The sequence below is a fragment of the Enterobacter cloacae complex sp. HYC080_NIDB genome, from assembly GCF_056673325.1.
This window is the reverse complement of sequence record NZ_CP114212.1, coordinates 3,960,692-4,018,362: the sequence shown is the minus strand read 5'-3', so window position 1 is coordinate 4,018,362 and position 57,671 is coordinate 3,960,692. Positions and strand designations below refer to the sequence as shown.

The following is a 57,671-nucleotide window of genomic DNA, read 5'->3' as shown; positions in this document are numbered from 1 at the left end:
GGTGTCGGTAAATCTTCTGAAAGCCTGGCGCGATAAGGATGTGGCGAAAGCGGCTGAGTATCATCAGACCTTGCTGCAAATCCCGCAGCTGTATCAGCTGGATACGCCGTTCGTGAACGTCATTAAAGAGGCGATTGTACTTTGCGGTCGCCCGATCTCCACGCACGTGCTGCCGCCCGCTTCACCGCTGGACGAGCCGCGCAAGGCGCAGCTGAAATCCCTGCTGCAACAGCTCAAGCTCTGCTGAGCCGGAAGATAACCATGACCATCGAGAAAATTTTCACCCCACAGGACGATGCGTTTTACGCGGTGATCACCCACGCGGCGGGGCCGCAGGGCGCGCTGCCGCTGACCCCGCAGATGCTGATGGAATCCCCCAGCGGCAACCTGTTCGGCATGACGCAAAACGCCGGGATGGGCTGGGACGCCAACAGGCTGACCGGCAAAGAGGTGCTGATCATCGGTACCCAGGGCGGCATCCGCGCCGGGGACGGACGCCCGGTTGCGCTGGGCTACCACACCGGGCACTGGGAAATTGGCATGCAGATGCAGGCGGCAGCGAAGGAGATCACCCGCAACGGTGGGATCCCGTTCGCGGCCTTCGTCAGCGACCCGTGCGACGGGCGCTCTCAGGGCACGCACGGGATGTTCGACTCCCTGCCGTACCGCAACGACGCGGCGATCGTGTTTCGTCGTCTGATCCGCTCCCTGCCGACGCGCCGGGCGGTGATCGGCGTGGCAACCTGCGATAAAGGGCTGCCTGCGACCATGATCGCGCTGGCCGCCATGCACGATCTGCCGACCATTCTGGTGCCGGGCGGCGCGACGCTGCCGCCGACCGTGGGTGAAGATGCGGGCAAGGTGCAGACCATTGGCGCGCGCTTTGCCAACCACGAGCTGTCGTTGCAGGAGGCCGCCGAGCTGGGCTGTCGCGCCTGCGCGTCGCCGGGCGGCGGGTGTCAGTTTCTCGGCACGGCGGGCACCTCTCAGGTGGTTGCGGAAGCGCTGGGTCTGGCACTGCCGCACTCCGCGCTGGCACCGTCCGGGCAGGCGGTGTGGCTGGAGATCGCTCGCCAGTCGGCGCGGGCGGTGAGCGAGCTGGATAACCGCGGCATCACCACGCGCGATATCCTCACCGATAAGGCCATCGAAAACGCCATGGTGCTCCACGCGGCGTTCGGCGGTTCCACCAATTTACTGCTGCACATACCGGCCATCGCCCACGCGGCGGGCTGCACCCTTCCTGACGTCGCGCACTGGACGCGCATCAACCGTAAAGTTCCGCGCCTGGTGAGCGTCCTGCCCAACGGTCCGGACTATCATCCGACCGTGCGCGCGTTCCTGGCAGGCGGCGTGCCGGAGGTGATGCTCCACCTGCGCGATCTCGGCCTGCTGCATCTGGATGCCATGACCGTGACCGGCCAGACGGTGGGAGAGAACCTCGACTGGTGGCAGGCTTCGGAACGTCGGGCGCGCTTCCGTCAGTGCCTGCGCGAGCAGGACGGCGTCGATCCGGATGACGTGATCCTGCCGCCCGAGAAGGCCAAAGCGAAAGGGCTGACCTCAACGGTCTGCTTCCCGACGGGCAACATCGCGCCGGAAGGATCGGTGATCAAGGCCACGGCGATCGACCCGTCGGTGGTCGGTGACGATGGCGTTTACCGCCACACCGGTCGGGCGCGGGTGTTTGTCTCAGAAGCGCAGGCGATTAAGGCCATCAAGCGGGAAGAGATTCAGCAGGGCGATATCATGGTGGTGATCGGCGGCGGACCGTCCGGCACCGGTATGGAAGAGACCTACCAGCTCACCTCCGCGCTGAAGCATATCTCGTGGGGCAAAACGGTGTCGCTGATTACCGATGCGCGCTTCTCGGGCGTGTCGACGGGCGCCTGCTTCGGGCACGTGTCGCCGGAGGCGCTGGCGGGCGGGCCGATTGGTAAATTGCGGGATAACGACATCATTGAGATTGCCGTGGATCGTATGACCCTGACGGGCAGCGTGAACTTTATCGGCACGGCGGACACCCCGCTGACGCCGGAAGAGGGCGCGCGCGAGCTGGCACGGCGGCAGACGCATCCGGACCTGCACGCCCACGACTTTTTGCCGGACGATACGCGGCTATGGGCAGCATTGCAGTCGGTGAGCGGCGGCACCTGGAAAGGCTGTATTTATGACACCGATAAAATTATTGAGGTAATTAACGCCGGTAAAAAAGCGCTCGGCATTTAATTATTTTTAGATAAAAAACGTCTGCGGGAAATATTCCGCGGACGGCTTTCGTGTTTTTATAATTTATTAATTTAAACAATCAGTTGCGATATATCGCTGGCGTCACAAAAGCAAAATAACATAATTCAGAAATAAGATATGACCATTGCTGGTTAATTGAGCAGCTCATTACACTCCATTAACACGATGTTGTTATTCAGCACACGACATAAGGGTGTAATTCTGATGACGCAATTAACCATGAAAGACAAAATTGGCTACGGGCTGGGTGACACCGCCTGCGGCTTCGTCTGGCAGGCCACGATGTTTCTGCTGGCCTATTTCTATACCGACGTCTTCGGCCTGTCAGCGGGCATTATGGGCACGCTGTTTTTGGTCTCCCGCGTGCTCGACGCCGTCACCGACCCGCTGATGGGGCTGCTGGTTGACCGCACCCGCACGCGGCACGGCCAGTTCCGCCCGTTCCTGCTGTGGGGCGCGATTCCGTTCGGCATCGTCTGCGTACTGACCTTCTACACGCCGGACTTCTCGGCGCAGGGCAAAATCATCTACGCCTGCGTGACCTACATTCTCCTGACCCTGGTCTACACCTTCGTTAACGTGCCGTACTGCGCCATGCCGGGCGTCATCACCGCTGACCCGAAAGAGCGTCACGCCCTGCAATCCTGGCGTTTCTTCCTGGCGGCGGCGGGGTCGCTCGCCATCAGCGGCATTGCCCTGCCGCTGGTGAGCATCATCGGCAAAGGGGACGAGCAGGTGGGCTATTTCGGCGCCATGTGCGTGCTGGGGCTGAGCGGCGTGGTGCTGCTCTACGTCTGCTTCTTTACCACCAAAGAGCGTTACACCTTTGAGGTGCAGCCGGGCTCGTCGGTGGCAAAAGATCTCAGGCTGCTGTTCGGCAACGGCCAGTGGCGCATTATGTGTGCCTTTAAGATGATGGCGACCTGTTCCAACGTGGTGCGCGGCGGGGCGACCCTCTACTTCGTCAAATACGTGATGGATCACCCGGAGCTGGCGACCCAGTTTTTACTCTATGGCAGCCTCGCCACCATGTTCGGCTCGCTCTGCTCCTCCCGCCTGCTGGGCCGCTTTGACCGCGTCACCGCCTTCAAGTGGATCATCGTCGCCTACTCGCTGATCAGCCTGCTGATTTTCGTCACTCCGGCGGAGCATATCGCCCTGATTTTCGCCCTCAACATTCTGTTCCTGTTCGTCTTTAACACCACCACGCCGCTCCAGTGGCTCATGGCCTCTGACGTGGTGGATTACGAGGAGAGCCGCAGCGGGCGCCGCCTCGACGGGCTGGTGTTCTCCACCTACCTGTTCAGCCTGAAGATTGGCCTGGCGATTGGCGGGGCGGTAGTGGGCTGGATCCTCGCGTACGTGAACTACTCCGCCAGCAGCAGCGTGCAGCCGGTTGAGGTGCTGACCACCATCAAAATTCTGTTCTGCGTGGTGCCGGTAGTGCTCTACGCGGGCATGTTCATCATGCTGTCGTTCTATAAGCTCACCGACGCCCGCGTGGAGGCCATCAGCCAGCAGCTGATCAAGCACCGCGCGGCCCAGGGGGAAGCCGTTCCCGACGCCGCGACAGCCGCATCCCATTAACCGGAGGCACTATGGAAATCACTAACCCGATACTCACCGGCTTCAACCCGGACCCGTCCCTCTGCCGCCAGGGCGAGGACTACTACATCGCCACCTCGACCTTCGAGTGGTTCCCGGGCGTGCGCATCTACCACTCCCGCGACCTGAAAAACTGGTCGCTGGTCAGCACCCCGCTGGACCGCGTGTCGATGCTGGACATGAAGGGCAACCCGGACTCCGGCGGCATCTGGGCGCCGTGCCTGAGCTATGCCGACGGTAAATTCTGGCTGCTCTATACCGACGTGAAAATTGTCGACTCGCCGTGGAAAAACGGCCGCAACTACCTCGTCACCGCGCCGTCCATTGAGGGGCCGTGGAGCGAGCCGATCCCGATGGGCAACGGCGGGTTCGACCCGTCCCTGTTCCACGACGATGATGGCCGCAAATATTACCTTTACCGCCCGTGGGGGCCGCGCCACCACAGCAACCCGCACAACACCATCGTGATGCAGGAGTTCGATCCCCAGACCGGCACCCTCTCGCCGGAGCGTAAGACCCTGTTTACCGGCACGCCGCTCTGCTACACCGAAGGCGCGCACCTGTATCGCCACGCAGGATGGTACTACCTGATGGTTGCCGAAGGCGGCACCAGCTACGAACACGCCGTCGTGGTGCTGCGTTCAAAAACGATCGACGGGCCTTACGAGCTGCACCCGGACGTGACGATGATGACCAGCTGGCACCTGCCGGAGAACCCGCTGCAGAAGAGCGGCCACGGTTCGCTGCTGCAGACCCACACGGGGGAATGGTATATGGCGTACCTCACCAGCCGCCCGCTGCGCCTGCCCGGCGTGCCGCTGCTGGCCTCCGGCGGGCGCGGCTACTGCCCGCTGGGGCGCGAGACCGGCATCGCCCGCATCGAATGGCGCGACGGCTGGCCGTATGTCGAAGGCGGCAAGCACGCGCAGCTGACCGTGAAAGGCCCGCAGATTGCCGAGCAGCCCGCTGCCGTTCAGCACAGCTGGCGGGACGATTTCGACGCCAGTTCGCTTGACCCGGAGCTGCAGACCCTGCGCATTCCGTTCGACGACACCCTCGGCTCGCTCACCGCGCGCCCCGGCTATTTACGGCTCTACGGCAACGACTCGCTTAACTCGACCTTCACCCAGTCGACCGTGGCGCGCCGCTGGCAGCACTTCACCTTCCGGGCGGAGACGCGGATGCAGTTCTCGCCGGTCCACTTCCAGCAGAGCGCCGGGCTGACCTGCTACTACAACAGTAAAAACTGGAGCTACTGCTTTGTGGACTACGAGGAGGGGCAGAGGAGAACCATAAAGGTGATCCAGCTCGACCACAACGTGCCGTCATGGCCGCTGCACGAGCAGCCGATTCCGGTACCGGAGAGTGCGCAGAGCGTCTGGCTGCGCGTCGATGTGGATACGCTGGTCTATCGCTACAGCTACTCGTTCGACGGCGAGACGTGGCACACCGTGCCGGTAACCTATGAGGCGTGGAAGCTATCGGACGACTACATCGGCGGGCGCGGCTTCTTCACCGGCGCATTTGTGGGGCTGCACTGCGAGGACATCAGCGGTGACGGCTGCCACGCGGACTTCGACTACTTCACCTACGAGCCGCTGTAGCGGCTCAGGCTGGGTAGCCCAGCGCGCGTGAGAGCTGGAGCCCGGCCTGCTGAAGCTGCTCGCGGAAATTAGCCAGCTCGGCGTCGTCCACGCGCGAGGTCAGCGTCGACAGGCTCAGGGCGGCAATCACGCGTGACTCGTGGTTCCACACCGGCACCGCCACGCAGCGCACGCCCTGCTCGTTCTCTTCGCTGTCCAGGGCGTAGCCTTGTTCGCGGGTTTTTTTCAGCGCATCCACCAACGCTTCGCGGGTGGCAAGAGTGGAAGGGGTAAAGGTAGTGTACTGATAGCCCTCCAGCAGGGCATTCAGTTCGGCCTCGCCCAGCCAGGCAATCAACACCTTGCCGATGGCGGTGGCATGAACCGGCAGGCGACGGCCAATGCGCGAATAGGCGATGGCGGCCAGCTTGCCTTCAATCTTCTCGATATAGACCCCTTCACGCCCGTCCAGGATCCCCAGATGGGTGGTCTGCCCGGTCCGCCGGGAAAGATCCGTCAGCCAGCCTTTTGCCTTCTGACGAATATCCATTGAGCCCACGACGAAATGGCCGCGCTCGACCAGCTTCATGCCGAGGCGATATTTACCGTTCTCCGGGTTCTGATCGATATAGCCGTGAAGCTGCAGGGTTTTCAGCAGCGAATGGAGGGTACTTTTGCTCAGCCCCATCAGTTTGCTGATGTCGGTGATCTTAAGCTCGGTGGCCTGCTCGTTGAACAGGTCGAGGATCTGCAACGCACGTTCAACAGACTGAATAATCGGCATAATGCTGGCATGTCCACGCTGGAATTAAGGCGAAAACGTACCTTTTTTGGGGTGAAAAATCAATTGAGCAGGCCTGATTTGCCCGGCGGCGCTTCGCTTGCACGGGCCTACGGGTTTTGTAGGCCGGGTAAGCGCAGCGTCACCCGGCAAGAAGAGCGCACCGAATAAAAATGTGGGAGAGAGGATCACTCCCCAAGCGTCGCCACCATCACCGCCTTAATCGTATGCATCCGGTTTTCCGCCTGGTCGAACACGATGCTCGCCGCCGACTCAAACACCTCGTCCGTCACCTCCATCCCGCCGTGCAGATCGAACTCCTTCGCCATCTGCTTGCCGAGCGTGGTCTGGTCGTCATGGAACGCCGGCAGACAGTGCAGGAACTTGACGTTCGGGTTGCCGGTCAGCGCCATCATCTGCGCGTTCACCTGATACCCGCGCAGCAGCGCAATCCGCTCCGCCCACTTCTCTTTGGCTTCGCCCATCGACACCCACACGTCGGTATAAATAAAGTCCGCGCCCTTCACGCCGGCCGCCACGTCTTCCGTCAGGGTGATTTTGCCGCCGTGCTTCTCCGCCAGCGCGCTGCACTCCGCTACCAGGCTCTCTTCCGGCCAGCAGGCTTTCGGGGCCACCAGACGCAGATCCAGCCCGGTCAGCGCCGCCGCTTCCAGCATCGAGTTGCCCATGTTGTTGCGCGCGTCGCCCGCGTAGACCAGCGTCATCTCGTTAAACGCTTTGCCCGGAAGGTGCTCCTGCATGGTCAGCAGGTCCGCCAGCAACTGCGTCGGGTGGAACTCGTTGGTCAGGCCGTTCCACACCGGCACGCCCGCATATTGTGCCAGCGTTTCGACCACGTCCTGGCCGTGGCCGCGATACTGAATGCCATCGTACATCCGCCCGAGCACCCGTGCGGTGTCCTTAATTGACTCTTTATGCCCAATCTGGCTGCCGCTCGGCCCTAAATAAGTGACGCGTGCGCCCTGGTCAAATGCGGCAACTTCGAAAGAGCATCGTGTACGGGTCGAGTCTTTTTCGAAGATGAGCGCGATGTTTTTACCGGTAAGCTTTTGTACTTCCTTGCCCTTTTTTTTATCGGCTTTGAGCTGTGCGGCAAGAGTCATCAGAGAAGTGAACTGTGCAGGGGTAAAGTCGAGCAATTTCAGAAAGTGTTTCTTGTACAAATCGGACATTTTATCCTCGCCTGGCGAACGCCACTTATTGAATTAAAATTCACTTTATATGTGTAATTATTCATTTGCAACCCCGTTTCACAATTCTTTCTTACAAAGGTGGAGGCAAACCCGTCCGTGTGTGAAAATAGAAGTATCTGCCGCACTTTAAAGAGGATTGAGCCATGGCAAACCCGGAACACCTGGAAGAGCAACGCGAAGAGACGCGTCTGATTATTGAAGAGCTGCTGGAAGACGGTAGCGATCCGGACGCGCTGTACACCATCGAGCACCATTTCTCTGCGGATGATTTCGACGCGCTGGAAAAAATGGCGGTGGAAGCCTTCAAGCTGGGTTACGAAGTGACCGAGCCGGAAGAGCTGGAAGTGGAAGAGGGCGACACCGTCATCTGCTGCGACATCCTGAGCGAAGGCGCGCTGAAGGCGGAGCTTATCGACGCGCAGGTAGAACAGCTGATGAACCTGGCCGAGAAGTTTGAGGTGGAGTACGACGGCTGGGGAACCTACTTCGAAGATCCGAACGGTGAAGACGGCGAAGAAGGCGACGACGAAGATTACGTCGACGAAGACGACGACGGCGTGCGTCACTAAGCGTTTCAGGCGGTGGCGCACGCCACCGCTTTTTCAAGGCAGAACCATGGATTACCCGCAGATACTCGCCCCCGTACTCAACTTCCTTCAGTGCCCGACCCCGCAAGCATGGATTGATAAAGCCCGCGACCCGGCAAACCTGCCGCTGCTGCTCACCGACCATATGGTGTGCGAGCTCAAGGCCGCCCAGACCGCGCTATTACTCGTGCGTAAATACGTCGCCGACGAAAGCGGTGCCGACGCGCTGCTCGACTGGCTCAAACCCTACGAACAGTTCACCTTCCGCGACGGCCCGGAGCCGGACTTCATCGCCCTGCACAAGCAGATTGGCAAAAGCGTGATGCCCAAAACCGACGACCCGTGGGGACAGGCGCTCATCGACAGCATGGTGCTGCTGATTAAAGAGGAGCTGCACCACTTCTGGCAGGTGCGCGAGGCGATGCTGGCCCGCAACATTCCGTACGTCAAAATCACCGCCAGCCGCTACGCCAAAGGGATGCTTAAAGAAGTGCGCACCCACGAACCTCTGACGCTGATCGACAAACTCATCTGCGGCGCTTACATCGAAGCCCGCTCCTGCGAACGCTTCGCCGCGCTGGCCCCGTTCCTCGAGGACGAGCTGCAGAAGTTTTATCTCTCGCTGCTGCGCTCGGAAGCGCGCCACTATCAGGACTACCTGACGCTGGCCCAGCAGGTGAGCGACGACGATATCTCACCGCGCATACAGCATTTTGGCGAAATTGAAGCCACACTTATCTCGACACCGGACAACGAGTTTCGCTTCCACAGCGGCGTGCCGGTGTAAACCGGCATAACGCAAGGATAAGGATGCGAGATGAATAAAACGTGGACCCGTATTGTGATTGTCCTCGTCGCGGCCGCCGCCGTGGCGTTCTGGGTGTTCTTCGACAGGCAGCGCGCTCCGGAAGCGCAAATTGATACAGCCCTCAACGCGATGCCCGCCTGGCAGGTGATCAAGGAGCAGGAGCCTGTGCTGCATCAGCGCATCCTCGACCAGATGGCCGCCCTGCAAAAAGCGGGCGAGCCGGAGCAGCAGATTATCGACACCATCCAGCCGCAGATCCTGCATCTGCAGATGTCGCGCCTGCAAAACGCCCCGGACGCCAACGTGGTGAACTACATGACCATCAACATGGAGCAGACCGCCGCCATCCAGAAGGTGAGCGACGACGCCTGCTTCCGCTTCCTCTACCCGGCGGTGAAGGGCGGCGTGAACCCGATGCGCATGCTGGATAAAGACCTGATGGCGCGGCGCATGCAGGCCGACGCCGACATGATGCGCGCGGCCTACGGCAAAAACCGCCACACCGTGACCCCGGCCGAACGCGAGGCGGCTGTCGAGGATGTGCGGCCGATTATGAAGGCGCTTGCCGATAAGTACGGCGAGGACATCCAGCTGCTGCAGATGCCGGAGAAGGCGGCGGGCAAAGAGAAGCTCTCCTGCGATATGGTGCAGGAGATGTGGGCGAAGGTGCTGGCGCTGCCGGAGCAGAAGGCAGCAGGGGTGATTCGGCTGGCGGTGTCTGAGCTGGAGTGACGAAGGGCGCTGGTTTTTTGGGCACTTAGCGCGGGTTTCGCGCGTCGTCGCTTGCATGGCGGCGCGCGACAGGTATAATCCACAACGTTTCCGCATCCCCTTCAGTGCCGAAGTGGCGAAATCGGTAGACGCAGTTGATTCAAAATCAACCGTAGAAATACGTGCCGGTTCGAGTCCGGCCTTCGGCACCATTAGTACTTCCAAGAACATCCGACAAAGTCCAATTATCCCTTAAAAATCAGTGCTTGCAGCGATTTTACGTCCTGAGTTGTACGAGGTTGTCCGTTGAAATCCGGATGTCATTGGGGGCATAATTGGGGGCATCTTAACTTCGATTAGAAATGTGCCCCCAAATGAAGCTCAACGCCAGACAGGTCGAGACCGCAAAGCCAAAAGACAAAACCTACAAAATGGCCGATGGCGGCGGTTTGTATCTCGAGGTTTCGGCCAAGGGCTCTAAATATTGGCGCATGAAATACCGACGCCCCTCTGACAAAAAAGAGGATCGCCTCGCTTTTGGTGTTTGGCCTACGGTAACGCTTGCTCAGGCACGAGCAAAGCGTGATGAAGCTAAAAAAATGCTAGTGCAGGGCATTGACCCTAAAGCTGAACAGAAAGAAGCTCAGGCAGAGAATTCGGGGGCATATACTTTCGAAATCATTGCCCGCGAATGGCATGAAAGTAACAAGCGCTGGAGTGAAGACCATCGATCGCGCGTTCTTCGCTATCTTGAGCTTTATATCTTCCCTCATATCGGTTCGTCCGACATTCGCCAGCTCAAAACCAGTCACCTGTTAGCCCCGATTAAAAAAGTTGATGCCAGTGGTAAGCATGACGTAGCTCAGCGCTTGCAACAGCGCGTCACGGCTATTATGCGTTATGCAGTACAGAACGATTACATCGACTCTAATCCAGCCAGTGACATGGCCGGGGCGTTATCGACAACTAAGGCGCGACATTATCCCGCTTTACCCTCCAGCCGGTTCCCTGAGTTTCTTGCTCGTCTTGCTGCATATCGTGGCCGTGTAATGACACGGATCGCAGTCGAGCTTTCCTTACTAACTTTCGTGCGCTCCAGTGAGTTACGCTTCGCGCGTTGGAATGAGTTCGACTTTGATAAATCTCTCTGGCGCGTACCAGCAAAACGAGAAGAAATTAAAGGCGTGCGTTACTCGTACCGTGGCATGAAGATGAAAGAGGAGCATATTGTTCCGCTTAGTCGGCAGGCGGTGATTTTGTTGGATCAGTTAAAGCAGATTAGTGGTGATAAAGAGCTGCTTTTTCCGGGTGATCATGACGCAACTAAAGTTATGAGCGAAAACACAGTAAACAGCGCATTACGTGCGATGGGATACGACACGAAAACCGAGGTCTGCGGGCATGGATTCAGGACGATGGCGCGTGGTGCGCTAGGTGAATCAGGATTATGGAGTGAGGATGCAATAGAGCGACAATTAAGTCATTCGGAACGTAATAACGTGCGTGCTGCATATATTCATACTTCCGAGCATTTAGACGAGCGTCGCCTGATGGTACAATGGTGGGCGGACTATCTGGAAGAGAATACACATAACTATATAACACCTTATGATTTCGCTAAAAATTAATTATTTTCTCAGTGCATGCGAAGGAGAGTAGATGAGCATTAAATCAATCAGGATTGAAAATTTATTATCTTATGATACGTTAATAATAAATAATATTAAAGATTTAAATTGTGTAATTGGGAAAAATAATGTAGGTAAAAGCAATTTATTAAAACTATTGTCCTTTTTTTACAAAAAAATCGATAATATTAAATGCATACCTCCTGAGTTACACTCAAATTATAGTAGTCATGGAAGTATTTCAATACAGTATGATTTAACAAGAATTAAAAATATAGTAACTTCAAAAAGAAAAGGAAAAACAGATTTTTTTAAACATATATACAACACCTTTTTTAAAGGTTCACCAATGGGGGTTGAGAAAGATTTTTTCACTAACAGAATCAATGACACAACTTTTACGCTTAAATTGACAATCCATAGTAATAATGCATTTTCTTGGTCAACCAAAAATAATTCTGAAATAGATTTGATTGGCTATTTATTTCCATTTTTTGAAATAGAAACTAGGCATATAAATTTGTATGATTGGGATAAGTTATGGGATCTAATTAGCAGATTGAAGTCGTTCAAAGTAGATGGGGTTAAAAAAGAAGAAATTATTGATTTCTTGAATGAAAAAATCTCTCCTAATAGTAATGCATATAAGGATTTCACCTCTAAAATTCAGGATATAACAAAGGTATCATCCTATAGTTATAGAGAGAGGGTATTAAACTATGTAAAAATTGGGTTAAATGGTCAAACGTTTAATGTTGGCGGTAAAGACCTTACTACTCAATCGGATGGAACAAATTCTTTAGAATATTTATCACTTTTCTTAAAGCTTTTAGTTTCTTTAACTCGGAGAGAATACATTTCACCAATAGTTTATATTGATGAGCCTGAAATTGGGCTTCATCCTAAGGCGAATGAAAAACTAATCTATGAGCTTTATCAATCTTATGAATCTTTCAAAAAAACAAAAGAATCCTTTGAAAAGGGTAAATATGCAACTCCGTTGCCAAAAATTTTTATCGCAACCCATTCAGCAAATATAGCCAAGCATATTATCAAATATTTTAAAGATAATCATCAGATACTTCATTTTAGGATTGAAGAAAATCATACTCGCGTTGGTGTAATGAAGTCTACATATGAAGATAGGCGTTTTTTAAATATCTTTAATGATAATGAAGCAAGATTATTTTTTAGTGATATTATCTTATTTGTTGAAGGCGATACTGAACTGGAAGCGTTCTCAAACTTTTCACTTTCTAAAAAATATCCTCACATGAATAATGTGGAACTTTATCAGGCAGGATCAAATGTATATCTTGAAAATTTAAATCCGAACAGATCAAAATTATCAATTCCGTATTTTTACCTATTTGATAGAGACAAAACGTTACAATACGAGGTTACTAAGCGGCAGTGTAAAGTAATGCTTCAGGGAAATGGGGGGTTATTCAGTTTAAAACCTGAGAAATTAGACTCTGAAATAGAATACTATATGAAGGGATATAGTTCTGAATACAGGGTTCAAGTTTCAATCTTGAATGATATTAAATCTTCAGAAGGAAAGGTTCTATCTTTTAATAATAAAACGTTAGACTTTGATAATATCAGTAAAGCATATGTGAATAAACTTGTTGATAATATAGATAGTTATTTATCAAATAAGAATATTATAGTGTTAAGTAGCACTTTTGAAGAGTGCTTAATAAATGAGAATTCGCTTCCATTGTTTTTACTTTGGCTTCATCATTCCAATGGTATAGATGTCGATAACATACTTAAAAACTTAGAGGGGCTAACATATTTCAATTACAGAACTCTTGCTACTTATTTACGGTTGATTTTTAATGGAAAGGCAACAACTGGTTTAGTCTATAAACATCTAAAAAACAAAGACTTTAAACTTGGGCGGCGTTTATTAAATATTGTCGAAAGAGAAATTCAGAAGAAGTGTTTTTATACGGGGAAAACTGGTGGATGGGTCACTTCATTTCTTGATTTCGCTATAGCCCATCTTGAATTGGAAGCAGCAAAAACATCTACATCGTTTGATAGTAAATTTTCTTTAATTTTCCCAGAGTTTTATAGTATGATAGATAAGCTTCGTCTCGATAGAGGGTAAGGGGCCATGAAAATGGTTCAAGATCTGATTCGTCAGACTTGACTAGCCCTAATAAAGACCAGTTCCTCCTACGATGTTATGATTATCTTGGATGAGCTTTTAGTTTCACTGCCCGTGAAAAGTTGTTCTTGGTATCGGGACGAAGCACATTTTATACATTATTAGGTTGCTACTATAATGCATATTATCGATAAAAATTTGTTCAAAACTCAAATTGCACCAAAGGATCTTTTGGAGGATGATGTCATTCCATCGATTCCATATTCTAGCGTGCTCGAAAAAAAGATAAAAAAAAGATACATATATGCTTTAAAAAATAAATCCCCTGCATTGCTTGCTCAGCGAAATTTAATTGAAGTGTTGTTACGAAGAATTGATTTAAATGATAGTGCAGTAGGTTTTAGGAAGGGCGCCTGCTATTTGAATTTTCTTGAGCCTCACTCGAATAACTATCACTTCCTTCGTTTTGATATAAAAAACTTCTTCCATTCAATTGACGAAAAGTTGTTGAGGGATTGCTTTTCATCATATTTTAAAGACGAGTGTATTGACCCCAAAAATAAGCAAAAATTAATTTCATCATTCCTCAATTTGATATTGTTTCATGTCGGCAGTTCCTTTGGGAATGATGATGATAAAGGAAAAAGAATTTTACCTGTTGGCTTTCCTGCGTCTCCGTTCGTATCAAATATTTTTCTTCGTAAAATTGACATAATTATCCAAAGAACATGTGCGCTGTATAATATAACATATACTAGATATGCCGATGATATGCTATTTTCATCCTCTCGCGCTGACAAGTACATTCATTCGGATTCTTTTGAGCATGAAATTAAAGTGATTCTTTCATCACATAAATTAAAGGTAAATGAGAAAAAAATTGTTAAGGCGAAGCATAGGATATCTCTAAATGGATATGTTATCCAATCCTCTTCATTGACAAATAGGAAGAATGTTAACGATATAAGTGGTGTTTTTATTTCAAACAAGAAGATAATAAAGTTAAAAAAAATCATCCATGAATTTAATAAAAAGCCAGTAGATTACACTAAAATCATGGAGGGGATTTTTAGGGAGAAAATAAAGCCTGATAATTTTGCTTTCCCGATAACTAGAGCGTTTAAACAAAAATTTTATAAAACCCAGGTTCGTAATAAGCTTTGCGGCTATCGTGCTTATTTAATATCGTTCATAAAGTTTAACCTCAGATATGATTGCATTCCTGATGAGAAAATAGAGTCATATTCAAAAATGATTGATGAAATTGACGCTATTATTAAGTGATAGTTGGTTGAGGGATATTTTTGCACTGTAAGATGACTTTATCAATATAGTTTTGCGCAATACTTACGCCAGCACGCCAGCACGCCAGCACGCCAGCACGCCAGCACGCCAGCACGCCAGCACGCCAGCACGCCAGCACGCCAGCACGCCAGCACGCCAGCACGCCAGCACGCCAGCACGCCAGCACGCCAGCACGCAGGGGGCACTTTTAATACAGGTGTAATGGTGTTCTCAGGCTGCCCCAAGACTGGCGCTGTAGTGCAGGGACGGGAAAACGCATGTAAAACCATGCCCCCTTTGGATGCATGGCTTAATTGAGGGAAATAACTGGATTTATATAGGTTGTTTGACGGGCTGCTGCACGGTCAGCGTGGCGACGGAGATAAATCCCGCTCTGTTTAGTGGTGATTTTGTCACCATTATTAACTCACTAAGCAGCAACAGGCCTGAAATGCTTTCTGCCGCGTAATTCTGCTCTGGCCAGCTGCTCTTCACCCTAGTAACTTGCGTTTCGACAGCGCCCCAAAGCGGTGAGATTTACCCCTATCTTGACCCTGTCGGCTCCTCGGGATTTGAATGATCAACACCATTTAATCCCACAGCGCGCACTCGTAGCCCCGCCACGCCTGCCCGCTTTATGGAGTGGTTTTCATGCAGTTGCATGATAGGCTCTTAACCGCGCCTTATCTGGCCTGAGAAGTAAAAATGCAAGTGCATATAGTCATGCGATTTCATGCAGTATAGGCATGCACTCAAGCTACAGACATCAAAAAACCCGGCACTGGCCGGGCTTAAGTGAGCTTTTCTGTTCAGGTCAGAACAGCTTTCTTTTTTTTCTGTCGTCATGTGATCCTGATACCGGTGCTGAACCGATCAGACTCATCACGTCGTCCCGGAATCTCAACGGCAATATTTCATTCGTCCACTTCAGCATTAGATTCAGGATAAATTCACGATACAACGTATCTGCATCATTTGTCCCTTCAATAATGCCCGGTATATGCGCTGAGCTATTCCGCTCAAACTGTCTGTACTTCATCCTGAGCAGGCTGCTCAATTCGGCACCGTGGAAAATAAAAAAATCTCGTAAAAGCTCATCGATACGCTCCTCAGTGATGCCATGATGGCAGTTTATATAGACGTTTGCCTTACGCGCGGTCGCTGCAGCCAGTACCGGCAGCTGCTCTTCTTTTTCAGTAATCAGCCCGGCCAGTTCTGTGGCTGTTTCCTGTTGTTCCAGATACTCAGCCCGGAGAGCTTTCATCTCCGGCGTTACGATGCCGCCGCTCTGGTTAAGCAATTCCCTGAACTGCGCCCGATTGTCTTTGCTGACCTGCTCAGTTTCGGTCTGATGCTGGCGCAGAGCCCGAAGGTTCTCAATGGCTGCTTCTTCGGCCTGTCTGGCCTCCACCCAGGTCTGCATTTTTTTGTAAAGGTCGATAATTCGGGACTGCCATTCCGAGGAAAGGCTTTTTGTCAGTTTTTCCGTCTCGCGGGCTATTTCATTTGCAGGCAATCTCATGAGCCAATCCGCATCCTGAAGCGGTTTTTTTGCCCTCGCGAGAAGTGTTACTACATGTCCGGTTGCGGCCTGAATCTGGTTTTCCGTCAATTGTTGTTCTGTCATATCGTTGTTCCTCCTCATTTTATTGTGCATGACGGTCTTTAAGGGTACAGGCTGAACCGTAGCGGCCCAGTGTATGCGGCTGACGTACAAGAGAATCGCTCTGTGATTCAGGCTCAGGCGCCGCTGGTTTATGGGGCTTCATAATTATCGTGTCCACACTTTCCAGGGCAGTAAATGTGCAGGAGCATTCAAGATTCTGGCACTGATACCACGAGCGTTTAACCGATGGAGCTTCATAGGCGCTGGTTCTGGCGTGTGCGACCGTGCCACATTCAGGACACTTCAGGGCCATATCAATACCCTCCTTTTTCATTAAGCCTGTTGAGGCGGGCCAGGAAAACTTTATGTTTTGCCGGAGTGAAAGTGGCTGAAGCATCAGCTCGCATTGATGCATCCACCGTTAATCCGGTTTCGTCGATAACGCTCTTATATGCTGCTGAAATTACAGGAGTACGGATTTCGGTTTGTCGGACTACAGCGGTGCGTAATATTTTCATTGCCGCCTCAAGCCCGTATGGTGCGCAAAGAAAAGGAGCCAGAGCGTCAGTGAGTGCATCACCATGCTCGCTCATGAAGTTTTCAGTTGCGCTTGTAACACAGCTTTCCAGCACAATCTGGTGAGCATAAAGACCATCCCGGGCGGCACAGTTAATTTGCCATTCGAGGAGTGCAAGGCGCTCACGAAGATTTTCAAGCTGGCTGGCATATGCTGCCGGTTTTTCTTCAGTATCCAGAAGAGCCGCCAAACGAAGCTGGCTGGTACTTTGCACATTACGTAGTGTCAGCCAGCTTTTTATCGCCGCGCGGTAATCGTTAAGAGCTTCCTGATTAATGGTTCCGGTAGTCATGTCAGCACCTGGTGGTTTGTCGTGTTGTCAATTGTGCTGTCATGCATACAAAGCTGCCATTGAACGCCATTGTGCGAGCGACTAGACAAAGACTTCTTTTTGGCTAGCCAAGAAAGGTCTCGCTTAGCTGAGTTTGTTTCAGACTTACTTTAACTATTCACTACTATTCACTTAGATAAAATAATAGATAATACAGTAAGTTAAAAAGTGAAGGGGTGGCAAAGCAGTATTCATCGACTGTTCATAACTGTTCACATGGAATAAAATTATTTATATTATTTTTTCATAATGGATGGCTGTTTTATTCCTCATGGGTATTCATTTTTTGCTCCCCACCACTATTCACCCTTATTCAGTAGTATTCAACAGGCACATAAACAGACTGCATCTTTTGGCTGGAAAATAACATTTTTGCCTCTTGCCATGGTGTTGCATTTCATACTGATTTTTATAAAACTAGAGCTGTCCGGTTCTGTATGGATTCATTTTTGATATATTTTAAGATTTAAGGTGGAGTTATTTAACATCAAGTTTTTTATGCAGGCCAAAATTTTATACATTGGATGCGTTTCGTGAATATGTCCGTATGTAGGGACCTGCAATGCAAGGCCCCGTATAGTATTTATGCAGCATTGCTGTATGAACTCCGGAGGCAGCAGCATTACGTGCAATGACTCATGGGGTTAGTAAACCATTAGATGAATGGTAGTTCCTATTAATGCTCCTGTATTTATAGCCCGCAGGCATAGTGTTTATTATGTCATTTTATAAGGTTTGATCGGATTTTAAGTTCCATAAAATCAATACGTGACGCTAAATAAATAATGCGTGCGCAAGCAAGCTATATACACATAATAAGGAACTACCTGAATCCGTATGAATTTATCCGGACTTTTGTTGAAATTAAGAGGGTAGACAAATGTATAATATTTCTGTTTCTGCGCCAGCTCCGGCTGCGCCATTATTTCCTATTCCGAACCAGCATGAGCGTTTTTTACGCCTGCCTGAGGTGATGCACTTATGCGGGTTGTCTCGCTCGACCATTTACGATCTGATCAGCCGCGATGCGTTTCCGAAGCAGATCCCGCTTGGCGGAAAAAATGTCGCCTGGGCACAGTCTGAGGTCAGCGCATGGATGGCGGACCGTATCAGCGCCCGTGGGCGGGGATGTGATGCATGATGATACCTGAACACATTAAATACCTTTTCTCAGGCTTGCTTACTGTCGCCATTTCTATGTATAGTCTTTCCGCTGTCGCAAAATCGGCAGCCGGAATTGGCGTTCCGCGAAACTCAATGGCGACACCAGACGCGCCAGGCGTCTTTTTTTTCGTCGTAGCTCAGGCACACCCATTTTCCGGGCTGTGGTGTTTATGTGTACACCGTGGTTCTATCGTGATAATGGCAGTCCGGGCGGGGCAGCCTTCGGGCTGGCCGGTATCCATTGAGGCCGGTTACGCCAACCCCGTTCGGGCTGCCACCAGTGAAATTGGCGTTTCCGGTGGTAGCAATAACCGCCACTCAATGGAGGCTGCCATCATGGCTACAATCCTCACCTCGTCACACCCGAAATATGTCTTTGTGTTTGCCGCAATCCGCCGTGCAGACACTCAACCTCGCATTTGTATGCTCCGCACTGTGGCCTGCGATGAGCGTTCCGCACGCCTTTCGTTGGTTCGTGATTATGTGCTCTCCCTTTCTGCACGCCTGCCTGCCAAAGAGGTGACACTATGAACCAGTTTGAGATCTCCTACGACGATATTGTAAGGCTGAAACATTTACGCAATGTGGGTGAATATGTCACTGGCATGGCAGCCCTGCAGGACTGTTATGAACAGCCAGCGGGGGCCCAATGTGAACAACTGGTTTCCCTCATCTATCTGATGACAGAGCAGTTGGATGGTGTGGTGCAGCGCTGCCATGACGACCTGATGAATGCGGAGGTGGCCTGATGCAATCCTGTGAATCTCATCTGGCACTTCGCGCCGCTCTGTATCGACGTGCCGTAGCTTGTGCCTGGCTGACTCTCAGCAGTCAGCGGGAACGTTATTCCGGCCTGACACTCGCTGAACTTGAAGATGCCATCGCCCGCGAGCTGGAAGGGTTCTATCTGCGCCAGCATGGGCAGCAAAGGGGACTGGAAATTGCCTGCGCGTTGCTTTCGGATCTAATGGAGTCGGGGCCGCTTAAGGCCTGTCCGGTTCTCTCACTGCTCGGAGTGACGGTAATGGATGAACTTTGCTCCCGTCACCTCAATAAACCAGCGCTGCATTAAGGAGGGCCGCACAATGTCAGGAATGAAAGTTAGCCAGGCTGAGAAAGCAGCTCGAGGTCACTGGTCAAGTATCTTACCCGCACTGGGCGTAAACGTATTGAAAAATCGTCATCAGCCTTGTCCGGTATGCGCCGGGAAAGACCGCTTTCGATTTGATGACCAGGAAGGACGGGGAACGTGGTTCTGTAACAAGTGCGGGGCAGGTGATGGTTTGGCGCTTGTGAGTAAAGTACTGGATGTAGGCGTTAGTGAAGCGGCAGACAGAATAAACGGCATTACCGGAAATCTGCCACCCGTATCTCAGGAAAGGCTTGAATCCGGTTCTCTTGATAATAAGACCGGGAAACAAACTGCAGCAGCGCTGGCTGCCCGTTTGTTTGAGAAATCTCGTCAGACCACTGGCAATGCCTATCTGACGGGCAAAGGGTTTTCTGCACTGCCTTGCCGGGAATTAACCGCCGTGCATAAAGTCGGTGGTGTGACATTCCGTATGGGAGATCTTATCGTTCCACTGTATGCAGATGGGGATCTGGTAAATTTGCAGTTAATCAAGGCTGATGGCGGCAAATGCTTCCTTAAAGGCGGTCAGGTTAAGAATGCCTTTTACCTTGTTGAAGGTACTGCCAAATCAGCTAAACGGCTCTGGATAGCGGAAGGATATGCCACTGCACTTACTCTCAACCATCTGACTGGCGATGCTGTCATGGTGGCCTTTTCATCCGTCAATTTCCTTTCCCTGGCGAGCGTTGCCTGCAGTCAGTACCCAACGCACCAGATAATTATTGCTGCTGACCGCGATCTCAACGGTGCGGGGCAAACAAGGGGCGTAGCTGCTGCCAAGGCCTGCAATTGCACAATGGCGCTCCCACCTGTGTTTGGTGACTGGAATGATGCATTCACGCAGAATGGCGAAGAAGCCACCCGGCAGGCAATTTATGAGGCCATAAAACCAGCCGTTGCCAGCCCGTTCGACACAATGAGCGAAGCTGAATTTAGCGCGCTGAGCGTCAGTGAAAAAGCGCAGAGGGTAGTGGATCACTATAAAAATGCACTGGCAGTAGACCCGAATGGGCAGCTCCTTTCACGCTATGAGGCGGGGGCCTGGAAAGTTATCTCTTACGCCGATTTTGCCCGTGATGTGGCTGCGCTGTTTCAGCGCCTTGGCGCACCTTTTTCATCCGGGAAAATTGCCTCTATCGTGGAAACCCTCAAACTGATTGTTCCGCAACAGCAGAATCCAGCGCGGCAGCTGATCGGGTTTCGCAACGGTGTGCTCGATACCCGGACAGGATTGTTCAGCCTGCACGATAAGAAGCACTGGTTACGTACGCTGTGCGAGGTGGATTACACGCAGCCTGTAGACGGCGAGGCACTGGAAACTCATGCCCCGGCATTCTGGCGCTGGCTGGATCGCGCCGCAGGTTTCAAACCAGAAAAGCGGGACATTATCCTGGCGGCACTGTTTATGGTGCTGGCTAACCGTTATGACTGGCAGCTGTTTCTGGAGGTCACTGGCCCTGGCGGAAGCGGAAAGAGTATTCTGGCTGAAATAGCAACAATGCTGGCAGGTGAGGATAATGCTACCTCTGCAACCATTGAAATGCTTGAGTCACCACGAGAACGAGCCGCATTAATTGGTTTTTCACTGATTCGACTTCCCGACCAGGAAAAGTGGAGCGGTGACGGGGCCGGCCTAAAAGCCATCACTGGCGGCGATGCGGTATCCGTTGATCCCAAATACCAGAACGCCTATTCAACCCACATTCCTGCAGTTATTCTGGCTGTGAACAATAACCCGATGCGTTTCACTGATCGTAGTGGTGGAGTTTCACGCCGAAGGGTGATCCTGCATTTCCCCGACCAGATAGCCCCGGAGGAACGCGATACCCAGCTCAAAGAGAAAATTGCCAGCGAGCTGGCGGTGATTGTTCGCCAGCTTATGCAACGTTTCAGCGACCCAATGAGTGCCAGGACATTACTTCAGTCGCAGCAGAACTCCGATGAAGCGCTCACCATCAAGCGTGATGCTGATTCAGCGTTTGATTTTTGCGGATACCTTGAAGTCTTACCTGACACCACGGGAATGTTTATGGGGAACGCTAACATTGTCCCACGTCAGCCTCGTACATACCTTTACCATGCCTATCTGGTCTACATGGAAGCCAACGGCTATAAAAATACGCTCAGTCTGACCATGTTTGGCAAGGGGCTGCCGTTAATGCTGAAAGAGTATGGGCTGCAGTACGAGAAGCGGCGGACCAATCAGGGAATGCAGACCAATCTGGCACTCAGAGAGGAAAGCAATGCTGACTGGCTACCTAAGTGCGATGGCCCAGCAACCAATTAACGTATAACTGACCCGGCATACGCCGGGTTTTTTCTTTTCAATGAATGTAGAGTTTACTGTTCACTCTACACCATATTGTTAACTTCTATTTTATTGATATTAAAGTTAATTATGTCGCAGTGAACAGTGTGCACGCTTTTCTAAAGAAAAAGTAATTTTGGGTGTTGAGGACTTTTGGTTTGGATCCGTTGCACGGAACCTAACCGGGGATATTAAAATTGTGCTTTGATTACAAATGGCTAAAAACTCGTCTTTTTTACCGATGGTAAGAAAAAAAGTGGGGGCACAAATGGGGGCATAAATCTGTTTTTATATTGAAAAATATTTATTTAACAATGACTTATGTCTATATTTGAGTCCGGCCTTCGCACCATAAGTATGTAAATGGACCTCAACTGAGGTCTTTTTTTATGCCTAAAATCCAGTATTTATCTACCATTCCCGCTATATTAACTCTCTCAAGGTCAACCGACATCAACGTACATCTACCAACAGATGTTGGTACAGATGATGGTATTTCCGGTTCGATAATGCTTGTACCAACAGGGAGGGGATAAAGCATGGCTCTAACAGATATCAAAGTCAGAACAGCCAAGCCAACGGATAAGCAATACAAGCTGACTGATGGCAGTGGTATGCATCTTCTCGTCCACCCTAATGGTTCTAAGTACTGGCGTTTGCAGTACCGTTTTGACGGCAAGCAAAAGATGCTGGCACTTGGGGTTTACCCTGAAATCACACTGGCGGATGCCAGAGCACGTCGTGACGAAGCGCGTAAGCTGCTAGCGAATGGCGTCGATCCGGGAGACAAAAAGAAAAATGATAAGGTTGAGCAGAGTAAAGCTCGAACCTTCAAAGAGGTAGCGATCGAGTGGCATGGCACCAATAAAAAGTGGTCTGAAGATCATGCCCATCGTGTGCTAAAAAGTCTGGAAGATAATCTCTTCGCAGCGCTTGGTGAGCGTAACATCGCTGAGTTAAAAACTCGCGATTTATTAGCACCCATTAAAGCCGTAGAGATGTCTGGACGTCTTGAGGTTGCTGCCCGTCTTCAACAGCGCACTACGGCCATCATGCGTTATGCAGTGCAAAGTGGGTTAATTGATTATAACCCGGCACAAGAGATGGCTGGGGCGGTTGCTTCCGGTAATCGACAACATCGTCCGGCGCTGGAATTAAAGCGCATTCCTGAGTTACTACAGAAAATAGACAGCTACACCGGCAGGCCGCTAACCCGCTGGGCAACAGAACTCACCCTGCTTATCTTTATTCGATCCAGTGAGCTGCGTTTTGCTCGCTGGTCAGAAATCGATTTTGAAACGTCAACGTGGACCATCCCGCCTGAGCGAGAGCCTATTCCTGATGTAAAACATTCTCAGCGAGGCTCAAAGATGCGTACACCGCATCTGGTGCCGCTTTCAAAGCAGGCGCTGGCGATCCTAAAGCAGATAAAACAGTTCTGTGGCGAACATGAGCTGATTTTTATTGGCGATCATGATCCGCGTAAGCCAATGAGTGAAAATACCGTAAACAGTGCCCTACGCGTGATGGGTTATGACACTAAAGTTGAGGTTTGCGGGCACGGCTTCCGCACAATGGCCTGTAGTTCGTTAATTGAGTCAGGGCTATGGTCGAAGGATGCGGTGGAAAGGCAGATGAGCCATATGGAACGCAATTCGGTGAGGGCGGCGTATATCCATAAAGCGGAACATCTGGATGAGCGCAAGCTGATGTTGCAGTGGTGGGCGGATTTCCTGGATGCGAACCGGGAGAAGGGAATAACGCCGTTTGACTATGCGAAGATCAATCGAGGCAATGTTGAGTGAGGGGCTTGTCATCTCTGTTTAATTAAAGAAAATCGACCAGACTTGCTAAGGAAGTTTGACCTGCCCCCAGAGTTAGATACAACCTTCAGTTAGTAATGTCGGTTGGTTTTTCTTCATATTTCCCGTTTCGCCAGCCCGCTGCAAATTCAGCCGGCGTCAGGTAATTCAGTGATGAATGTGGTCGACACTCGTTATAATCCAGTCGCCAGTCATTAATGATCTTCCTGGCGTGAACAATATCGCTGAACCAGTGCTCATTCAGGCATTCATCACGAAAGCGTCCGTTAAAACTCTCAATAAATCCGTTCTGCGTTGGCTTGCCGGGCTGGATAAGTCGCAGCTCCACACCATGCTCAAAAGCCCACTGATCGAGTGCGCGGCAGGTAAACTCCGGGCCCTGATCGGTTCTTATCGTAGCCGGATAGCCGCGAAACAGCGCAATGCTGTCCAGAATACGCGTGACCTGCACGCCTGAAATCCCGAAGGCAACAGTGACCGTCAGGCATTCCTTTGTGAAATCATCCACGCAGGTCAGGCACTTGATCCTGCGACCTGTGGCCAGTGCGTCCATGACGAAATCCATTGACCAGGTCAGATTGGGCGCCATCGGGCGGAGCAGCGGCAGACGTTCTGTTGCCAGCCCTTTACGACGTCGTCTGCGTTTTACACTCAGGCCATTAAGTTGATAGATGCGGTAAACCCGCTTGTGGTTAACGCAAAGACCTTCACGTCGCAGAAGCTGCCAGATACGCCGGTAACCAAAACGGCGGCGTTCAAGTGCCAGCTCTGTGATGCGTAGAGACAGCTGCGCGTCAGCAGCCGGACGCTGAGCCGAATATCGGCAGGTTGACAGGGACAGACCTGCCAGCCCGCAGGCACGACGTTGCGACAGACCCTTAGCCTCGCACATGACTTCCACGGCTTCCCGCTTCTGGTCTGTCGTCAGTACTTTCGCCCAAGAGCCACCTGAAGCGCCTCCTTATCCAGCATGGCTTCAGCAAGCAGCTTCTTGAGTCTGGCGTTCTCTTCCTCAAGCGACTTCAGGCGCTTAACCTCAGGCACCTCCATACCGCCATACTTCTTACGCCATGTGTAAAAGGTGGCGTCGGAAATGGCGTGCTTACGGCAGAGCTCACGGGCAGAAACGCCGGCTTCGGCCTCGCGGAGAATACATATGATCTGTTCGTCGGAAAAACGCTTCTTCATGGGGATGTCCTCATGTGGCTTATGAAGACATTACTAACATCACGGTGTATTAATCAACGGGGAGCAGGTCAAGTTGGTTGTTGATCTTTAATGAAAATACTGCTTTGAGACACGAACAATGATTGGCCTTCATCAGTAAGAACTTGCCGCGTGAACCACGGACGTGAACTGACAATGACTGCAGTGAACATTCCGTGTTGCTCGATATGGGACTAAGATACTGGCGTTGTATAGATGACATGTCTTTTGATTTTCCAGGACGAATACCGAATCAGGTTGAGTGCTTGGCAATATGTCGGGTATTCATTATCGCCTCAGATAATGAATTGAAGTGTTATATCATCGCTGGCTAAACGGAGACCCCCACCGACTCAGTGTGGGGAGTTGACCCATCTCACTTTTTAATAATTTTTGTTTGGAAATCATGCGTAATTTATGCGTATTACCTTCCATTTTGTCACTTTTCTGAGGGCCTTCATGATATCTTTAAGGCCCTCTTTTTTATCGCAGTGTGCAGCGACATATCGCTCGGGATAGTGTTATCACCACTGCCTCATACAGACAGAAAAACCGATGAATAAGCAAAATTATGCACCTGGAATGCGGGTGGTTATTCGTGATGCAGAGTGGCGCATTCGCCGAGCAGATGACAGTGGAGATGGTGGCAATCTGCTGACCTGTGATGGCATTTCGGAGCTGGTACGCGGTAAAGAAGGGCTGTTTCTGACAAAGCTGGAGCAAAAAGTCGAGATTCTCGATCCAGCAAAAACAAATCTGGTGGAAGATGAGTCAGCCAATTACCAGGCGGCTCAGTTGTACATAGAGAGCCAGCTACGTCAACGCGTACCGACTGACAGCAAAGTCCATTTTGGACATCAGGCGGCAATGGACTCTATGCCCTTTCAGCTCGATCCCACTCGCATGGCGCTGGCGCAGCCGCGTCAGCGGATATTAATTGCTGATGCGGTAGGGCTGGGTAAAACGCTGGAAGCCGGTATCCTGGTTTCAGAGCTGATTCGCCGTGGACGTGGCAAACGCATTCTGGTGCTGGCGGTTAAATCCATGCTTACGCAATTCCAGAAAGAATTCTGGAGCCGTTTTGCTATTCCGTTGACGCGGCTTGACTCCGCTGGTCTACAAAAGGTGCGTAACCGCATCCCAACCAACCACAATCCGTTCCATTATTTCGATAAGACCATTATCTCCATCGATACCCTGAAACAGGACATCGAGTATCGCCATCACCTGGAAAACGCCTGGTGGGATATTATTGTTATCGATGAAGCGCATAATGTCGCTGAACGTGGGACCAGCTCTTTGCGCAGCAAACTGGCAAAATTGCTCGCCGGGCGCAGCGATACGTTGATTATGCTTTCAGCTACGCCGCATGACGGTAAGGCTGAAAGTTTTGCCAGCCTGATGAATATGCTCGACCCGACGGCCATTGCCAATCCGAAAGAGTATGAATACGCCGATTTTGCCGATAAAAATCTGGTTGTGCGTCGCTTCAAAAAAGACGTAAAAGATCAGATGGCTGGTGAGTTTCCGGAACGTAATATCGTCAAATTGATGCGCCCGGCAACCGGAGCTGAAGAGGAAGCCTACCGCCGATTGGTTGAGAGTCAGTTCCGTGACGATGATGATGAAGACTCGCGGTCAAATAAAGGCCGCCTGTTCAAAATTACGCTCGAAAAAGCGTTGTTCTCCAGTCCAATGGCATGTGTCAGCGTGGTGGCTAACCGCCTGAAGCGGCTTGAGAACCGCAAAGAAATAAACAGTCAGAGCCAGATTAACGAATTAGAGTCACTGCTGCTGGCGCTCAATAATATTGATGCCAGCCAGTTCAGCAAGTATCAGTTGTTGCTGGAGACCATCCGTAACGATCTCCGCTGGAAAGCGAATAACACGGAAGATCGTCTGGTGATCTTTACCGAGAGTATCAAAACGCTCGAGTTCCTTGAGCAGCAACTGCGCTCCGATCTCAAGCTGAAAGACGATCAAATTGCCACGTTGCGAGGCGATCAGGGCGATACAGTTCTGATGGAAACCGTCGAAGCGTTTGGCAAAACCCAGTCTCCGCTACGCCTGCTCATCTGCTCGGATGTCGCGTCTGAAGGTATTAACCTGCACCACCTCAGCCATAAAATGATTCACTTCGATATTCCGTGGTCGCTGATGGTATTCCAGCAGCGTAACGGACGTATTGACCGCTACGGGCAAAAACACCAGCCACAGATCCGTTACTTGCTGACTGAAGCCAGTGAACCGCAGATCAACGGTGATATGCGTGTGCTGGAAGTGCTGATCAATAAAGACGAACAGGCGCAGAAGAATATCGGCGACAGTTCCGAATTTACCGGCAAATTTACCCAGGAAGAGGAAGAAGAGCAGGTTGCTGAATTCATGATGCAGGACGATGGCGCCAGCCTGTTCGACGACCTGTTGAATAGCAATGTCACTGAAAATTCTGAACACGACCTGTTTGGCGAAATCTGCAGCGCAGTGTCCAGCGATGCTTCGATCGTGACCGAAAGCGACATTAGTCTGTTTGATAATGAGCAGGCATACTGCGAAAAAGCGCTAGGCTATCTGAAGGCCTGCGGCCAGACCGTGCAATACGATACCTTGCCTGATAACACCTTATCGCTGGTCGCACCGGAGGAGTTACGCCGTCGCTTTAACCAGTTACCGCCGGAAATTGCGCCGGAAAACTGGCAGCTTTATCTAAGCCAGGACAAAACTGTTATTACGGAAGCCATTTCGCGTGCGCGCGGTGAGCAACATGCCTGGCCCGATGTGCAGTATCTCTGGCAAATTAACCCGGTCGTGCAGTGGTTAGACGACAAAATTCAGTCTGCCTTTGGTCGCCACCAGGCTCCGGTGATGCGCCTGCCGCACCTGTTTGAACCTGATGAGGATCATTTCATCCTTTCCGGGTTGTTCCCGAACCGTAAGTCGCACCCGATGGTGAACCCGTGGCTGGTGGTGAGCTTTAACCGCGAAACGTTAAGCGGTAGCCTGCCTTTTGCTGAGTTCCTGAAACGACATCCGCAACTGAGTAGCAAGCTGACTAACAGTGGCGGCAAAGATCGTAACCATCAACGCCAGCAGGAGCTGCTGGAAGCGGCAATCGCCCATGCGCGGGATGTGTTTGTTCACGATCGAAATGCTTTTGAAGAGCGTATCAATCAGCAGCTCAATGAGCATCTACAGAAGCTAGACGTTCTGCGTGGGCGTCAGCTGAATCAACTGGAGCTGGATTTTGCCGATAATAAACAGCAGCTTTCAGTGAAACAGAGCCGCAAAGAACAACGTCAGCGCGAAATCGAACACAATTTTGACAGCTACATCCAATGGATTGAGGACACCATGACCACCGAAAAAGAGCCCTACATCCAGGTTATTGCTGTAATCACCGGAGCGGAGGGCTAATCATGGCGCTGGTCGGTATTAATAACGAAAACGAGTTTTACTCTAACCACTATCTGGGCGAAGTCTTTACCAGTGACATTCGCGATGTACTGGAACCCTGGATTAACCAGGAAAATGCCGCTCGCGAAGCTGAACGTGCTGCCCGTGAAAAGGGCAAAGAGGTTGAGGCGGGCTACCGCGCACCGTGGAACCAGCTTTACAGCCTGGCGACAGAGTTTTTCCGCAAACTTACTGAACATGAGAAACAGCGCCAGATCCCACAGCGTCTTGCCGATCAGCGCAGTCGCTGGCAGCCGCTGTTAAAGGCATTGGGTTATGAACTCAATCCGCATATTCAGATGCTGGATGACGATACGCCTTTGCCGGTACTGGCTCGTTACAACAGCACCGACGGCAGTCCGTGGCTGTGGATTGTTGAAGCGCATGATCAGGAAGAAGGAACGCTGGATCCGCTGGCGCTGTCGTTACTGACCGCGCAGTTCCCGGCAGATACCGATAAACATAAGCGCGACAGCCTGCGTAAAAAAGCCAACGGTGAATATCGCAGCTGGCAGGATCTGCTCTCCACGGTTGTCTTCACACAAAATGAACCGCCGCGTTTTGTGCTGCTGCTTGGCAACCGCCAGCTGCTATTGCTGGATCGTACTAAGTGGGCGCAAAACCGCCTGCTGCGCTTTGATTTTGAAGAAATTTTAAGCCGTCGTGAAACGGATACGTTGAAAGCCACGTCGGTATTGCTACACAAAGATTCGCTGTTGCCAGGCAGCGGTGCGCCGTACCTCGATTCGCTGGATGACAATTCGCACAAACATGCGTTTGGCGTGTCGGAAGATCTGAAATATGCCCTGCGTGAGAGCATTGAGCTGTTGGGCAATGAAGCGATGCGTTATCTCATCGACAACGAGCTGGCTTATTATACCGGGAAACGTGCTATTAACCCGGATGAGTTGAGCCGCGAATGCCTGCGGTATATGTATCGTCTGTTGTTCCTGTTCTATATCGAAGCGCGCCCGGAACTGGGCTATGCGCCGATGACCGCCAAAACATATCTACAGGGCTACAGCCTGGAAACGCTGCGCGATCTGGAGATGATCCCGCTGACCAGCGAAGAAGATCGCAACGGGCGCTACTTCCACGATAGCCTGAATATGCTGTTCAAACTGGTGCGTGACGGCTACAGCGGCGGTGTGAAAATGCAGAGCGACCTGGAGAGCGGCGACCAGATCACTATTCACAGCCATCAGTTCAGCGTGCCGCGTCTGGAAAGCCATCTGTTTGAAGCGAATAACACCCGTATTCTTAACCGTGTGGTGTTCCGCAACGAAACCCTGCAACAAATTATTCAGGCGATGTCGTTAAGCCGCCCGGGTAAAGGACGTTTTAATCGCCGGGGGCGTATCTCCTATCGCCAATTGGGTATCAACCAGTTAGGTGCAGTGTATGAAGCGCTGCTCTCTTACCGAGGATTCTTTGCCAGTGATGACCTCTACGAGGTGAAAAAAGCCGGAGAAGAGTTTAACGAACTGGAAACGGGTTACTTCGTCAGCAAAGACGAGATCGGCAAATACCACGACGACGAGAAGGTTTACGAAAAAGACGGCAGCCTGCGTATTCACCGTAAAGGCAGCTTTATCTATCGCATGGCCGGGCGCGACCGCGAAAAATCCGCCTCTTACTACACACCGGAAGTACTGACCCGCTCGTTAGTCAAGTATGCACTGAAAGAGCTGTTTAAAGAGCAGATTGATCCGATTACCGATCCGCATGCCAAAGCTGATGCCATCTTAAACCTCACCGTATGCGAACCGGCGATGGGCAGCGCAGCGTTCCTTAACGAAGCCATCAACCAGCTGGCGGAAGCGTATCTGTTCCACAGACAGCAGGCGGAAGGTCGCCGCATTCCTCAGGATCGCTACACCCAGGAGCTGCAACGGGTGAAAATGTACATTGCCGACAACAACGTATTCGGCGTGGACTTAAACCCGGTGGCGGTGGAGCTGGCGGAAGTGTCGCTGTGGCTGAATGCCATCAGCGGCGATGCATTTGTACCGTGGTTTGGCTACCAGCTGCACTGCGGCAACTCGCTGGTTGGCGCGCGCCGTCAGATGTTCAACAAGAGCGAGCTGACCTACAAAAAAGCGAAAGATCCGAGCTGGCTTAACAGCGAACCGGTTGAACTGGCGATGAATACGCCGCGCGAAGAGAAGCAGATTTTCCACTTCCTGCTGCCGGATAACGGTATGGCCAACTACAGCGACAAAACCGTTAAGCAGCGCTATCCGGATGATTTCAGAGCGCTGGACAGCTGGCGCAAAGAGTTTACCAAAAGCTTTGCACCGCATGAGATTGCCGATGTGCAGCGCATCAGCGGCAAAGTGGAAACGCTCTGGAACACGTTCCGTCAGCAGCTGAAAGCTGAGCGCCAGAAAACCGCCGACAATTATCCGGTTTGGCCTGCGGAAAATACGACCCAAGCCCGCTCTTCTTTAAGCAGTAAAGATGAAACCTTCAGCGGCCGCCTCGAAGATAACAGTACCTATCAGAAACTGCGCTGGGTGATGGACTACTGGTGTGCGCTGTGGTTCTGGCCAATCGACAAAGCGGATGAACTGCCGGATCGCGGTATGTGGCTGATGGAGATGGAGACTCTGCTCGATGGTATTGTCGTCACGGAAAGAGTGATAGAAAGTGCAGAACAGGCTACCGGCGATCTGTTTGCCGACGAGGGCGTTGTGCGTGAAGAGTCTTCGCTGTTTTCTGGCGTCGGTCGCCTGAAAACTGATGTGCTGTTCCGCCATTTGCCGCGTCTGGCGATTGTTGATGCGCTGAAGAAGCAGCACCGTTTCTTCCATTGGGATCTGGAATTCTGCGATCTGTTTGCCGAACGCGGCGGCTTTGACCTGATGCTCGGAAACCCGCCGTGGTTGAAAGTAGAATGGCAGGAAGCTGGCGTGCTGGGCGACTACGAGCCGGAGTTTGTTCTAGGTCGATTAAGTGCTTCGAAGCTGGCGACATTGCGTCATGAAACCTTCAATCGAATTCCGCTGCTCGAAAATGCCTGGCGCAACGAGTATGAGGGTTGCGAAGGGATGCAAAACTTCCTGAATGCGCAGCAGAACTATCCTGTACTACGCGGTGTGCAGACTAATCTGTATAAATGCTTCCTGCCGCAGGCATGGCGCTTAGGGGCGCAGAAAGGTGTGGCTGGATTCCTGCACCCGGAAGGGATTTATGACGACCCGAAAGGCGGGCAACTACGTGCGGCGGTGTATCCGAGGTTGAGGACACATTTTCAATTTCATAACGAATTGAGTCTTTTTGCTGAAGTGCATCATGCAACGATGTTCAGCATTAACGTATATGGACCGCAGAATACAACGCCGTCCTTTATTAATATGTCAAATGTTTACGCAGTAAGCGCTATTGATGCCTCTTTTGAACACAACAATGCAGGCCCTGTTCCTGGTATCAAAGATGAGCAGGAAATTGAAGGCAAAATCAAAGTTTCCTGGAATACGTCGGGCCACCGTTCACGGCTAATTCATATTGGTTTGAAGGAGCTCTCTTTATTTGCTCGTCTGTATGACAGTGAAGGAACTCCTGCATGGCAGGCTCGTTTACCAGCTTTGCACGCAGAACAGCTTGTTACAGTGCTGGAAAAGTTTGCTAATCAGCCGAAGAGATTGAGTGATTTACAGGGGCAATATTTATCCCTGGAAATGTGGCATGAAACAAACCAGCAGAAAGACGGCACTATTGAACGTAAGACGCAGTTCCCTGAGGATGCATCACAATGGGTATTGTCTGGCCCGCACTTCTTTGTTGGGACGCCGTTCTACAAGACTCCACGCGAAAATTGTACGTTAAGCAGCGATTATGACTGCTTGGACCTGCTAACATTGCCCGACGATTACCTGCCGCGCACTAACTATATTCCAGCATGTAATGCTCAAGAATATACCAAACGTACTCCACGCGTTACATGGACTGAACCGGGTGAAGATGAACCGAGAAAGGTGACGGATTATTATCGTTTTGTGAATCGTGAAATGATAGGGCCATCTTCGGAGAGAACGTTGATTTCAACAATTGTTCCACCGGGTGTAAGTCACATTAATACTTGCCTGGGCTCAGCATTTAACAATACTCAAACATTGCTCGATTATTTTTCAATGACGCTTTCTGTACCGTTGGATTATCGGGTTAAAAGTACTGGTATGGGGCATGCCAATACCTCTCTTATTAACCAACTGCCAGTACTTACAAATGATGCTTATCGTACGGCACTGCATAGTCGAGCACTGTGTCTCGTATCGCTTGTGAGCAGTTATACCGATCTCTGGCAATCCTGCTACAACCCGAACTTCAACACCCTGCGCTGGAGCCGCAATCTCCCGCAACTTCCACAAGATTTCTTCGCCAATCTGACCCCAGAGTGGCAGCGTAACTGCGCTTTACGCTCCGACTACAGCCGCCGTCAGGCGCTGGTGGAAATCGACGTGCTAGTGGCACAGGCGCTGAGGTTAACCCTCGAAGAACTACTTACTATCTACCGCGTTCAGTTCCCGGTGATGCGCCAGTACGAAGCTGATACCTGGTACGATCAAAACGGCCGCATCATCTTTACCCCAAGCAAAGGGCTGGTGGGCGTCGGCTTGCCGCGTACCGCGCGTAAAGCGGACCTGAAAAACGGTTTTGTCTTTAACGTCGATAGCCCGGACTGGACCGGCGGCGATTGCACTGATCAAGCCATCGGCTGGGATGATGTCAAGCATCTGCAAACCGGCACTGTCAGCGTCACTTTTGATGAGTATACCCGCAGCGATGAAGGCGAGCGCCGAACCGTCATTTGGCAGGCTCCGTTTATCAAACCCGACCGCGAAGATGATTATAAAGTGGCCTGGGCATTCTTTGCACAAGATAAGGAGAGCGCCTGATGCTGCCTTCTGTTGTCAGTCGGCAGGTTGCCGACAGCGTTGCCTCCTTTTTACGGGCAGCCTTCCCGCTTAACAGCCCGCTGTTTAATGGTGAAGAAAATAATAACGTCTCGATGCTGGAGCAATTTCTAGCCCAGCCGGAAACGCTGCTGAAAGGGCCGTATCTTTCTGCTCAGCTGCCGTTTCGTAAAAGTGACTTACCGCTGAATTTCTTCCCCAACCTGACGCTGCCGTTCCCGCCGCACGCGCATCAGGCGCAGGCGTTTCAACGCCTGGGTATCGAGACGCCTCAGCCGACGCTGGTGGCGACCGGGACGGGTTCTGGTAAAACGGAATGTTTTATGTTCCCGCTGCTTAACCATTGTGCTGGGGCATCAGAGGCCGGTGTTAAAGCGATCATCATTTATCCAATGAACGCCTTGGCAACCGATCAGGCCAGCCGTTTCGCTAAAACCATCGCCAGCGATCCGCAACTACATGGCAAAGTGACTGTCGGCCTGTTTGTCGGCGACAGTGAAATTGAGCCCAGCAAAAAGATGTCTGCGGATAAGGTCATCACCTGCAAACATACCCTGCGCGAGAACCCGCCGGATATCCTGCTGACTAACTATAAGATGCTGGATTACCTGCTGATGCGCCCCGGCGATCAGAAGCTCTGGCGCTATAACCAGCCAGGGTCACTGCGTTATCTGGTGGTGGATGAACTGCATACGTTTGATGGTGCGCAGGGGTCGGATCTGGCTTGTCTGGTGCGCCGCTTAAAGCATCATATCGGTGTTGATGACAAGCGTTTTGCCTGTGTGGGAACGTCGGCTACCGTAGGTGACGAACTGGGACAACTACTCGATTATGCGAAAACGATCTTTGATCAGCCGTTTAGTGATGACGCGGTTATTCGCGAAGATCGCTACACGGCGGCAGAGTATCTGCAAGGTTATACTATCGAGTACAGTCAGTATCCGGGCCAGGATGTCAGCGCTGCGCTGGATCCGCAAACGTACGCCAGCCCGGTAGATTATCTGAACGGACAAATTCCGCTGTGGTTCCCGGATAGTTCACTGCAATTACCTGCCGATCTGGACAGCGATCTCGGACGTGAAAAGCGTATTGAGTTGGGCTCATTGTTACGTCGCCACAGCATCCTGCACGTACTCCTTGAGGATTTGCAGGGGGGAATTTTGTCGGAACAGCAGTGCCTGGAAAATCTCCAGGTGATGCTGGCGGAAAGCGCCGGGCATGCAACCCGCGTACTGCAAAGCATTCTGGCACTAATTGCCCAGGCACGCCTGGAGGTTCCAGAAAAACAGGAAGATCGGGAAAAGCGCCTGCAGGTGAACAAAGCGCGGCCCATTCTGCCCTTTGTGCAACTTCGTTCTCAGCTGTGGTTGCGCGAGATGCGCCGCCTGGTTGCTAGCGTGTCAAAAACACCTGAGCTTGTTTTTGCTGATGATGTCGCGGTGGAAGATCGCGAACATTACCTTCCCGTTATTCACTGTCGTGACTGCCATGCTACCGGTTGGGCGAGCCTGCGCCATGGTCAGAGTGTTCAACTCGAAACCGACCTGGACGGTATTTATCGTCAGTTCTTCGAAAAAGGCCGTTCGATTGTATTAGCCTTCCCGGACAACAACGATAAACCGGTCAGCGGTGTTCACCAGAAACTGTGCCCTTCCTGTTTAAAGCTCAATAAGCAAACTAACGTGCAGTGTGGGCATTGTGGCCATACTGATCTGCTACAAGTACTCATCCCGGATATGCTCAAAGAGCGTAAGGATGAGCTGGAATTTGCTAACGAATGTCCGTACTGCAACAGCAAACAGGGTATTTCGATTCTTGGGTCACAGGCAGCCAGCCTGTCAGCGGTGATGATCCACCAGCTTTATGGCAGCCAGTTCAACGAACATAAAAAGCTGATTACGTTTTCTGACTCGGTACAGGATGCCGCACACCGCGCCAGTTTCTTTACCGCCCGAACTTGGCCGTTGATGGTACGCGGACAAATCGCCAGCGTGTTGGGTGAAAAAGAAACGTTACCGTTGGATGCCTTTGCGGCACGCGTCTGCCAGCAGGCGCGTGAACGTTCACCGGATGATGCTCATTTTGCCGCGAGCTTCATCGCGCCCAACATGCAGTGGATGAACGATTACCAGACGCTGAAGAACGAAGGCCAGCTGGCAGAGAGTTCCGATTTACCGGAGCTGGTTTCTCTTCGTCTCGACTGGGAGGTATACAGCGAATTTACCCTACGCGCACGAATTGGACGTACGCTGGAGGCCACTGGTTACGCAGCTGCAGGAATTGATATTGCACGTTTCAATTCAGCGATAACGCCGCTTCACCAACAGCTTGTCGAGGAGCTGGGTGATGAAATGGTTGGAGTCAGCGTTGAGCAGGTGGCACACCTGGTGATTGGCGTTCTTTGGCATCAGCGGCAGGCGGGAGCTGTTCTGCATCCGGCGTTCGAAAGTTATCGGCGCGAGGGTAAGACCTTTATGATGACGCAGAAGGAGCGAACTTCGCGCTATATGCCGTCTATTGGTCCGAAAACGCGTAAACCGGCCTATGCCTCGTTTGAAAAAATAAATGGCTTCCATCGACTGATTGGTGCGAAATCCAACCCCAGCTGGTATCAGCATTGGATCAACCGCACGCTCAGCAACGGCAATAATCTGTTTATCAGCAGCCTAGCCGAGACGGTTTTACGACGTCTGTTTGCGACACTGAAAATGACCGGGTTGGTAAAAGACTTTGACACAAAAGGCAAAGAAGCTTGGGGGCTAGTACCTTCGGCGCTGGTGGTGAGTCGTGATGTTGTTCAGCTAAACTGCACTTGCTGTCGTGAGGTTGTTCGGGCTCCGGCCGATCAGGGCTGGCACTGGCGAAACGCGCCATGCCTTTCTCTGCGCTGTGAGGGGCACTATCAGGAAGCTGAAAATACAGTGACCTGGCACTGGGATAATATGGACATCGCTCGTGTTCAGGGGGCAGAGCATACCGGATTACTAAGCCGTGAAGATCGTGAGGCTACGGAGAAATCGTTCTACCGCGGTAATCAGCCATGGAATATCAACCTGCTCTCGGCAACACCGACGCTGGAGATGGGTATCGATGTGGGTGACCTTTCTACGGTATTACTCTGTTCTGTTCCACCCGCGCAGGCTAATTACTTACAGCGTATTGGTCGTGCCGGGCGTAAAGACGGCAATGCGCTTAACATTACGGTGGCTGAGGGGAACCCGCACGATCAGTTCTTCTTTGAAGAACCTCTGGAAATGATGCAAGGGCAGGTACAGGCTCCAGGTGTGTTCCTGAACGCAACGGCTATTTTGGAGCGTCAGTTGGCCGCATTCTGCATGGACAACTGGGTGAAAACAGGCGTTCCGGCATCTGCTATCAGCAAAAACGTGAAACAGATGCTGGACGGGCTGGAGTTTGGAAACAAATCTGAGTTCCCTTATAACTTCCTGAGCTACGTCGAACAGCATCATGTGGATATTGCTCAGCAGTTCTCGTCCATCTTCCCTGACCTTATGGAAGACACACGTCTACAGCTCCTGTCATATTTGCAAGGGGCACCAGGGCAGCGTTCTCTGGTTCAACGTATCGAACAAGCATTAAAACTACTGTTGGAGGATCGCAAATCGTTGCGTTCCCGGATTGATAAGCTCAAGCGTAGTATCGATAAGCTGGAGAGCGATCCGCACGATCAAAACTTTGACAGCGATATGCGCGAGTTGACTTCGGAACGTCAGGCGCTGATGACGCTGGTGAACCAGATCAATAACAAGCAGACGCTTAATTTCCTCACCGATGAAGGATTACTTCCCAACTATGCCTTCCCGGAGGCCGGTATTACGCTGCGTTCTGTGCTGTGGCGGCGCAAGGACGGTGGGGAAACGCGTGAGTATCAGAACACGACCTATGAATACGAACGTCCGGCTTCAACGGCGCTGGCTGAGCTTGCCCCGTTGAATAACTTCTATGCGGGCGGGCATAAAGTTGAAATCGAACAGATTGATCTTAAAGTGTCTGAACCTGAAAACTGGCGTATTTGCAGCCACTGTAACTACAGCGAGAATATCGATCAATCCGGTGATCAGCATAAATACTGTCCAAAATGCGGCACACCAGGTTGGGCTGATGCCGGGCAAAAAACGACGTTACTTAAGCTTCGCCAGGTTTATGCCCGCTCAAGCGCCCGCGACAGCCAGATCAGTGATGAGAGCGATAGCCGAGAACCGGCTTTCTTCCAGCGACAGCTGCTAGTCAGCTTCGAAAAAGAGGATGTATCGGCCGCTTATGCCATTGATGAAGGAGAAATCCCGTTTGGCTTTGAGTTTTTGAGCAAAGTGATTCTGCGAGATATCAACTTTGGCAAAATGGCGGATGATGCCAATGAGCTGATGATCGCAGGAGAGGCAAAGAAACGCACCGGGTTTAAAGTTTGCCTCGGCTGCGGCATGGTGCAGCGCCCTCGCGATCATGAACCACGCCATGACCTGAGCTGTAAATATCGCGTTGAACCCGAAAAAGCGAAGTTTGAAGATTATCTCTACCTTTATCGCCAACTGGAATCTGAGGCATTGCGTATCCTGCTGCCGGTAACCAGCTACAGTAACGATCGCGTGGTAGAAGCCTCCCTGGGGGCAGCCATTCAGCTTGGGCTCAAACATTACTTCAAAGGTAACGTGGATCACCTGAAAGGCGTGGTGTATCGCGAGCCGGAAAATGAGGGCGAATCCTGGCGTCAGTATCTGGTGATTTACGACACTGTACCAGGAGGGACCGGCTCACTCAAAGAATTGATGCGTACACCTGACAACCTGCTGAAATTACTTGAGCTGGCCTACAAGGCGTTAGTGGAATGCAACTGCAACCATGATACGCATAAAGACGGCTGCTATCGCTGTGTTTACGCTTACCGTGACCGCGGGCGTATGAAGTATGTATCCAGAGATCAGGCGCGTCTCTTACTGGCGAAAATCCTGAAGGCCAGTGCTTCTATACGCGTTATTGATTCCATCAAAAACATTTCGCTTGATGCCATGATGGGGAGTGAACTGGAAAAATGGTTCATCCACTGCCTGCAGGATAACAAAAATCTTCTCGTGAGCCGGAGTTATGCCCATCAGAACGCAGGCTGGATTATTAATACCCGTACAGAACCGGCGATGAGCTGGCATCTCAAAGCACAGGTTGATTTAGGGGTTAAAGAAGGGGTTGGCATCCTTAGTCGACCAGATTATGTGCTCTACCCTCTGATGCAGTCAGAAAAGATAAAACCGGTAGCAATTTTCCTGGATGGTTTTGCTTTTCATAAAGATAGCGTGTCGGATGATGTCCAAAAACGGCAGGCGATTAAAGACAGCGGTAATTTTTGGGTATGGACAGTGACCTGGGCAGACCTTCAAGAACAAGGTATTAAACATGTACAGAATGCCATGGGGCTTGGTCATAACCCGGATATGAAACAGCCTAAGTTTTATAACCTGTTCCATGATACAAACTTTGCGGCCCTTGAAGGTTCATTCAGGGAGAGAAACAGTTTCGCACTGTTACTCGATTATCTCACTGATCCCGTTAATAAAACTCTGCTATGGCAGAAAATGGCTGCAGCTTATGCCTGGGTGTGGCTGGATCCTAAAAAGTCTCAGGATACCGGAGCCAAACAAAAGTACGCCTATGAAATGCAGGAGAATGCTCCTGCTTATCGGTTGAATGCGCTTTTGCCTGATGAACCGTTTGTATTTGGTGGTTTACTGGATAGCTGTAGTTCATCACAACAGTTCATTGAGCTGGCATCCGTTGTTCCTCAACAAGCCATTAAATCAACGACAAGCATTGAACAAATGCGAAATTGGTTGAGGTTGCATATTTGCTTTGACGATCGTCATTCGCAGGATGATGGCTATGAAGCTGGATTTAACGGTTTCTGGTGGATGGTGAATTTACTGCAGTTCCTGCCAGATATGACATTCACCAGCCGTAAAGCGGTTCATTTACCGCAGGAGCCTGAAGCGGTAAAAATGCAGACTTCGGTGGTAGTGGATATTCAGACTAACGAGAGCTGGGCGGAGATCCTTGAGTTTGGTTTATTGAGCGCAGAAGAAATCGCTTTGCTTCAGTCGTTATCGCTACCGGCACCGACAGTCGGATATGAATTGCAGGATGATGATGGCGAAATTATTGCGGAAGCCGATCTCGCCTGGCCATTACAAAAGCAAGCCTTGATTATTGATAATCAGGACTTTACTGCTTTATTCGAAAGTAAGGGTTGGCACGTGGCATTCGGGCCAATTGATGAAAATACATTGCAGCATCTGTTCGGAGGTGACAAATGACGGTTCAAGCGCCAATGGTGGCACTTTCTGATGGTTTTCTCGGGGCTTTTGCGCGGATTCCTAAAGCACAGCAAAAAAAGGTCCAGGAATTCATCTCCAAGTTCCGCCAGGATCCGACGAGTAATGGAATTAATTACGAAAAAATCCACGATGCGCGCAGCAATAATGTGCATTCCGTACGTATTGATCAGACTTATCGGGGAATAGTCCTGAAACCCGAGCAAGGGGATTTGTATATGCTGATGTGGGTGGATAAGCACGATGAAGCTTATGAATGGGCGCGGCGACATGATTGTGCAATTCACCCGGTTACTGGTGCGATTCAGGTAATTGATATCAGCTATATTAAACCTACCTCCGAACCTGCTGTTGCTGATAAACCCAAACTCTTTGCTGCTTATACTGCGGAGCAGATCCTCGCGCTCGGTGTTCCTCCTGTGTTTATTGAGCAGGTAATGGCTCTTGTAGATTCAGCAGAGCTGAATCATATAGAAAGCGTGATGCCAGCGGAAGCTTGGGAACCTTTACACTGGCTGGCAGAAGGGCTGGATTACCAGGAAGTGCTGGAGGAGTTTAACGATCACCGTGATGAGCCTGTTGATACCAACGACTTTATTGAGGCAATTGAGAGAAGTAAACGTCGTTTCCATGTCGTTGAAAATGAACAGGAGCTACTGCAAATGCTCAATGCGCCACTGGAAAAATGGCGTGTATTCCTGCACCCGAGCCAGCGAAAACTGGTGGAGTCTCCGGCAAATGGTCCGGTGCGAGTATTAGGTGGTGCAGGTACGGGTAAAACAGTTGTTGCGATGCATCGTGCACGTTGGTTATCCCAACGCCTGGCCGATAAACCCGGTAAAAAAGTTCTGTTCACAACCTTCACCCGTAACCTGGCGGCGGATATTCGCGCCAACCTCCAGCGTTTGTGTAGCCGTGAGGAGATGGCGCGTATTGAAGTTGTTAACATTGATGCTTGGATGAGCGAGCAGCTTAAACGCCATGGATATGATTTCCGCGTGGTCTATGACAGCGATGAAGGGCGACGTAAATGCTGGAACTATGCCTTGCAGCAAGTCCCTGCTGAATTGGGATTACCGGATAACTTTTATTCTGAAGAGTGGCAACGTGTTGTTCAGCCGAATGCGGTTTACAGCCGTGAAGAATATCTGAAGGTGAGTCGTATTGGTCGTGGCACGGCGTTATCCCGTATTCAGCGTGCGAAAATCTGGCCTGTGTTCGAAGAGTTCCGGGCACAAATGGCGCGAGCCAAACTGCGAGAGATGGGTGATGCCATGCATGAGGCTATCATTCTGTTTAAAGAAAAGCAGGTGCAATTGCCTTATAGCAGTATCGTAGTCGATGAAGCTCAGGATATAGGCGCACCGGCCTTTACCCTTATTCGTAGCCTGGTTCCAGAGTCTCCTAACGATCTCTTTATCGTGGGTGATGGACATCAGCGTATTTACCGCAATAAAGTCGTTCTAGGTCAGTGTGGGATTAACGTTCGTGGGCGCCGTAGTAAAAAACTGAAAATTAACTACCGGACTACAGAAGAGACGCGACAGTTTGCTGTCGGGTTGTTAACCGGCGTTAAGGTTGACAACCTGGATGGTGAAACTGATTCCTGCAACGATTATTTATCATTGCTTCATGGTGAAAAACCCATGATTACTCATGCTTCAGATTTTAAGGAAGAGGCTGAGACGATTATCAAGCAAATTCAGGCGTTGTTAGCCAATGATGTCCGTTCCCAGGATATCTGCATTACTTCCCGCACGCGGCATACGAATGAGCGCTATGTGTCAGCTCTGAATGAAGCGGGAATTGAAACTTTTAATTTAGGGAACGATAGTGGCGACAGTGATCAACGGGCCGGTGTTCGCATTGCAACAATGCACCGCATTAAAGGGCTAGAGTTCCAGTATGTGTTCCTTGCCGGTATCAACGATGGCGTTGTACCGGAAGTAAAAGCCATAGCATCTGACGATCCTGTTGAACAACGTGATGCACTATTTAATGAACGTGCGCTGCTCCATGTTGCAGCAACTCGTGCGGTAAAAGGATTGTTTGTTTCTTCATTCGGTGTACCAAGTACATTATTAACCGTTAAGTAATATTTTTCTGTATGGGCCTGGAGGGCGAATTTTTCTGGCTCTTAGTACGATATTGAAGCTAGAAATATGGATCTTAGGGTTTATGTATTTTCTGTCCGTTCAGTGGGCGAATCACATCGCTGGCGCCAACTCTGACCCAGCGTTGCGGTCATCGCCCACATACGTTCATATCGCGGTCTTAAAACGTCTGAGATTCATACGGCGCTCAGGCAAGAATCATCCCTGTGTGGGTAGGCTGTCGATGCGCAGAAGCTGTCATATGCTTCAATAGTAAGCTTACTGTGCCTGACAGGTTAACTTCCATGGTATAAGCAATTCGAATAAGGTAAGGGATAACTTTCTCACACTAAGGTGCATCACACTTTGGTGGCTCAAGAGAGATAAGCCACTGTGCCATATCCGTTAAAGACTCATCGCCACTGTGTTTCAGGCCGAACAGCAAATCTTCCTGGCGCGGCTGACCGAAGACTATACGGTAGAGTGCGAGTTCTCGTTTGAGCCGCTTAAACTTAATGCTCTCTTTGCTGTATGGCAGTATGGGAACCCGGCGCTCGACGCGAGAGGTTCCTTCCTCAAAAATCCAGTAGGGAATCAGATCTGACTGTCCAGCTTTGCGTTGACTTGCCGCAAGTGCGAAGAGCTGTGCCCAGGGATCTGCACTTTCTGCCAGTGAATGAAGTGCACTCAAACCATAATACTCGGCAATATTCTTCCTTACCGCATGGCCCTTATAACGGTGTACTCGTCCTTCACGCTGTTCTAGATCGACCGGGTTTGACGGTAGATTCCAGTGCATCACCGCATGACACCAGGTGTGAAAATCGAGCCCCTCTTGCCCGATTGAGGTGGAAGCCAATACAAAGGGGTGGAAGGGGGAGTTAAACGCATCTTTTACTGATTCAGCATGTGCGACGGCTTGATCCGTGTCGTCTCTCAACTGACCGTAGCGTAAAGCAAAGCGACAACGTGTATATAAATCGCTCCAGGTATAATTGCCCCCGTTCGTTTTGAACTCATCAATGTTCAATTGTGTGGTACGCAGTGAAACCACAGCCTGAATACGGGACGCAATAGCCGCCAGCTGCGCCCCGGCTGGCTCATGCTGTAACCCCATCGACTCCAGCAGCGTATGGACATACTCATCCAGTATGGCCTGAATGTTGCCATCAATGCCATAACGCAGTGTCAGCCGCCAGTAAGTATCGTCCCCGGTGCCGCGCAGAAGCGAAATGCTCTCTGCCAGGTTGTAGAGCGAACGAAATCCAGAGGCTATCTTCGCTGCGGCTGACAACATCTCTGCCGAATCGATTCTCAGTCCTGTGTCTATACGGCTGAGCGCCCGGAGGGCACATGTACCGGGGCTGGCAAGCGCGAAGTCACAGAGGACCTCAGCCAAATCATCTGGGCGTGGGCCGAGGGTGATGCTACCATTTGCCACCCCGGCAAACTGGTCGATATGTTCCTGGAAGTTTTCCGCAGGCTCATTTTGGGATGGCCCGGTGTACCAGTAATGTTCGCCCTGCCACCAGGCTGGCGTTTCAGTTTGTGCATCCAGTAACGCCAGGGCTGCCCAGTACCAACGTTCGTCCGCACGAGTCCCCGGGCCGCCATTGCCCAGTGTCTCAATAAGTGTTTCACATTTCGCCGTTGCAATCGCTCTTACGGCCTTCACGCTCAGCGGCTCGCCGGTGTTTTGGAGGGCAATTTCAAGCGGATCGATATGCCGGGCGAGCGTCGGTGACGGTAACATCCAGGCGATAACAGGCATTCCGCTGAGGCGGCCATCTTTTGATGATTTCGCAAAGTTGAGCAGCGGTTTTACTTTTTTCTTGAACTGGCTGTGCAGAATTTTGGGAGCGGCGCCAATCATGCGTCGTTCGGCTTCATAAGAGCAGACAGTGGCAATCGCATTGGGCACTGCACTCCAGGCGGAAAAAACCAGCGTTTTGGTAAAGTTGCCTTTGTTGGCATATACCCCGTCTGGTGTCATATAAGGCAGCGAAGGAGGCATCCATAAAAGCTGCCACATGCCTTTATCCAGCGTGTCTTCAAACAGCATCCGCATACGTGGGTTGGCGGCATCCAGTGGCTGGTAGCGCTCCAGTTTTGCCTTTGTCAGCAACTGCGGTTTTGCTGATTTGACGAGTTTACGCAATGCATCTGAAGGTGATTCCAGTGCCTTATCCATACGGGTACGTAATTCGTAATTTTTCAGGAAATTGAAAAGATAAGGCATCGATTTCCAGTATTCGAGGACATCGCGGGCTTGTACTTCCATGGCGACGCCATCAACCGCCGCTGCGTGATAAAGATCGGCGGGCGTAATCATAGCTGGTTGTGAGACTTCCTTCGTCATCGCATCCAGTTTTTGAGTCATCGTTACCCGTTCGGTACGGCACATTACCTGTAATAAAGCGTGCTCCAGTGCTTTTTTTGTCTCCGCTGCGTTTTCTGAGGCGTGCAATGCGGTACGGTGATCGAGCAAGTACTGCTGAATATCTTTGATTTGACTGTCATCGTTATACAAAAACTGCAATGTGCGGATAAAGTCGGCGTAGTGGTTATCTTCTTCGCTTTCCTGATCGAGGGTGAACATTTTATACGGGGTCGCTGAGAGCAAGAGCACGCGCACGTCGGGCTGCTCAAAGAGCGCTTTGGCCAGCAGTGCGGCTTCATCGTCACCGTCGAGTAAGGCTTTAAACCGCTGAAATTCATCAAGGATAACCAGATCGGGTTCCAGCGCAGATAAGCACACGGAAGCCAGTTTGCTTCTGAGTTTGCCGATCAGGGCGTAACGCAGTTCAGAATCGTGCGTTTCGCCGTCCTCGTCATTATCGGCAAAACATTCACAACCTTCTTTGAGTTGAGCGTACAGTTCGGTATCGTCCAGAACCTGGCGGCGAAAATCTTTTGCCAGTTCCCTGTCAATGTCGTCGACAGAAAGCTGGTCAACCGCGGAACACCAGCCTGGCCGGTTTGCTGTTGCCTGAAGCAGGTTAAGCATACCCATGCGTAAACGTTCACGACGCTCGCCTTTAGCCAGCGGTAAATCGTACAAAATGCGATACAGGATCGCGCGCTCTTCTTTATGGCCGCCACGACTGCGGGTATGATCGAGGGCGGTATTCGGCGTTAGACTGATAAAATTGATTCTGTTTTTGCGCAGAGACCGTACCTGTTTTGGCAGGAGTGTCAGGCGGGTTGAATGCGAAAATTGCGTCTCATTGCTGACATTCAGGCGCTTGATATTCTGCGCAGCGATAGCCGCATTTGAACAGATATAAATGATGTCGATACGGTCAACTTTATCCTGTAAATGTTCGATGGCTTTGGCGATGATGCCGCGGGCAACCATCGTTTTTCCCAGACCAACTTCATCGGCGACCAGAAAGCGATTTTGCTGTTTATCACCGTAAAATTGCTGAAAAACATAATTTACGGTGCGTTGCTGAAAATCTTTCAATCCCGTGAGCGGGGCGATAATACTGGGGTGCTTATCGGCCATTTCGTCCTCCCATGGCTGATTCAAATACGGCCCACAAAGCAAGAAAATCTTGCGGAATCATGTCGCTTTGTCCTTTGCGCATATTGCCAATCAGCGCGGCGATATCTTTTAAGCGTTCAGGCTCACGGCTATAGATACGCGTCAGCTCTTCCAGCACGGCAAATTCTTCGCCACTGGCAAGCCTTGTAAAGAAATGGCCATCGCCAAAGGCGTTTTCGGCAAAGAAGGATTGCTGTCCCGCCTCGCCTATCAACATCAACAGATAACGCAGAAAATCCTGTTTCTGCATGCTGCTTTGTAAAATCATTGCATGGCGATCGGGGGGTAAGGTATCAATCGGCAGATTGAGGACAAATCTGACCGATACATCCGGGTGCGATGTTTTAAGGGAAAACGCTGTCAGCCCGGTAATGGCTGGGACTGAAAACTCACCGAGTGCTCTTTTATTCCCATCGGCCGGGTCCAGCAGGCTACAGCCAAGTCCGTCTGATACCGTCACGGGCCACGCAGTTGCCTGCACGATACCCGGTAGCTCAGGAATTTCACCGACAAGCCACAATGCCCAGCTTTGGTCGTTTCCACCGGGGTGACAGTGAAGAGTCAATTCGGCGTCGGCGAGCAACTCACGTGCCTGTTCAACGTGGGACTCGGCTTCTACACGCAGGACATCGGGTTCAAACGGCTGGGCAGGGTCGAAATCTTGCAGATAGCTTTCCATTCCATCGCTGCTCAGAAGGTCATCAATGGTGCCTGTGTGCTTTTTCTTACCCTTGAGCGAAACTAAAATTTCGCAGTTCGTTTTCCCCAGTAGTGCTGCGTTGGTGGCATTTGCTGAACCCAGAACCAGCTCGCTGTCCCGGCCATTTTCAAACAGATACGCTTTGGCATGCAGGCCGGAAGCGATGATATCGTCAGGGGCATTCTCGTCGGATGCTTGCTCTTCTGCGGCATCGTCAAGGTGAAGCTGACGTGTGAAAAGGCCGCGCGTCTCTTCACTCAAGGCAAGCAGAGTGTCCGGGCGTGAAATCAGCGCATCGGCTTGCTGGCAATGCTTCACGATGTGTTGCAGTGCCTCGTCGGTGCAAAATGGTGAGATAACCACCGCGCGATCCGCTTCGGGTGGCTGCCAGTCGTATCCTTCGCCAGGCAGGAAAAACGCGATCTCATCAAAGCCTGCGGGACATTCCCATTTCACATACAACAGTTCATCTGCAAAGCGCTGCGCCTGCGCTCGGCGATGTTTCGCCATTTTTCCCGTCGCCCGTTTGGGCAGTGCGGAGAATAAATGCATTAGCGCTTTATTGGCACTTTGCTTACGTTTTACGGGGTAGCCGTCCAGTTGCAAAGAGAGGTCCCAGGATGAATCGGTAGTTAAATTTCGACTCAGTACAACCAGCCGGTACATCACTTCGTCTGTTTCAGGATTGATAAAACGGATCGCCCAGGTTTTGGGGTGAAAGACTCCGCGGCCTTTGGCTTTTGATTCAGCAATCATCTCCTCAAGCAGGCCGAATAAGGGGTTGGGCTTGAGCTTTGCGGGGACTTGAATACGCCCTTTTTGGACGTACACCGTGATCCGTTCGGAATAACGACGAATGGATTCAAAAATGGACAGCGGATCCTGAGCACGATTGCTGTCAGTCGCTGTGAACGCCAAATAGACCGGCGCCTGCAGTAAAAATGCCGGGTCGAGTGAAAAGCTGGTAGCGATGGCTTCATCAAACACCATGCCGGGTGGAGAGGTCAGTGCCGAAGTATATAAGCTGCGATTGTTGGGGTTTAACATTCTTCTCTCCTGAGACCCTGCGCCAGATCGTTAAGCACTATCTGGACGTTATTCCAGCGATAGACTAGCCGCAGGGTTCCGGCATATCCACTCCATTGCTCCAGTGCGCGTCTGTTTTTAAAGCGTGAACGAGGGCCTTTGAGGGCTATTTCGCGGGCTCGGATGAGTGCACAGGCTTCTTTACTGGTGAGTAATGTCCCGGAGGATTGTCGAATAAGGGCAATCCACTGTTCTACAAAGCTGCGGGTCTTCAGACTAATGCTATAGGCCGGCCTGGCGGTAAGTTCCCACATGCGCTCGAGCGACCAGGTCGAGATGTCCTTGCGGGGGAGTGAGGTAAACCAAGCGACGAAGCTGTCATGGTGTTGAGACAGAAGGTCGTTATCTGCGCGTTCTTTGGCAAGTAAATAGTTATAAAGCAGGGCTGCGCCGTGCATCGCATAAGAAAAAAGCCGCGCGTGAGTCAACAGTTCCTTGAGATCGTCCGGGAATTTCGCGTAATCCGGATGTTCCCATGGTGTACTGACGTTTGCCGGTTCGCTATGCAGGGTCAGCCAGGCCAGCAGGCTGCCTTTGCATGAACATTGAATACGGTCACGTAGAAAACTGGCTTCCTGGCGCGTCAGGGCAAATGTTGCCTCATCAGGAAAGTTGGGCGGTGGCGCAGGCAGACTAGAGTGCCAGCTCGGGGCTGGTTTATTTGCGCTTGTGTCGCCCATATCGTCCTGATTTTTTTCCTGGTATTCGCGCTCGCTAATTTCCGCGCGTGCGCGATACAGTTCATCCACACGCTGATGATATTCTTCCTGCGACCACGACGTCTTGTGAATCTTCCAGTGTCGCAGCCCGGACCAGTAAACGGAACTGGGCAGACGTTTTAGCTTTTCACGTGAGTTTTTACCAAATGTACCGGCCGAATCTTCTTCGAGCCGGGAGAGGGGGATAATTAAGGCGCGTTCGTCCCGGTCGGCCTGGGAACCAAAGTTTGCAGCGGATATGCGCTTATTTTCGAGGCGTTGATAGATCCATGGAACAAAAAGCATATAGCGTAAACGGGTCTGAATGGTGCTGGTGCCTGGAAATAGCTGTTCAGCAAAACTGTCTCTGATAGCACCGATACCCAACTCATCTCGGCTCTCTTTTTGTTGAAAGAGCGCAAGAATATTTAACGTTTTGGCCTGTGCGTTTGCATCGTGGTCAAGCCAACCTAAAGTGGATGCCATACCTATTTCCTTGGTTAAATGTATTATCTGCTGCTTGTTTTTGCATACATTTCCAACAGCACATTAATGTCCTATCTTCGCCGGTTCGCTCAGACACATAGTCTTCCCGGTAGGCTTGTGCAGCATTACTTATATTGAAGACAATCTTAACGTTGAAGAAAAGGTAAAACCATTTCGATAGCAAGCAAATGCGCGAGTATCCCAATCCATGATTACCGCACTGTCGTCTCCGTCATCAGAACCGAAGAAGGTGTCGTTGCAGCACTCCAGCGCAAATACCCGGAGCACGTTTCATCGCGCTTAAACTGAGTATCTAGTCCGGTTTGAGCGCGCCGTCCAGATAAATGACGAAAAGGATTTAGAAATGTAGCAGCTTAATATTGCCAGGATATTGCTACTTCATGGGCTCATTCGAATGTTAAAATCTTGGTTGTTAATATGGCAGGCCATGTGATTTTGCAGTTTGCTATCTTCCCAACAAACAGGACAACTCAGGTGTAATTTATCTGCCAGTTGGCCTTCTCAATACTGTAAATACCGGTCCCGCAGGCAGTGCAGAACTTTTCCCCGTTGTAATGCTCACCGCACCAGACGCAGTACCAGGCCAGCGACATTACCGGGGAGTCCGGTTTGTTGAAAAGACTGCGTAATATTTTGCTGCGTTCCTCCGCCTTCACTGCCGGATCAATATGCGCACATCTCATCAGCGTACTGGCAGCTACTGTCGTCTGGTCATGTTCGAACCAGGGTGAGTCAGTGTATGTGCCGGTATGGAAGATGAGTCGGCAGCCACAGGATACGCAGCCCCATACCTGTCTTGGCATGTTATCCGCTTCACTGGTTGTCACAAAATGTCCACGGTGGTCACTGGCGAGGTAGCACTTCAGCATACGAATTTCGGCGTGCTGATTCTCACTGGTGATGGTCTTAAAATTCATCGGACTGACTCCTTATCACCATATGACATGCAGGCAGGTACCGTCCCGGAACGAGATGGCTGTCTGTGTGGAGGATGGTGGGTTACAAGTTGCTTATGGATGACTGGAACTGATGGTTCAGGGCTTTCGGCTGCAAATGGGGCAGGGTTTCACGCCGCAATAGCGCCGTTCGCAACGTTCGCACTGCCAGCGGAGTGTTATGCAGTTAGCTACTTTACGGGAATGACATTTCCCTGTGGGCGAGGGCTTTATATTCAGGCTCCCCGCGAGTCTGTAATACGCTGTTGCATCCAGCTTTCTACTTCGCTTTTATACCAACGGGAACTCCGTCCCAGCTTGATGGGTTTCGGGAATTCGCCATCCTTAATAAGCTTGTAGAACCACTTGTCGGTCATACCTGTGTATGTGGTGATGTATACCATGTCGATAAGTGGGTCTTCTGCGCAAAGAATGGGGTAAATGGCTGTAGTCATGGAATCTCTCCCTCTGAAAATGAATGACGGGAGGAGTCCGGCGTGGTTGAGTTCTATTGCACGCCAGTACTCCTTCAGAGGATAGGGATTGCCAGTAAAAAAATACCGTGTTACAGCCAGAACGAAGGTGTAGCCAGCCTACCCCTGGCTGGCACCCATGGAACGTGTATCAGCGGAGTAATGTTTTGTCCGCTCTTTTGCCAGGTAACTTGCACGGAAGACCAGGTCTTCGTACTGCTGATAAAATACAGGTTTGTCACGCTCAAGAATGTAAGAGCCACTTTCCGGGAAATGGACCAGGCGGCTGTATTCGGGATAATCGGTTAACCCCAGTGCGCTCAGCCAGGCTTCTTGTATCATGTTCCACAGGCTGCTGTATCCCGCCGATCCCAGAGACCGGAATAAGTCTTTATTGAAGAACAGTAGCGCGTGGTAGTGACTGTGCAGAGCCGTTTCAGTTTCCCTGACCCAGAAATAACGTAACTTGCAAGAATAATCCCGCAGGCCTCTCAAACAACGTTGTTGACGATAATGGCCGATCTTTGCTGTCAGGGAGCGAGTAAAACGCGCCATGACGTTAGATGAGGTATTAGGGTGACAGCAGATACTGTCGTCTGCTGCCCATTCAGGGGAAAAGTGTAAATCTACCCTCAGGGCAAAGGTTCGTGGATACTCAGCTATAGCACAAGCCATGACGTTCTCCAGCCGTTCTAAATAGCGTGAATTAAACGGGGAATGACGATGGTCCAGTAATGCTTTATTAAACATAGCGGAACTCCTGGTATTATTTGGAAATAGGTGGACTATCAAAGAAAGCGCATGGTAATGTTCGCAGGTAGTCAGCGGAGGCCGCCTGCGCGTAGTACATACAAATGGTGAATCAGGTATTTAATTACATTGTTTAACAGGCTTGTTATAGAAATAAACTTGCGCGCTTATTAAAGATTTTGCATGGTTGGCTATTAATTACATTGTTCGTGGCTTGATTTTTATCGGACTTTTAGGTATCGAGAGACATAACCATGACTACAATGAGAAATCATTTGATATTCCTTATGATATCATTCCATTGGCAATAAAGATAATAGTTGAACAGTGACTCGTATCAACTAACAAGTGTATGCTTATTGGAAAGGGTGTGGTGGGATTTAATATTGTGAGAGGTGATGTTATAAATGGATTGTAATTGAATATGTATTAGTCACCATGATATAACTTAATCTCACCTAAGAGTGGTAATGATGCATGCTTTAATCAGAAAAGACATATATTACTATTACCAACACAAGAAGCTAAACTCTCAAAGGTAAAAACAGGTCTTACACGATAGTTTTTGTATTTTTAACAGAACAGCATCACTCTCAAGTTAGTCAGTCTGCTATACAGCATTTTTTGTCACTTCAGAACAGTTATCTATCGAGTTTCACTGGGAGTGCTTACGACCTGTCTAAGACGATGACAAGTTCATGGCGGGAGTAACAACTGAGGGCGGTTTCGCGTTAATTCCCTGGTATTTTTGTCGCATATCTGTTTGTCAGTCTGGTAAAAAATAACATATCAAGTTCCACGCCTGCCATGGAATAATCGTTGTCCTTTCTGCCCGGGTCCTCAATGAGCCGGTATAACAAACCACCCTGCATCTCTGCCCTAAATACCAGACCGGGGCCTCCAGCGCCATCCTTTTTATCCAGTACCTTACCATGCAGAATCCGAAACTGCTTGCGAGCATGAACAATCCCCACCATGCACAACAGATAAGCCGCATAAACCCAGTATGCAGCTATAGTACATTTCACTCCTTATTCTCAATGATTGTTTCTACAAGTCATGCCATTTTTTACCACAACAAATGTTACTTTATTGCATGGCTATGTTATAAGCTCATAGTGACTTATGGTCCTGTTGCCCGTTGAAAAGGAAACCAGATGAAGGCTTACAACATGATGGACGATTTCAGGTTCCTCTACCCCAGGAAATCTGACATGCATAAGAACATAAGGCGAGACAGAGGACATCTGAACATGTTGGTAAATACCTGGTGCCTTTTTTACAATGACAGCGTTAGAGAAAAAGCCATAGATCTCATTACTGAATTAAATTATTACTATGAGGGGATTACTGATGGCGAGATCATGTTCTCTGATGAATGCTCTCCTGAATATAAAGAACAAATCATTGCAGTAACAAGGCAGTGTATCTATAAAAAAATGTCGGCATACCGAAGACTGAGAGACTATCATCACGAAGTGCTAAGATCTCATCCCAAAGCAGGGTATGTTTGCTTTTCTCTGGATGTTGATAAAAATACACACAACTACCTGACGACCGATGTCCATAATAACCTCATTAAGGATTTGGTAAAGAAATTCACTAATAACTTTAAATCCCTGACATTGTATTCACACGTAGCAGCATATTTCTGGGTTATTCTTCGACGCCGTGATGGATACCCCTATCTTCATTTCACCCTCTACTTCAAAGAGAAAGATTTCAACCATGTGGCTGGATTATCGATAAACAAAACATGGTTGAATGTTCTGGAAAAACAAGGTCTCAAAGGAAGTATTCGTTACTTTATAATAACGGAAGATTTTATTGGTCCTCGTTTATCAAAAGGAGGTGTTGCCGGAGACAGGTGCCTCTATGAGGTCAGCCCATACCACGATGACGAAAAAAATGAGTTGTTCATTTATAATGACTATAATGGAGCGGATATACTCCAGGAGATGTCCTCCGATATAAATAAAATTAATAACAAAGTGTTTGAGTTACACCTGTACACACTGTCAAAGCTGACTTTTGTTTTTCCTGGAAAAACCAAAAGTCAGGGGTTCTCGAAAATAAAGAAATAAGCCAGATTTTGATTCATCACCCGAAGAGTATGCTGGCGCATATTCAGCCCTGCAGTTCACATTACCGGTAGCATTCCACCAGCTATCGTCTGTTGATACACATAGTAACGTGTGATGCCCACCATAAACAAAAGCCTACATAATCTGTCTCCTCCTGCTTTTCAGTAAATTTTGAGATACATACCATCCTCCTGAAGCGAAGCCCGATTGTCGATAAACCCTGTGTGGCTTTTCGATAAATATCTTTGTTTAACTACGATCGATTTTGTCGATCGGACCGATCGAATTTCATTGTTATCCCCTTCACCCATGTGGCTATAAAATCCCCATGGGATACTTATGGCTGTTAATGTTCTATTTAAAATCAGATAGATATCTCCTTTCTGGTAGGGGATTCTACAACCAAAGGAGTTTTAATAATGAAAAGAAAAATGATGCACACTTTTCTGCTGGCCTGTTCACTGATACCCGTACTGGCACAGGCCTTCGGTAATCATGAGACATGGAGCAAGGGCTGGGCCCAGGGAGTATCAGAGTTTGTTATCAACGGGGAAGGTCAGTCGCAATTGTTTCTTACCTGCGAGGATTACGGCTCGCAACCGACCACGATCATATTCACTGATGCCAGTGGGTATCAGGTCAGTATGGACGGGGATAAAAACCTTCAGCTCAGCATTGACGATGGAGTACCCATTGATATCAGCGAATCTGAGAGTCGGGTGGGCGGTAACAACCTGGCGCAGGCCTGGGCTCAGTTACGTAATGGCAAACAGGTCTCAGTGACAGGAGACGGTGTTAAGTCTGCCACTTTCACGCTAGCCGGGGCGGCTAAGGTACTACCGGCATTCGGGACACACGGTTGCGTGGGTAAAGATGCACTCTAACCTGCATCTGAGTTTGACGCCTGTTGATTACGTTATTTTAAAAAGGAACAGATTATGAAATTTAAACATATGCTGGTACCCGCACTGCTTGCACTCTCAGCTCATACGCTGGCAGAACCAGCGCCGACCATCAAAGTGGAGACCAGTAATCAGGTTCATCCTGCCGGAACACGCTATGTCACGGTCGTGGTCACCTCGCTGGATGATAGTATCAAAGTTGAAAAGATAGATGTGAACCGGGGTAACTGTCGTATTGATAACCAGAAGTACCTATATTCCAGCAATAAGGAAACTATTCTGCCCGCCTCCTTGCGCTACGGGGAGTCCGTCAAAGTAAATTTTTATAATAACTGCGTTGCTTCTGAAGTCGTCGTCACCACGGATAAGGGGGGATGGCGTTACACCTACCACTGAGCCGCTTTCCTGAATCAGCTTCCTCAAATAAATCCTCACTCCACCAGAGGACTGCCGCCAGGCAGTCCGGAGCAAACTCTATGACCTTTCTGAAAATTCTGGTGACGGCCCTGGCCCAGGCACTGACCTGGTGCGGCGGGCATCAGGCCCGACAATTTATTGAAATTCGCCTGCGTCAGGCAGGCTACGATGACAGCAGCATTGATACAGCCCGGGAAGCGGTCACGTTACTGGTCACTGCACTTATCACCGCCCTGATGGCGCAGATACTGAAGATTCTGGATACGCTGTAGTCCCGCCCTATCCGTTCATTGAGAACAACACATCCAGCCCCTGCCTCCTCACGGAGCAGGGGCTTTTGCTTTTATGCCGTCAGAGTAATCAGATGAGGAATCAACCATGCGATTAGCCAGCCGTTTTGGTCGGGTGAACCAGATTCGCCGCGGCCGTCCCTTAACCCGCGAAGAACTGATGCAGCATGTCCCCAGCGTCTTCGGGGAAGACAAGCACGACTCCAGAAGCGAAAAGTACACCTACATACCCACAATCACCCTGCTGGAGAACCTTAAACGCGAAGGGTTCCAGCCATTCTTTGCCTGTCAGTCACGAGTGCGTGACCAGAGCCGACGGGAACATACAAAGCATATGCTGCGCCTGCGTCGTGCCGGTCAGATAAACGGTCAGCAGGTGCCGGAAATCATCATTCTGAATTCTCACGATGGCGCATCAAGTTTTCAGTTACTGCCGGGGATATTCCGGAGTGTCTGCACCAATTCACTCGTCTGCGGACAGTCGTTTGGCGAGATTCGCGTACCACACCGGGGTGATGTTGTCGGGAAGGTGATTGAGGGGGCCTATGAGGTTCTCAGCGTCTTTGACCGGGTGGAAGAGAAACGCGACGCCATGCAGTCCCTGCAACTACCGCCACCAGCACAACATGCACTGGCTAAAGCGGCGCTGACATACCGTTTTGGGGAAGAGTACCAGCCAGTGACTGAATCGCAAATCCTCGCCCCCCGCCGCTGGCAGGACGAGAGTGAAGACCTGTGGACCACTTACCAGCGCATTCAGGAAAACCTGCTGAAAGGCGGGCTAAGTGGCCGTACCGCGCAGGGTAAACGTACCCACACCCGCGCAGTAAACGGGATTGATGGCGACGTTAAGTTAAACCGTGCGCTCTGGGTGATGGCCGAGAACATGATGGACCTGTTGGGCAGGTATCCGGCCGAGGTGATTGCCCAGGCCATTGAGGCGCTGGAGGCGTTTGAGTTCGAGACAACCGCGGGGGCCGCGACGGTACAGATGGCGCCCCTTGGCGTGGCCGGGCTGATCACGCCGTGGAACAGCGACGCGGGTTTTATCTGCGGCAAGCTGGCGGTCGCGCTGGCGGCAGGCTGTACGGCAGTGATTAAGCCGAGCGAAATGAGCGCCCTGCAAACCCGGATTGTCACCGAAGCGTTGCGCGATGCTGCTTTGCCGCCGGGCGTGTTTAACATTGTCACCGGGCGCGGTGAAACCGTCGGGGACACCATCAGCCGCCATCCGGACGTGGCGAAAATCTCGTTTACCGGCTCGACGAATACCGGCAAGGCCATTCTGCGTAACGCGGCGGAAAGCTTTAAGCGCGTGACGCTGGAGCTGGGCGGTAAATCGCCGACGATCCTGCTGGATGATGTGGACCTGGCGCAGGCGATCCCGCTGGTGATTCAGGCCGGGTTTATGAACAGCGGGCAGGCGTGCGTGGCGGGAACGCGCATTCTGGTACCGCAGTCGCGTAAAACGGAAATCGAAACCGCGCTGGCGCAGGCCGTGGCGGCGGTGAAATCCGGTGACCCGCGCGACAGTGCCACGGACGTCGGCCCGATGGTCAGCGAGAAGCAGTGGCTGCGGGTGCAGGGGTATATTCGTCAGGGGCTCGACGGGGGGGCACGGCTGCTGGCAGGAGGCGAAGGGCGGCCAGCGGGCACGCAGGATGGCTGGTTTGTACGCCCGACGCTGTTTGCTGACGTGAATAATGGCATGGTGATTGCCCGCGACGAGATTTTTGGCCCGGTGCTGTGCATCATTCCCTATCAGGACGAAGCGGAGGCTATCGCGATTGCCAATGACACCGAGTACGGCCTGAGCGCGATGGTGCTGGGTGAGGATGTGGACCGCGCCCGCCGCGTGGCGCAGCAGATTGTCTCCGGGCGCGTGCTGGTGAATACGCTTGCCCATGAGCCGAAAGCGCCGTTTGGCGGGTTTAAGCACTCCGGCGTGGGGCGCGAGATGGGTGAGTGGGGGATTCGGGCGTTTATGGAGCCGAGGTCGATCCTGGGCTAAAACCTGCCCGGTGGCGCTGCGCTTACCGGGCCTACAGGCGCTCGTAGGCCGGATAAGCGCAGCGCCATCCGGCAAAAACACTTCGTCAGTCGCCGAAGTATGAAGTTAATTTTCTCTGCATTCTCTCCTCACTATCACAACGGAGAGACACTTATGATCGCAGTCCTTTTCGAAGCCAAAGCGGAGCCTCATCATCAGGCCCGCTACCTGCAACTCGCCGCTGAACTCAAACCTTTGCTGGCCGACATTGATGGTTTTATTGATATCGAACGCTTTCAGAGTTTGACCACCGACGGCAAAATCCTGTCCCTTTCCTGGTGGCGGGATGAAGAGGCCATCCGCAGCTGGAAGCAAAACGTCTTTCACCAGGCGGCGCAGGCTGAAGGGCGGGGATCCATTTTTGCGTACTATCGCATTCGCGTGGCACAGGTCGTGCGGGAATACAGTTCCGAAAACGGAGGGCAGGCGAATGTATGACGTTCACGTAATTTTCAGCGACAGGCCCGGCGAGCTGGCGCGCTTTGGGCAACTGTTAGGCCGTCACGGCGTGGGGCTGGAGGGGGGCGGCGTATTTGGTACCGATGCCCATTTCCTGGTGGAGGACGGAGAAAAAGCCTGCCGCGTGCTGATGGAGGCCGGATTTATCGTTCAGGCGGTGCGCAAGCCGGTTATCAGAAAACTCAGGCAGGAGCGGCCAGGCGAGTTAGGTGACATCGCGGCGGTGCTGGCGGCACGCGGTGTGTCTATTCTTACCCAGTACAGCGACCATGCGAATCACCTTATTCTGCTGACGGATGATGATAAGCTGGCCGCAGAGATCACCGAACCCTGGGCCCCCCATGTTAAAAACGAACCAGCCTCCTGAGAACAGCGCGGCACTGGAACAGGCCATTGCGGCGGTGGCGGCGGCAATGGCCGATCCCTCGCGCGTGAAGATGCTCTGCGCGCTGATGGACGGGCGGGCGTGGACCGCTACCGAACTCAGCACTGCGGCAGATGTTGCGCCGTCGACCGCCAGCGGGCATCTCGCCCGGCTGGTGGAGGGAAAGTTGATTACGTGTTTATCGCAAGGGCGGCACCGCTATTATCGCCTTGCCGGGCACGACGTCGCGGCGCTGGTCGAGCAGATGATGGGGCTCTCCTGGAGCCGCATTACGCCGCCGGAAACGTCTGCGCCAAAAGCCCTGCGTGAAGCCCGCACCTGCTATAACCACCTTGCCGGAACGGTGGCGGTTCAGATCTATGATTTTATGCAGGCGGAAGGCTGGCTGGAGGCTGACGGTTCCGCGCTCACCCTGTATGGCCGTGAGCAGTTTCTGAAACTCGGCATTCCATTAAATGCTCATCCCCGTCGTAAGGCCTGCTGCGCCTGCCTCGACTGGAGCGAGCGACGGTTTCATCTTGGGGGAGAAGCGGGCACGGCGCTGCTCACTTATCTGGAGAGTAAAGGCTGGATCCAGCGGGTGATGGGGTACAGGGAGGTGGTGGTGACGGCGTCGGGGAGAAGTGCCATTACCCGACGTTTTAGCTTTAGCCGTTAAATTCCGCTGCGGGCTGATGCCCTCACCGCGGACCTCTCCCACAGGGAGAGGGAGAACGTCGTTTTCGCAATTCCTGCGCTTTCGTCCCTCGTTTCTTGATACTTACCCTGATAACTATTATCTTGACTGCGTGTGACGAGAGGGACTCCCCATGAGTGAAGAAGAACTGTTTAGCCGCAGGCCGATGGGTATGCGGATGGCGATGATCGT

The 57,671-nt window shown here is 51.1% G+C and carries 42 protein-coding genes, 1 tRNA gene and 2 pseudogenes (2 of these 45 running past the window's edge); 31 read left to right on the top strand and 14 right to left on the bottom strand.

Annotation, left to right across the window (positions count from 1 at the left end):
• From yagE to O1723_RS19065, 4 genes are all read left to right on the top strand, one after another.
• On the top strand, positions 1-247 hold the 3' portion of the coding sequence (gene yagE / locus O1723_RS19080) for a 2-keto-3-deoxygluconate aldolase (protein WP_014882314.1). Its footprint begins 662 nt before the window's first position; 247 of the gene's 909 nt are visible here — the last part of the coding sequence; the start codon falls outside the window, past its left edge; it ends in the stop codon at positions 245-247.
• Between the two features lie 14 nt (positions 248-261).
• Positions 262-2,229: a xylonate dehydratase YagF gene (gene yagF / locus O1723_RS19075; RefSeq protein ID WP_014882315.1), complete on the top strand. Its 1,968-nt coding sequence runs from the start codon at positions 262-264 to the stop codon at positions 2,227-2,229.
• 225 nt (positions 2,230-2,454) lie between these two features.
• Entirely contained in the window at positions 2,455-3,837 is a 1,383-nt protein-coding gene (locus O1723_RS19070) for an MFS transporter (RefSeq protein ID WP_014882316.1), read from the top strand.
• An 11-nt stretch (positions 3,838-3,848) separates the two neighbouring features.
• A complete protein-coding gene (locus tag O1723_RS19065) occupies positions 3,849-5,459 on the top strand; it encodes a glycoside hydrolase family 43 protein (RefSeq protein WP_014882317.1) in 1,611 nt (536 codons plus the stop codon).
• Between the two features lie 4 nt (positions 5,460-5,463).
• Here O1723_RS19065 and xynR read toward each other — a convergent pair whose 3' ends face one another.
• The 3 genes from xynR to argL all read right to left on the bottom strand — a co-directional run bounded on the left by xynR (position 5,464) and on the right by argL (position 7,477).
• The gene (gene xynR / locus O1723_RS19060; protein WP_014882318.1) at positions 5,464-6,222 is read right to left on the bottom strand and encodes a DNA-binding transcriptional repressor XynR; all 759 of its coding nucleotides are present in this window, start codon (positions 6,220-6,222) and stop codon (positions 5,464-5,466) included.
• A 185-nt stretch (positions 6,223-6,407) separates the two neighbouring features.
• Entirely contained in the window at positions 6,408-7,412 is a 1,005-nt protein-coding gene (gene argF / locus O1723_RS19055; RefSeq protein ID WP_014882319.1) for an ornithine carbamoyltransferase, read from the bottom strand.
• Positions 7,382-7,477, bottom strand: coding sequence for a putative translational regulatory protein ArgL (gene argL / locus O1723_RS19050; RefSeq protein ID WP_213014371.1), 96 nt, complete (start codon positions 7,475-7,477; stop codon positions 7,382-7,384). The genes argF and argL overlap by 31 nt, the downstream gene beginning before the upstream one ends.
• A 99-nt stretch (positions 7,478-7,576) precedes the next feature.
• Here argL and rraB point away from each other — a divergent pair, with 99 nt between their 5' ends.
• The 7 genes from rraB (at position 7,577) to O1723_RS19015 (ending at position 14,570) form a co-directional block, all read left to right on the top strand.
• Positions 7,577-8,002, top strand: a complete 426-nt coding sequence (rraB, locus tag O1723_RS19045; RefSeq protein WP_014882320.1) for a ribonuclease E inhibitor RraB — start codon at positions 7,577-7,579, stop codon at positions 8,000-8,002.
• Between the two features lie 46 nt (positions 8,003-8,048).
• Entirely contained in the window at positions 8,049-8,807 is a 759-nt protein-coding gene (gene miaE / locus O1723_RS19040) for a tRNA isopentenyl-2-thiomethyl-A-37 hydroxylase MiaE (protein WP_014882321.1), read from the top strand.
• A gap of 30 nt (positions 8,808-8,837) precedes the next feature.
• Positions 8,838-9,560, top strand: coding sequence for a hypothetical protein (locus O1723_RS19035; RefSeq protein WP_014882322.1), 723 nt, complete (start codon positions 8,838-8,840; stop codon positions 9,558-9,560).
• Between the two features lie 106 nt (positions 9,561-9,666).
• Positions 9,667-9,751, top strand: a tRNA-Leu gene (locus O1723_RS19030).
• Positions 9,752-9,913: 162 nt separating this feature from the next.
• Complete coding sequence (locus O1723_RS19025) at positions 9,914-11,167, top strand: tyrosine-type recombinase/integrase (RefSeq protein WP_059385692.1); 1,254 nt, start codon at positions 9,914-9,916, stop codon at positions 11,165-11,167.
• Positions 11,168-11,198: 31 nt separating this feature from the next.
• Positions 11,199-13,286, top strand: a complete 2,088-nt coding sequence (locus tag O1723_RS19020; protein WP_479983849.1) for a retron Eco8 family effector endonuclease — start codon at positions 11,199-11,201, stop codon at positions 13,284-13,286.
• 177 nt (positions 13,287-13,463) lie between these two features.
• Entirely contained in the window at positions 13,464-14,570 is a 1,107-nt protein-coding gene (locus tag O1723_RS19015; protein WP_059385951.1) for a reverse transcriptase family protein, read from the top strand.
• A 63-nt stretch (positions 14,571-14,633) separates the two neighbouring features.
• Here O1723_RS19015 and O1723_RS19010 read toward each other — a convergent pair whose 3' ends face one another.
• From O1723_RS19010 to O1723_RS18995, 4 genes are all read right to left on the bottom strand, one after another.
• A complete protein-coding gene (locus O1723_RS19010) occupies positions 14,634-14,765 on the bottom strand; it encodes a hypothetical protein (RefSeq protein ID WP_479983848.1) in 132 nt (43 codons plus the stop codon).
• A gap of 619 nt (positions 14,766-15,384) precedes the next feature.
• A complete protein-coding gene (locus O1723_RS19005; RefSeq protein WP_059385952.1) occupies positions 15,385-16,197 on the bottom strand; it encodes a hypothetical protein in 813 nt (270 codons plus the stop codon).
• Between the two features lie 19 nt (positions 16,198-16,216).
• On the bottom strand, positions 16,217-16,489 hold the full coding sequence (locus O1723_RS19000) for an ogr/Delta-like zinc finger family protein (protein ID WP_059385953.1): 273 nt from the start codon (positions 16,487-16,489) through the stop codon (positions 16,217-16,219).
• A gap of 1 nt (position 16,490) precedes the next feature.
• Positions 16,491-17,045: a phage polarity suppression protein gene (locus O1723_RS18995; RefSeq protein ID WP_059385954.1), complete on the bottom strand. Its 555-nt coding sequence runs from the start codon at positions 17,043-17,045 to the stop codon at positions 16,491-16,493.
• 919 nt (positions 17,046-17,964) lie between these two features.
• Between O1723_RS18995 and O1723_RS18990 the strand changes: the two genes are divergently transcribed.
• The 6 genes from O1723_RS18990 (at position 17,965) to O1723_RS18965 (ending at position 23,493) form a co-directional block, all read left to right on the top strand.
• On the top strand, positions 17,965-18,225 hold the full coding sequence (locus O1723_RS18990; protein ID WP_479983847.1) for a helix-turn-helix transcriptional regulator: 261 nt from the start codon (positions 17,965-17,967) through the stop codon (positions 18,223-18,225).
• Entirely contained in the window at positions 18,222-18,779 is a 558-nt protein-coding gene (locus O1723_RS18985; RefSeq protein WP_059385956.1) for a host cell division inhibitor Icd-like protein, read from the top strand. The genes O1723_RS18990 and O1723_RS18985 overlap by 4 nt, the downstream gene beginning before the upstream one ends.
• Positions 18,776-18,997 carry a hypothetical protein gene (locus O1723_RS18980; protein WP_059385957.1) on the top strand — a complete coding sequence of 74 codons (222 nt, stop codon included), beginning with the start codon at positions 18,776-18,778 and terminating at the stop codon, positions 18,995-18,997. Before O1723_RS18985 ends, O1723_RS18980 begins: the two co-directional genes overlap by 4 nt.
• Positions 18,997-19,320, top strand: a complete 324-nt coding sequence (locus O1723_RS18975) for a DUF5375 family protein (protein ID WP_059385958.1) — start codon at positions 18,997-18,999, stop codon at positions 19,318-19,320. The genes O1723_RS18980 and O1723_RS18975 overlap by 1 nt, the downstream gene beginning before the upstream one ends.
• Positions 19,321-19,333: 13 nt before the next feature.
• A complete protein-coding gene (locus tag O1723_RS18970; protein ID WP_059385959.1) occupies positions 19,334-21,667 on the top strand; it encodes a primase-helicase zinc-binding domain-containing protein in 2,334 nt (777 codons plus the stop codon).
• 560 nt (positions 21,668-22,227) lie between these two features.
• Positions 22,228-23,493 (top strand): tyrosine-type recombinase/integrase, encoded by a 1,266-nt coding sequence (locus tag O1723_RS18965; RefSeq protein ID WP_220153533.1) that lies wholly within the window; start codon positions 22,228-22,230, stop codon positions 23,491-23,493.
• An 85-nt stretch (positions 23,494-23,578) separates the two neighbouring features.
• Here O1723_RS18965 and O1723_RS18960 read toward each other — a convergent pair.
• Positions 23,579-24,699, bottom strand: a protein-coding gene (locus O1723_RS18960) for an IS3-like element ISKpn34 family transposase (protein WP_100245182.1) whose coding sequence is annotated in 2 segments (ribosomal slippage) — positions 23,579-24,441 and positions 24,441-24,699 — 1,122 coding nt in all. Because the reading frame shifts where the segments join, the coding sequence is not laid out codon by codon here.
• Positions 24,700-25,272: 573 nt separating this feature from the next.
• Between O1723_RS18960 and O1723_RS18955 the strand changes: the two genes are divergently transcribed.
• From O1723_RS18955 to O1723_RS18940, 4 genes are read left to right on the top strand one after another with little or no spacing between them, the layout of a single operon-like run.
• Entirely contained in the window at positions 25,273-28,131 is a 2,859-nt protein-coding gene (locus O1723_RS18955) for a DEAD/DEAH box helicase (protein WP_248191215.1), read from the top strand.
• A 2-nt stretch (positions 28,132-28,133) separates the two neighbouring features.
• Entirely contained in the window at positions 28,134-33,068 is a 4,935-nt protein-coding gene (locus O1723_RS18950) for a DNA methyltransferase family protein (protein WP_248191218.1), read from the top strand.
• Positions 33,068-39,409 (top strand): DEAD/DEAH box helicase, encoded by a 6,342-nt coding sequence (locus O1723_RS18945; RefSeq protein WP_248191220.1) that lies wholly within the window; start codon positions 33,068-33,070, stop codon positions 39,407-39,409. The genes O1723_RS18950 and O1723_RS18945 overlap by 1 nt, the downstream gene beginning before the upstream one ends.
• The gene (locus tag O1723_RS18940) at positions 39,406-41,523 is read left to right on the top strand and encodes an ATP-dependent helicase (protein WP_210453994.1); all 2,118 of its coding nucleotides are present in this window, start codon (positions 39,406-39,408) and stop codon (positions 41,521-41,523) included. The genes O1723_RS18945 and O1723_RS18940 overlap by 4 nt, the downstream gene beginning before the upstream one ends.
• A gap of 346 nt (positions 41,524-41,869) precedes the next feature.
• On the opposite strand, the gene O1723_RS18935 is transcribed toward O1723_RS18940, so the two are convergent.
• The 6 genes from O1723_RS18935 to O1723_RS18910 all read right to left on the bottom strand — a co-directional run bounded on the left by O1723_RS18935 (position 41,870) and on the right by O1723_RS18910 (position 50,216).
• Positions 41,870-45,028, bottom strand: a complete 3,159-nt coding sequence (locus O1723_RS18935; RefSeq protein WP_248191222.1) for a DEAD/DEAH box helicase — start codon at positions 45,026-45,028, stop codon at positions 41,870-41,872.
• A complete protein-coding gene (locus O1723_RS18930) occupies positions 45,018-46,814 on the bottom strand; it encodes a phospholipase D family protein (RefSeq protein WP_248191223.1) in 1,797 nt (598 codons plus the stop codon). Before O1723_RS18930 ends, O1723_RS18935 begins: the two co-directional genes overlap by 11 nt.
• The gene (locus O1723_RS18925) at positions 46,808-48,037 is read right to left on the bottom strand and encodes a DUF6361 family protein (protein ID WP_248191225.1); all 1,230 of its coding nucleotides are present in this window, start codon (positions 48,035-48,037) and stop codon (positions 46,808-46,810) included. Before O1723_RS18925 ends, O1723_RS18930 begins: the two co-directional genes overlap by 7 nt.
• A gap of 491 nt (positions 48,038-48,528) precedes the next feature.
• Entirely contained in the window at positions 48,529-48,975 is a 447-nt protein-coding gene (locus tag O1723_RS18920; RefSeq protein WP_249427808.1) for a putative zinc ribbon protein, read from the bottom strand.
• 254 nt (positions 48,976-49,229) lie between these two features.
• Entirely contained in the window at positions 49,230-49,448 is a 219-nt protein-coding gene (locus O1723_RS18915) for a helix-turn-helix transcriptional regulator (RefSeq protein WP_248191227.1), read from the bottom strand.
• A 138-nt stretch (positions 49,449-49,586) separates the two neighbouring features.
• On the bottom strand, positions 49,587-50,216 hold the full coding sequence (locus O1723_RS18910; protein ID WP_197800803.1) for an inovirus Gp2 family protein: 630 nt from the start codon (positions 50,214-50,216) through the stop codon (positions 49,587-49,589).
• A 1,157-nt stretch (positions 50,217-51,373) separates the two neighbouring features.
• On the opposite strand from O1723_RS18910, the gene O1723_RS18905 reads away from it, so the two are divergent.
• The 10 genes and pseudogenes from O1723_RS18905 to O1723_RS18860 all read left to right on the top strand — a co-directional run.
• Positions 51,374-52,300 carry a hypothetical protein gene (locus O1723_RS18905; protein ID WP_248191231.1) on the top strand — a complete coding sequence of 309 codons (927 nt, stop codon included), beginning with the start codon at positions 51,374-51,376 and terminating at the stop codon, positions 52,298-52,300.
• 419 nt (positions 52,301-52,719) lie between these two features.
• A complete protein-coding gene (locus O1723_RS18900; protein ID WP_197800805.1) occupies positions 52,720-53,184 on the top strand; it encodes a hypothetical protein in 465 nt (154 codons plus the stop codon).
• Positions 53,185-53,238: 54 nt separating this feature from the next.
• Positions 53,239-53,598: a hypothetical protein gene (locus tag O1723_RS18895; protein ID WP_010434179.1), complete on the top strand. Its 360-nt coding sequence runs from the start codon at positions 53,239-53,241 to the stop codon at positions 53,596-53,598.
• An 80-nt stretch (positions 53,599-53,678) separates the two neighbouring features.
• Positions 53,679-53,891, top strand: coding sequence for a hypothetical protein (locus tag O1723_RS18890; RefSeq protein WP_248191233.1), 213 nt, complete (start codon positions 53,679-53,681; stop codon positions 53,889-53,891).
• A 106-nt stretch (positions 53,892-53,997) separates the two neighbouring features.
• Positions 53,998-54,810 (top strand): annotated as a pseudogene (locus O1723_RS18885) (DUF932 domain-containing protein); the annotation flags it as partial.
• A pseudogene (locus tag O1723_RS18880) lies at positions 54,808-55,920 on the top strand (aldehyde dehydrogenase family protein); the annotation flags it as partial. The pseudogenes O1723_RS18885 and O1723_RS18880, both read left to right, overlap by 3 nt.
• A gap of 153 nt (positions 55,921-56,073) precedes the next feature.
• On the top strand, positions 56,074-56,397 hold the full coding sequence (locus O1723_RS18875; protein ID WP_014882395.1) for an antibiotic biosynthesis monooxygenase family protein: 324 nt from the start codon (positions 56,074-56,076) through the stop codon (positions 56,395-56,397).
• A complete protein-coding gene (locus tag O1723_RS18870; protein ID WP_014882396.1) occupies positions 56,390-56,785 on the top strand; it encodes an amino acid-binding protein in 396 nt (131 codons plus the stop codon). The genes O1723_RS18875 and O1723_RS18870 overlap by 8 nt, the downstream gene beginning before the upstream one ends.
• Positions 56,760-57,461: an ArsR/SmtB family transcription factor gene (locus O1723_RS18865; protein ID WP_248191235.1), complete on the top strand. Its 702-nt coding sequence runs from the start codon at positions 56,760-56,762 to the stop codon at positions 57,459-57,461. Before O1723_RS18870 ends, O1723_RS18865 begins: the two co-directional genes overlap by 26 nt.
• Before the next feature lie 151 nt (positions 57,462-57,612).
• Positions 57,613-57,671 carry the 5' end (the start) of a MarR family winged helix-turn-helix transcriptional regulator gene (locus O1723_RS18860; RefSeq protein ID WP_014882398.1) on the top strand. Its footprint extends 412 nt past the window's final position, so 59 of the gene's 471 nt are visible here — the first part of the coding sequence; it begins with the start codon at positions 57,613-57,615; its stop codon lies off the right edge, out of view.

Coding starts and splice junctions, on each gene's coding strand:
- O1723_RS18940 (WP_210453994.1), top strand. CDS start 39,406: ATGACGGTTCAAGCGCCAATGGTGGCACTTTCTGATGGTTTTCTCGGG.
- O1723_RS19065 (WP_014882317.1), top strand. CDS start 3,849: ATGGAAATCACTAACCCGATACTCACCGGCTTCAACCCGGACCCGTCC.
- rraB (WP_014882320.1), top strand. CDS start 7,577: ATGGCAAACCCGGAACACCTGGAAGAGCAACGCGAAGAGACGCGTCTG.
- O1723_RS19000 (WP_059385953.1), bottom strand. CDS start 16,489: ATGGCCCTGAAGTGTCCTGAATGTGGCACGGTCGCACACGCCAGAACC.
- O1723_RS18970 (WP_059385959.1), top strand. CDS start 19,334: ATGTCAGGAATGAAAGTTAGCCAGGCTGAGAAAGCAGCTCGAGGTCAC.
- argF (WP_014882319.1), bottom strand. CDS start 7,412: ATGTCCGATTTGTACAAGAAACACTTTCTGAAATTGCTCGACTTTACC.
- O1723_RS18875 (WP_014882395.1), top strand. CDS start 56,074: ATGATCGCAGTCCTTTTCGAAGCCAAAGCGGAGCCTCATCATCAGGCC.
- O1723_RS18945 (WP_248191220.1), top strand. CDS start 33,068: ATGCTGCCTTCTGTTGTCAGTCGGCAGGTTGCCGACAGCGTTGCCTCC.
- O1723_RS18930 (WP_248191223.1), bottom strand. CDS start 46,814: ATGTTAAACCCCAACAATCGCAGCTTATATACTTCGGCACTGACCTCT.
- argL (WP_213014371.1), bottom strand. CDS start 7,477: ATGAATAATTACACATATAAAGTGAATTTTAATTCAATAAGTGGCGTT.
- O1723_RS18965 (WP_220153533.1), top strand. CDS start 22,228: ATGGCTCTAACAGATATCAAAGTCAGAACAGCCAAGCCAACGGATAAG.
- O1723_RS18920 (WP_249427808.1), bottom strand. CDS start 48,975: ATGAATTTTAAGACCATCACCAGTGAGAATCAGCACGCCGAAATTCGT.
- O1723_RS18905 (WP_248191231.1), top strand. CDS start 51,374: ATGAAGGCTTACAACATGATGGACGATTTCAGGTTCCTCTACCCCAGG.
- yagF (WP_014882315.1), top strand. CDS start 262: ATGACCATCGAGAAAATTTTCACCCCACAGGACGATGCGTTTTACGCG.
- O1723_RS19015 (WP_059385951.1), top strand. CDS start 13,464: ATGCATATTATCGATAAAAATTTGTTCAAAACTCAAATTGCACCAAAG.
- miaE (WP_014882321.1), top strand. CDS start 8,049: ATGGATTACCCGCAGATACTCGCCCCCGTACTCAACTTCCTTCAGTGC.
- O1723_RS18900 (WP_197800805.1), top strand. CDS start 52,720: ATGAAAAGAAAAATGATGCACACTTTTCTGCTGGCCTGTTCACTGATA.
- O1723_RS18910 (WP_197800803.1), bottom strand. CDS start 50,216: ATGTTTAATAAAGCATTACTGGACCATCGTCATTCCCCGTTTAATTCA.
- O1723_RS18990 (WP_479983847.1), top strand. CDS start 17,965: ATGTATAATATTTCTGTTTCTGCGCCAGCTCCGGCTGCGCCATTATTT.
- O1723_RS19035 (WP_014882322.1), top strand. CDS start 8,838: ATGAATAAAACGTGGACCCGTATTGTGATTGTCCTCGTCGCGGCCGCC.
- O1723_RS18915 (WP_248191227.1), bottom strand. CDS start 49,448: ATGACTACAGCCATTTACCCCATTCTTTGCGCAGAAGACCCACTTATC.
- O1723_RS18870 (WP_014882396.1), top strand. CDS start 56,390: ATGTATGACGTTCACGTAATTTTCAGCGACAGGCCCGGCGAGCTGGCG.
- O1723_RS18985 (WP_059385956.1), top strand. CDS start 18,222: ATGATGATACCTGAACACATTAAATACCTTTTCTCAGGCTTGCTTACT.
- O1723_RS19025 (WP_059385692.1), top strand. CDS start 9,914: ATGAAGCTCAACGCCAGACAGGTCGAGACCGCAAAGCCAAAAGACAAA.
- O1723_RS18980 (WP_059385957.1), top strand. CDS start 18,776: ATGAACCAGTTTGAGATCTCCTACGACGATATTGTAAGGCTGAAACAT.
- O1723_RS19005 (WP_059385952.1), bottom strand. CDS start 16,197: ATGACAGAACAACAATTGACGGAAAACCAGATTCAGGCCGCAACCGGA.
- O1723_RS18935 (WP_248191222.1), bottom strand. CDS start 45,028: ATGGCCGATAAGCACCCCAGTATTATCGCCCCGCTCACGGGATTGAAA.
- O1723_RS18865 (WP_248191235.1), top strand. CDS start 56,760: ATGTTAAAAACGAACCAGCCTCCTGAGAACAGCGCGGCACTGGAACAG.
- O1723_RS18955 (WP_248191215.1), top strand. CDS start 25,273: ATGAATAAGCAAAATTATGCACCTGGAATGCGGGTGGTTATTCGTGAT.
- O1723_RS19020 (WP_479983849.1), top strand. CDS start 11,199: ATGAGCATTAAATCAATCAGGATTGAAAATTTATTATCTTATGATACG.
- O1723_RS18950 (WP_248191218.1), top strand. CDS start 28,134: ATGGCGCTGGTCGGTATTAATAACGAAAACGAGTTTTACTCTAACCAC.
- O1723_RS18975 (WP_059385958.1), top strand. CDS start 18,997: ATGCAATCCTGTGAATCTCATCTGGCACTTCGCGCCGCTCTGTATCGA.
- O1723_RS18890 (WP_248191233.1), top strand. CDS start 53,679: ATGACCTTTCTGAAAATTCTGGTGACGGCCCTGGCCCAGGCACTGACC.
- O1723_RS18995 (WP_059385954.1), bottom strand. CDS start 17,045: ATGACTACCGGAACCATTAATCAGGAAGCTCTTAACGATTACCGCGCG.
- O1723_RS18895 (WP_010434179.1), top strand. CDS start 53,239: ATGAAATTTAAACATATGCTGGTACCCGCACTGCTTGCACTCTCAGCT.
- O1723_RS18925 (WP_248191225.1), bottom strand. CDS start 48,037: ATGGCATCCACTTTAGGTTGGCTTGACCACGATGCAAACGCACAGGCC.
- xynR (WP_014882318.1), bottom strand. CDS start 6,222: ATGCCGATTATTCAGTCTGTTGAACGTGCGTTGCAGATCCTCGACCTG.
- O1723_RS19070 (WP_014882316.1), top strand. CDS start 2,455: ATGACGCAATTAACCATGAAAGACAAAATTGGCTACGGGCTGGGTGAC.